The 57,671-nt window shown below is 74.8% G+C and carries 47 protein-coding genes (2 of these 47 only partly in view); 31 read left to right on the top strand and 16 right to left on the bottom strand.

Annotation, left to right across the window (positions count from 1 at the left end):
- Positions 1-1,044, top strand: the end of a protein-coding gene (locus tag JOF41_RS08105; RefSeq protein ID WP_209617449.1) for an ATP-binding protein. The gene continues 1,983 nt to the left of window position 1, outside the view; 1,044 of the gene's 3,027 nt are visible here — the last part of the coding sequence; its start codon lies off the left edge, out of view; it ends in the stop codon at positions 1,042-1,044.
- Between the two features lie 148 nt (positions 1,045-1,192).
- A complete protein-coding gene (mhpA, locus tag JOF41_RS08100) occupies positions 1,193-2,746 on the top strand; it encodes a bifunctional 3-(3-hydroxy-phenyl)propionate/3-hydroxycinnamic acid hydroxylase MhpA (RefSeq protein ID WP_209617447.1) in 1,554 nt (517 codons plus the stop codon).
- Positions 2,747-2,886: 140 nt separating this feature from the next.
- Here mhpA and JOF41_RS08095 read toward each other — a convergent pair whose 3' ends face one another.
- Genes JOF41_RS08095 through JOF41_RS08085 form a run of 3 tightly spaced genes read right to left on the bottom strand, consistent with a single transcriptional unit; the run spans position 2,887 to position 5,476 of the window.
- A complete protein-coding gene (locus tag JOF41_RS08095; protein ID WP_209617444.1) occupies positions 2,887-3,987 on the bottom strand; it encodes a winged helix DNA-binding domain-containing protein in 1,101 nt (366 codons plus the stop codon).
- On the bottom strand, positions 3,984-5,018 hold the full coding sequence (locus JOF41_RS08090) for an aldo/keto reductase (protein ID WP_189226637.1): 1,035 nt from the start codon (positions 5,016-5,018) through the stop codon (positions 3,984-3,986). The genes JOF41_RS08095 and JOF41_RS08090 overlap by 4 nt, the downstream gene beginning before the upstream one ends.
- A gap of 44 nt (positions 5,019-5,062) precedes the next feature.
- The gene (locus tag JOF41_RS08085; protein WP_209617441.1) at positions 5,063-5,476 is read right to left on the bottom strand and encodes a DUF1761 domain-containing protein; all 414 of its coding nucleotides are present in this window, start codon (positions 5,474-5,476) and stop codon (positions 5,063-5,065) included.
- A gap of 130 nt (positions 5,477-5,606) precedes the next feature.
- Here JOF41_RS08085 and JOF41_RS08080 point away from each other — a divergent pair, with 130 nt between their 5' ends.
- Positions 5,607-6,578, top strand: a complete 972-nt coding sequence (locus tag JOF41_RS08080; protein WP_189226635.1) for a helix-turn-helix transcriptional regulator — start codon at positions 5,607-5,609, stop codon at positions 6,576-6,578.
- A gap of 61 nt (positions 6,579-6,639) precedes the next feature.
- Here the strand turns inward: JOF41_RS08080 and JOF41_RS08075 are convergent, their stop codons facing one another.
- On the bottom strand, positions 6,640-9,255 hold the full coding sequence (locus JOF41_RS08075) for a sensor histidine kinase (RefSeq protein WP_209617438.1): 2,616 nt from the start codon (positions 9,253-9,255) through the stop codon (positions 6,640-6,642).
- A 305-nt stretch (positions 9,256-9,560) separates the two neighbouring features.
- Here JOF41_RS08075 and JOF41_RS08070 point away from each other — a divergent pair, with 305 nt between their 5' ends.
- The 6 genes from JOF41_RS08070 (at position 9,561) to JOF41_RS08045 (ending at position 19,212) form a co-directional block, all read left to right on the top strand.
- On the top strand, positions 9,561-12,866 hold the full coding sequence (locus JOF41_RS08070; protein WP_209617434.1) for an LpqB family beta-propeller domain-containing protein: 3,306 nt from the start codon (positions 9,561-9,563) through the stop codon (positions 12,864-12,866).
- A 39-nt stretch (positions 12,867-12,905) separates the two neighbouring features.
- A complete protein-coding gene (locus tag JOF41_RS08065) occupies positions 12,906-13,994 on the top strand; it encodes a M20 family metallopeptidase (RefSeq protein ID WP_209624077.1) in 1,089 nt (362 codons plus the stop codon).
- Positions 13,991-14,848: a GNAT family N-acetyltransferase gene (locus JOF41_RS08060; protein WP_209617431.1), complete on the top strand. Its 858-nt coding sequence runs from the start codon at positions 13,991-13,993 to the stop codon at positions 14,846-14,848. Before JOF41_RS08065 ends, JOF41_RS08060 begins: the two co-directional genes overlap by 4 nt.
- On the top strand, positions 14,839-15,945 hold the full coding sequence (gene menC, locus JOF41_RS08055; protein ID WP_209617428.1) for an o-succinylbenzoate synthase: 1,107 nt from the start codon (positions 14,839-14,841) through the stop codon (positions 15,943-15,945). The genes JOF41_RS08060 and menC overlap by 10 nt, the downstream gene beginning before the upstream one ends.
- An 85-nt stretch (positions 15,946-16,030) precedes the next feature.
- Positions 16,031-17,944: an N-acetylmuramoyl-L-alanine amidase gene (locus JOF41_RS08050; protein WP_189226631.1), complete on the top strand. Its 1,914-nt coding sequence runs from the start codon at positions 16,031-16,033 to the stop codon at positions 17,942-17,944.
- 50 nt (positions 17,945-17,994) lie between these two features.
- Positions 17,995-19,212 carry a cytochrome P450 gene (locus tag JOF41_RS08045; RefSeq protein ID WP_189226630.1) on the top strand — a complete coding sequence of 406 codons (1,218 nt, stop codon included), beginning with the start codon at positions 17,995-17,997 and terminating at the stop codon, positions 19,210-19,212.
- A 39-nt stretch (positions 19,213-19,251) separates the two neighbouring features.
- Here JOF41_RS08045 and JOF41_RS08040 read toward each other — a convergent pair whose 3' ends face one another.
- Positions 19,252-20,481: an exonuclease domain-containing protein gene (locus JOF41_RS08040; protein WP_209617426.1), complete on the bottom strand. Its 1,230-nt coding sequence runs from the start codon at positions 20,479-20,481 to the stop codon at positions 19,252-19,254.
- Between the two features lie 166 nt (positions 20,482-20,647).
- Between JOF41_RS08040 and JOF41_RS08035 the strand changes: the two genes are divergently transcribed.
- The 5 genes from JOF41_RS08035 (at position 20,648) to JOF41_RS08015 (ending at position 25,685) form a co-directional block, all read left to right on the top strand.
- A complete protein-coding gene (locus tag JOF41_RS08035; RefSeq protein ID WP_189226628.1) occupies positions 20,648-21,649 on the top strand; it encodes a protein kinase family protein in 1,002 nt (333 codons plus the stop codon).
- Between the two features lies 1 nt (position 21,650).
- Positions 21,651-22,637, top strand: coding sequence for a hypothetical protein (locus JOF41_RS08030; protein ID WP_189226627.1), 987 nt, complete (start codon positions 21,651-21,653; stop codon positions 22,635-22,637).
- A gap of 1 nt (position 22,638) precedes the next feature.
- Positions 22,639-23,913 (top strand): adenylosuccinate synthetase, encoded by a 1,275-nt coding sequence (locus tag JOF41_RS08025; protein ID WP_189226626.1) that lies wholly within the window; start codon positions 22,639-22,641, stop codon positions 23,911-23,913.
- Positions 23,914-23,956: 43 nt separating this feature from the next.
- Positions 23,957-24,604 (top strand): NUDIX hydrolase, encoded by a 648-nt coding sequence (locus JOF41_RS08020; protein ID WP_189226625.1) that lies wholly within the window; start codon positions 23,957-23,959, stop codon positions 24,602-24,604.
- A gap of 187 nt (positions 24,605-24,791) precedes the next feature.
- Entirely contained in the window at positions 24,792-25,685 is an 894-nt protein-coding gene (locus JOF41_RS08015) for an SDR family oxidoreductase (protein ID WP_189226624.1), read from the top strand.
- A gap of 94 nt (positions 25,686-25,779) precedes the next feature.
- Here JOF41_RS08015 and JOF41_RS08010 read toward each other — a convergent pair whose 3' ends face one another.
- Entirely contained in the window at positions 25,780-26,754 is a 975-nt protein-coding gene (locus JOF41_RS08010; RefSeq protein ID WP_189226623.1) for a sigma-70 family RNA polymerase sigma factor, read from the bottom strand.
- A 220-nt stretch (positions 26,755-26,974) separates the two neighbouring features.
- Here JOF41_RS08010 and JOF41_RS08005 point away from each other — a divergent pair, with 220 nt between their 5' ends.
- On the top strand, positions 26,975-28,636 hold the full coding sequence (locus JOF41_RS08005; RefSeq protein ID WP_209617421.1) for a RecQ family ATP-dependent DNA helicase: 1,662 nt from the start codon (positions 26,975-26,977) through the stop codon (positions 28,634-28,636).
- An 8-nt stretch (positions 28,637-28,644) separates the two neighbouring features.
- On the opposite strand, the gene JOF41_RS08000 is transcribed toward JOF41_RS08005, so the two are convergent.
- Together JOF41_RS08000 and JOF41_RS07995 are read right to left on the bottom strand one after the other, a co-directional pair.
- Complete coding sequence (locus JOF41_RS08000; RefSeq protein WP_209617418.1) at positions 28,645-31,119, bottom strand: penicillin-binding protein; 2,475 nt, start codon at positions 31,117-31,119, stop codon at positions 28,645-28,647.
- 86 nt (positions 31,120-31,205) lie between these two features.
- On the bottom strand, positions 31,206-31,643 hold the full coding sequence (locus JOF41_RS07995) for a hypothetical protein (RefSeq protein ID WP_189226620.1): 438 nt from the start codon (positions 31,641-31,643) through the stop codon (positions 31,206-31,208).
- Between the two features lie 295 nt (positions 31,644-31,938).
- On the opposite strand from JOF41_RS07995, the gene JOF41_RS07990 reads away from it, so the two are divergent.
- The 4 genes from JOF41_RS07990 to JOF41_RS07975 all read left to right on the top strand — a co-directional run bounded on the left by JOF41_RS07990 (position 31,939) and on the right by JOF41_RS07975 (position 35,019).
- Positions 31,939-32,760 carry a lysozyme gene (locus JOF41_RS07990; RefSeq protein ID WP_189226619.1) on the top strand — a complete coding sequence of 274 codons (822 nt, stop codon included), beginning with the start codon at positions 31,939-31,941 and terminating at the stop codon, positions 32,758-32,760.
- Between the two features lie 206 nt (positions 32,761-32,966).
- A complete protein-coding gene (locus JOF41_RS07985; protein ID WP_209617415.1) occupies positions 32,967-33,404 on the top strand; it encodes a hypothetical protein in 438 nt (145 codons plus the stop codon).
- Between the two features lie 125 nt (positions 33,405-33,529).
- Positions 33,530-34,180, top strand: coding sequence for a DivIVA domain-containing protein (locus JOF41_RS07980; RefSeq protein ID WP_189226617.1), 651 nt, complete (start codon positions 33,530-33,532; stop codon positions 34,178-34,180).
- Positions 34,177-35,019, top strand: a complete 843-nt coding sequence (locus JOF41_RS07975) for a DUF3152 domain-containing protein (RefSeq protein ID WP_307867296.1) — start codon at positions 34,177-34,179, stop codon at positions 35,017-35,019. The genes JOF41_RS07980 and JOF41_RS07975 overlap by 4 nt, the downstream gene beginning before the upstream one ends.
- Positions 35,020-35,107: 88 nt before the next feature.
- Here JOF41_RS07975 and JOF41_RS07970 read toward each other — a convergent pair whose 3' ends face one another.
- From JOF41_RS07970 to JOF41_RS07960, 3 genes are all read right to left on the bottom strand, one after another.
- Complete coding sequence (locus JOF41_RS07970) at positions 35,108-35,731, bottom strand: TVP38/TMEM64 family protein (RefSeq protein WP_189226616.1); 624 nt, start codon at positions 35,729-35,731, stop codon at positions 35,108-35,110.
- Positions 35,728-37,923 (bottom strand): heavy metal translocating P-type ATPase, encoded by a 2,196-nt coding sequence (locus JOF41_RS07965; RefSeq protein WP_209624075.1) that lies wholly within the window; start codon positions 37,921-37,923, stop codon positions 35,728-35,730. The genes JOF41_RS07970 and JOF41_RS07965 overlap by 4 nt, the downstream gene beginning before the upstream one ends.
- A gap of 61 nt (positions 37,924-37,984) precedes the next feature.
- Positions 37,985-38,905 (bottom strand): DUF8832 domain-containing protein, encoded by a 921-nt coding sequence (locus JOF41_RS07960; protein ID WP_209617412.1) that lies wholly within the window; start codon positions 38,903-38,905, stop codon positions 37,985-37,987.
- 221 nt (positions 38,906-39,126) lie between these two features.
- On the opposite strand from JOF41_RS07960, the gene JOF41_RS07955 reads away from it, so the two are divergent.
- The 9 genes from JOF41_RS07955 to JOF41_RS07915 are packed head-to-tail and all read left to right on the top strand — an operon-like array spanning position 39,127 to position 48,995.
- Complete coding sequence (locus tag JOF41_RS07955; protein WP_189226614.1) at positions 39,127-39,966, top strand: hypothetical protein; 840 nt, start codon at positions 39,127-39,129, stop codon at positions 39,964-39,966.
- On the top strand, positions 39,963-40,913 hold the full coding sequence (locus JOF41_RS07950; protein WP_209617409.1) for a polysaccharide deacetylase family protein: 951 nt from the start codon (positions 39,963-39,965) through the stop codon (positions 40,911-40,913). Before JOF41_RS07955 ends, JOF41_RS07950 begins: the two co-directional genes overlap by 4 nt.
- A complete protein-coding gene (locus tag JOF41_RS07945; protein ID WP_229796207.1) occupies positions 40,846-42,117 on the top strand; it encodes an O-antigen ligase family protein in 1,272 nt (423 codons plus the stop codon). Before JOF41_RS07950 ends, JOF41_RS07945 begins: the two co-directional genes overlap by 68 nt.
- Entirely contained in the window at positions 42,092-43,171 is a 1,080-nt protein-coding gene (locus JOF41_RS07940; RefSeq protein WP_307867295.1) for a glycosyltransferase, read from the top strand. Before JOF41_RS07945 ends, JOF41_RS07940 begins: the two co-directional genes overlap by 26 nt.
- Entirely contained in the window at positions 43,168-44,094 is a 927-nt protein-coding gene (locus JOF41_RS07935; protein WP_229796205.1) for a hypothetical protein, read from the top strand. Before JOF41_RS07940 ends, JOF41_RS07935 begins: the two co-directional genes overlap by 4 nt.
- Entirely contained in the window at positions 44,091-45,350 is a 1,260-nt protein-coding gene (locus tag JOF41_RS07930; protein ID WP_307867294.1) for a glycosyltransferase 87 family protein, read from the top strand. The genes JOF41_RS07935 and JOF41_RS07930 overlap by 4 nt, the downstream gene beginning before the upstream one ends.
- Positions 45,347-46,774: an oligosaccharide flippase family protein gene (locus JOF41_RS07925; RefSeq protein ID WP_229796203.1), complete on the top strand. Its 1,428-nt coding sequence runs from the start codon at positions 45,347-45,349 to the stop codon at positions 46,772-46,774. Before JOF41_RS07930 ends, JOF41_RS07925 begins: the two co-directional genes overlap by 4 nt.
- Positions 46,771-47,901 (top strand): glycosyltransferase, encoded by a 1,131-nt coding sequence (locus JOF41_RS07920; protein ID WP_209617406.1) that lies wholly within the window; start codon positions 46,771-46,773, stop codon positions 47,899-47,901. Before JOF41_RS07925 ends, JOF41_RS07920 begins: the two co-directional genes overlap by 4 nt.
- A complete protein-coding gene (locus JOF41_RS07915) occupies positions 47,898-48,995 on the top strand; it encodes a glycosyltransferase family 4 protein (RefSeq protein WP_307867293.1) in 1,098 nt (365 codons plus the stop codon). The genes JOF41_RS07920 and JOF41_RS07915 overlap by 4 nt, the downstream gene beginning before the upstream one ends.
- A gap of 53 nt (positions 48,996-49,048) precedes the next feature.
- Here JOF41_RS07915 and JOF41_RS07910 read toward each other — a convergent pair whose 3' ends face one another.
- Both JOF41_RS07910 and JOF41_RS07905 read right to left on the bottom strand, forming a co-directional pair.
- Positions 49,049-50,299, bottom strand: a complete 1,251-nt coding sequence (locus JOF41_RS07910; RefSeq protein WP_209617403.1) for a putative glycoside hydrolase family 15 protein — start codon at positions 50,297-50,299, stop codon at positions 49,049-49,051.
- Complete coding sequence (locus JOF41_RS07905) at positions 50,281-51,714, bottom strand: exopolysaccharide biosynthesis polyprenyl glycosylphosphotransferase (RefSeq protein ID WP_189226610.1); 1,434 nt, start codon at positions 51,712-51,714, stop codon at positions 50,281-50,283. Before JOF41_RS07905 ends, JOF41_RS07910 begins: the two co-directional genes overlap by 19 nt.
- 256 nt (positions 51,715-51,970) lie before the next feature.
- Here JOF41_RS07905 and JOF41_RS07900 point away from each other — a divergent pair, with 256 nt between their 5' ends.
- Together JOF41_RS07900 and JOF41_RS07895 are read left to right on the top strand one after the other, a co-directional pair.
- Positions 51,971-52,786 carry a glycosyltransferase gene (locus JOF41_RS07900; RefSeq protein WP_209617400.1) on the top strand — a complete coding sequence of 272 codons (816 nt, stop codon included), beginning with the start codon at positions 51,971-51,973 and terminating at the stop codon, positions 52,784-52,786.
- Positions 52,787-52,796: 10 nt separating this feature from the next.
- A complete protein-coding gene (locus tag JOF41_RS07895; RefSeq protein WP_209617397.1) occupies positions 52,797-54,089 on the top strand; it encodes an FAD-dependent oxidoreductase in 1,293 nt (430 codons plus the stop codon).
- Here JOF41_RS07895 and wecB read toward each other — a convergent pair.
- Positions 54,055-55,533 carry a non-hydrolyzing UDP-N-acetylglucosamine 2-epimerase gene (gene wecB / locus JOF41_RS07890; protein WP_229796201.1) on the bottom strand — a complete coding sequence of 493 codons (1,479 nt, stop codon included), beginning with the start codon at positions 55,531-55,533 and terminating at the stop codon, positions 54,055-54,057. The genes JOF41_RS07895 and wecB overlap by 35 nt on opposite strands.
- 237 nt (positions 55,534-55,770) lie before the next feature.
- On the opposite strand from wecB, the gene JOF41_RS07885 reads away from it, so the two are divergent.
- Positions 55,771-56,721, top strand: coding sequence for a lysyl oxidase family protein (locus tag JOF41_RS07885; RefSeq protein WP_209617394.1), 951 nt, complete (start codon positions 55,771-55,773; stop codon positions 56,719-56,721).
- A gap of 28 nt (positions 56,722-56,749) precedes the next feature.
- Here JOF41_RS07885 and JOF41_RS07880 read toward each other — a convergent pair whose 3' ends face one another.
- The gene (locus JOF41_RS07880) at positions 56,750-57,169 is read right to left on the bottom strand and encodes a DUF6292 family protein (protein WP_209617391.1); all 420 of its coding nucleotides are present in this window, start codon (positions 57,167-57,169) and stop codon (positions 56,750-56,752) included.
- Between the two features lie 111 nt (positions 57,170-57,280).
- Positions 57,281-57,671 carry the 3' portion of an alpha/beta fold hydrolase gene (locus JOF41_RS07875; RefSeq protein ID WP_244989537.1) on the bottom strand. The gene runs 383 nt beyond the window's last position, so 391 of the gene's 774 nt are visible here — the last part of the coding sequence; the start codon falls outside the window, past its right edge; its stop codon occupies positions 57,281-57,283.

The following is a 57,671-nucleotide window of genomic DNA, read 5'->3' as shown; positions in this document are numbered from 1 at the left end:
TCGGCCACCTCGCCCGCCGCCGCCGAGGCCGAGCTGGCCGTGCAGCTGCGCCGCACGGCCCTGCTGCAGATCACCGCGGGCATCGGCAGCGACGCGGTGGACCGGGTGTGCGCCCGCGCCCGCGACCTGCTCGCCGTGGTGGGTCCGGACGCCGACGTGCGCACCGCCCTGTGGACGCTGGGCGAGCTGGCCTGCAACCGCGCCGAGCACGCCATCGCCGAGGACCTGGCCACCCGCCTGCTGGAGGCCGACGACAGCGGCGTGATCGCCGCGGCGGGCCGCTACCTGCTGGGCGTGGTCGGCTACTTCACCGGCAGGCTGGCCGAGGCCGACGAGCACCTCAGCGCCGCCGTCGACCGGCTGCGCGACCTGGACCCGAGGCTGCTCAGCGGGCAGACCGGCCGCACGCCCGCGCTGGCCGTCCACGACTTCCGCGCCCTGGTGCGCTCGCTGCGCGGAGATCCGGTGGGGGCGCGCGCCGACATCGCCGCCGCGCGGGCGCTCGCAGAGCGGGTGGACGACCCGTACGGGCGGGCCAACGCCGCGCTGTTCGCCGCGTGGGCGGCGCTGCAGGAGCACGACGTGGTCGCGGGCCGCGCGGCGGCCGCGCGCTGCCGGGAGATCGGGGCGCGGCAGAACATGCCGCACTTCGTCACCGTGGGCGACTTCCTGACCGAGTGGGCGGCCGTGCGCGGCGGTGACGCGACGCGGCTGGCGGCCATGCGGGAGGCCGGGGAGGCCATCTACCGGCCGGGGCTGCGCTCGACCCGCACGATCACCATCGCCGCCGTGGCCGAGGCCCACCTCGCCGCCGGGGACGCGGGCGCGGCGGCGGTGCTGGCCGAGGAGGGCTTGGCGGTGGCCGACGAGGTGGGCGAGCGGGTGCTGGTCCCCGAACTGCTCCGCGTGCGCGGCCTGGCCCTGGGCGACGCGGAGGACCTGCGCGAGGGCGCCCGCCTCGCCGCCGCCCAAGGCGCCCACCTCCTCCTCCCCCGCTTCCCCCCGTCGGCAAGTACTACCCGACCCACCCCACAGGGCCGGTAACCACCACCCGACCTCGACACGGGTAGTGGTTACCGGCCCTGGAACACCCCACGGGTAGTACTTGCGGGCGTTGTGGAGGTGGGGTTCAACAGGGATTCCACAGGCTCCGGGTGAAGTGGTCACAGCCGTCGCACCCCGGAGGAACCCCATGTACGACGTCGTCATCATCGGCTGCGGACCGGTCGGCGCGCTCACCGCCAACCTGCTCGGCACGCACGGCGTGCGCACGCTGGTCGTGGAGCGCGGAACCGCGCCGCACCAGCAGCCGCGCGCCTTCTCCTGCGACGACGAGGCGCTGCGCGTGTACCAGCAGGCCGGGCTGCGGCAGGAGGTGGCCGCCGACATGTACCCGCCCGACGCCGCCGAGTACGTCAACGCGCGGGGACGCGCCTTCGCCACCATCGCGCTGGACGAGATCGACTTCGGGCTCGGGGGCAGGCCCCTGCACTTCTTCGACCAGCCCCGGCTGGAGGCGTCCCTGCGCGTGGGCCTGGCCCGCTTCGCGCACGTCACCCTGCGCACCGGCGTGGAACTGGTGGACCTGGAGCAGGACGACGACGCGGTGACCGCGGTGCTGCGCGATGTCGCCACCGGCGAGCGCGGTCGGGTGCGCGCCCGCTACGCGCTCGGTTGCGACGGCGCCCGCAGCGCGACCAGGGCGGCGGTCGGTATTCCGCTCGTGGGCGGCTCCTCCGCCGAGCCGTGGCTGGCGATCTCGGGCACCGCCGCCCCCGACGCGGTCCGGGTGCGGCGGACCCGGTTCGTCTGCGACTGGCGCAGACCCGCGTTCGTCTCCCCCGGCGCGTTCGGCTCCTACCGCCTGGAGTTCATGCTGCGCGACGGCGAGAGCGCGGAGGAGGTGACGCGACCGGGGACCGTCGCCGAGCTGGTCGCGCCCTACGTCGACCCGGACCGCTTCACGGTGACCCGCGCCGTGGTCTACACCTTCCACAACCTGGTCGCCGAGCGCTGGCGGGCCGGGCGGGTGCTCCTGCTCGGCGACGCCGCCCACCAGATGCCGCCGTTCCTGGGGCAGGGCCTGTGCAGCGGCCTGCGCGACGCGGCCAACCTGACCTGGAAGCTCGCCTTGGTCCTGCGCGGCCGGGCGGAGCCCGCGCTGCTGGACAGCTACGAGCTCGAACGCCGCCCGCACACCGAGGAGATGGCCGCCACGAGCGTGCGCCTGGGCCGGGTCTTCCTGGTGCGCAACCGCTTCGCCGCGTTCCTGCGCGACTCGGTGCTGCGCGCCGCGCAACTGGTGCCGCGAGTGCGCCGCTTCGTGCGGCACTTCGAGTTCAAGCCGCTGCCCGCGCACCGACGCGGGGTGATGGCAGGCGGCGTCCGGCGCGGCCCGGTCGGGACGATGTTCCCGCAGCCCAGGGTGGTGGTGGCGGGCTCGGCCACGCCGGTGCTGCTGGACGAGGTGCTCGGTTCGGGGTTCGCGGTCATCGGGCCGGGTGTGGACGCGCGCGCGGCGGCGCGGTGGCAGGGGCCGCCCGCCCGGTTCCTGCGGGTCGTGCCGCCGGGCGTGACCCCGCGCCGGGACGAGGTGGCGGACGCCGACGGCGCGCTGGCCGAGTGGTTCGCCCGCCACCGCGTGGAACTCGCGGTGCTGCGGCCGGACCGGTTCGTCTACGCCACCACGGCGGGCGAGGCGCTCACCCGTTCCCTGAAAGCGGCGATGAGCGGTCACCCGTGCTGATCCCCCACAGGCGCCTGCAAGTACTACCCGACGCGCTTGCGCGGGCAGGTAACTACTACCCGCCTCGTGGACGTGCTCGGCACGGGTAGTAGTTATGCGCTCGGTGGTGGGGCGCGGGTAGTACTTGCAGGCGCTTGGGGTCAGCCGGTGGGCTGGGCGAACCGCACGCGGTGGCTGTCGCCGTCGGACAGCAACGACGCCAGCTCCTGCCCCTCCTCGGCGACGGCGGCGTGCTCGGCCGGGGAGAACCCGCGCAGCGGCGTGACCACCACGGTGTCCACCTCGGTCGCCCAGGTCGCCGCGACCCGGCCGTCGACCAGGACGACCCTGGCCCCGGCGACCGACAGCCCCCGGTGGGCGTGGTCGATGATCCGGTCGCGGTCGTGGTAGCCCAGGATCGCGTTGTCGAACGCGGGCAGGAACCGCACCGGGGCCGGGGTGTCCGAGTCGGGTCGCGGCGCGTCGGGCAGGTCCAGCAGTTCCCGGCCGCGCTCGTCGCGGAAGGCGACCAGCTCGCCCCGCACCGCGGCCACCGCGGCGGGCAGGCCCGCCAACCCGCACCAGGCGCGCAGGTCGGCCGTGGCGGCGGGGCCGAACGCGGCCAGGTAGCGCCGCACCAGCGCCCGCCCCACCGCGTCGGAGCCGTCCGGGTCGGGCGGGTCGACCTCGCGCCCCAACCAGGACGACAGCGGCACGTTGCGCACTCCCGCCTTGACCCGCCACAGCCCGCGCGGCGGCAGTTGCACCACGGGCACCAGCGCGGCGATCACCACCTCCCCCAGCGCACGGGGCCCCGCGCCGGGCCAGCGCGCGGCCAGCGCCCGGCCCAGCTCGCCCATCGAGCGGGGTTGGCCGTCGGCCAGCAGCGCCCGGCCCGCCGCGGCGAGCTCGTCGAGGTCGACCCCGTCGAGCTCGCGGCGGTAGACCCCGAGCACCCGCTGGCGCAGCATGGCGTCGTGGCGGGCCCGCCACGCCAGGGCGTCCTCGGCGGTGAGCAGGTGGATCGTGCGGCGCATCAGGTGGGTGCGCACCACGCGCCGCCCGGTGAGCAGCTCGTCCAGGGTGGCCGGGGCGAACCCGCGCAGCCGCGACCACAGCCCGACGAACGGCTCCTGCGGTTCCTGCGCCTGCAGACCGCCCAGGTGCGCCACGGCGTCGAGCACCGGCAGCCCGGCGCGGTCCAGCAGCAGCTGCCGGGCCAGCGTCGCGCGGTTGAGCGCGCGGGTGTCCAGCACGGTCATGCCGCAGCGCGCTCGGCGACCGGCCTGCGGCGCAACGCCGCGTGCTCGACGGCGGGCGGCACGTGGGAAACGTCCAGCGGGCCCAGGTCGGTGCCGGGCGCCACGACCCGGTCGATCCGGTCGAGCAGCTCGTCGTCCAGCGTGACCTCGGCACCGGCCAGCAGGTCTTCGAGCTGCTGCGGGGTGCGCGGGCCGATGATGGCCGAGGTGACGCCGGGGTGGGCTACGGCGAAGGCCATCGCCAGGTGGGTCAGCGACAGACCGGCCTGGTCGGCCAGCGGGATCAGCTCCTCCACGGCGGCGAGCTTGCGCTCGTCGGTCATGTGCCGGGGAACCCAGTGCATCCGCGCGTTCCTCGGCTCGGGCCCGCCCTTGCGGTAGCGGCCGGTCAGCAGCCCCATCGACAGCGGGCTCCACACCAGCACCCCCATGCCGTAGCGCTGGCACACGGGCAGGACCTCGCGCTCGATGCCCCGGTTGAGGATGGAGTACGTGGGCTGCTCGGTGCGGAAGCGCTGCAACCCGCGCCGCTCGGCGACCCACTGCGCCTCGACGATGTCCGAGGCGGGCAGGTTCGACGACCCGATGGCGCGCACCTTGCCGCTGCGCACCAGGTCGGTCAGCGCGGACAGCGTCTCCTCCACGTCGGTGCGCGGATCGGGGTGGTGGACCTGGTACAGGTCGATGTGGTCGGTCCCCAGGCGCCGCAGCGAGTCCTCCACCGCCGTGACCACCCAGCGCCGCGAGCTGCCCCCGCGGTTGGGGTCCTCCCCCATCGACCCGTTGAACTTGGTGGCCAGCACCACGTCGTCGCGCCTGCCCTTGAGCGCGGCGCCCAGGATCTCCTCGGACAGGCCGTGAGGGCCGTACACGTCGGCGGTGTCGATGAAGTTGATGCCCGCGTCCAGCGCCCGGTGGACGATCCGGGCGCAGTCCTGCGGGTCGGGGTTGCCCGCTTGGCCGAACATCATGGTGCCCAGGCAGTAGGGGCTCACCCGGATACCGGTGCGCCCCAGGTCTCGCATCCTCACGGCGGTGCCGTTCCTCTCGGTTGTCGCGCGGGTCCGGCGGCGGTTCAGACCGTCACCAGGATGGTGCTGACCAGCAGGCTGCCGAGCAGGTTGTAGGCGCCGGAGATCAGCGAGTAGAACAGCGGCCGCGGGAAGTTCGGGTTGATGGCGATGTTGACGGTGTTCGCCACCAGGTACCCCGCGCCGACGATCAGGCCGAACAGCAGGGCGTCCGGGTAGGACTCGACGCGCAGCGCGGCCATCAGGACCCCGCTGGTGGCGGTCACCACCAGAGCGGTCAGCGCGGGGCCGAAGTAGAACAGGGGCGAGCCCTCCGGCCGCGCCGCCGCGTCGCGGCCCAGCGAGGTGTTGTAGGCCCTGGCGAACAGCAGGGCGAACCACAGCGCGCCCAGCAGGGTGAAGGCGATGAAACCGACCAGGACGCCGATCCAGTTCACATCGCCCAGAACGTCGAACACGTTTTCTCCACACCTTCGTCTGATCATCGGGAAGAGCCGCCGGGTGGACCGCTCGGGCGGTGTCCGGCACGTGGCCACGATCGCAGCCGAAGCGGACAGGTTGTGACCTCTTCTCCGGCAGGATGGAACCGTGCAGAAGACCTCAGCGCGGTTGCTCTCGCTGCTCTCGCTGCTCCAGGCCCGCCGGGACTGGCCGGGGGCGCTGCTGGCCGAACGGCTGGAGATCAGTCCGCGCACCGTGCGCCGCGACGTCGACCGCCTGCGCGAACTCGGCTACCCCATCGTGGCCACCAAGGGGCCGGACGGCGGGTACCGGCTCGGCGCGGGCGCGGAACTGCCGCCGCTGCTGTTCGACGACGAGCAGGCGGTCGCGCTCGTCGTCGGGCTGCGGATCGCCGCCGTCAGCGGCGCGGGCGTCGAGGAGGCCGCGGCGCGGGCGCTGAACACCGTCCGGCAGGTCATGCCCGCCCGGTTGCGCCGCCGCGTCGACACCTTCCGGGTCACCCCCGTGCAGCGGTCCGCCGCACCGCGGGTCGACAGCGGCGTGCTCGTGGCGCTCAGCGCCGCCGTCCACGCCCGCGAGGTGCTGCGCTTCGACTACCGCCGCCCGGAGGACGACGGCGACGACGCGCTGACTCCGCCGCGTCGGGTGGAACCGCACCACCTCGTCACCAGAGGCGGGCGCTGGTACCTCGTCGCCTGGGACCTCGACCGCGACGACTGGCGCACCTTCCGCGCCGACCGGATCAGCCCGCGCACCCCGACGGGACCGCGCTTCACGCCGCGCGAGCTGCCCGGAGGGGATGTGGCCGCCTTCGTCACGAGCAGGTTCCGGGGCTCGGACGGCTCCGGCGACTGGCCGTGCCGGGGCGAGGTGATCCTCGACCTGCCCGCCGCCGCCGTCTCCCGGCACACCTCCGAGGGCGTCGTCGAGGAGTTGGGCCCGGACCGCTGCCGACTGGTCCTGGGCTCCTGGTCGTGGACCGGTCTGGCCGCCGCGCTGGGCAGGTTCGACGCCGACGTCGAGGTCGTCGGTCCGGCCGAGCTCAAGGACGCCTTCGCCCGCTTGGCCCACCGCTACGCCAGGGCCGCGGCGGGCTGACCCAGGGCTGTCCCGGTTCGTGAGCACGTCGCGCGGCGTGGCGCGGTGGCCTGGGTAGTACTTACCGGCCCCCGTGGGCCCCCCGGGTGGTACTTGCGGGCGCGGTGGGGGTGTGACCGGGCCGAGGCGGGGGCTCCCGGACCGCCACCGGCAGCGAGATCACCACCGTCAGCCCGCCGCCGGGGGTGTCCTCGGCCAGGATCGTCCCGCCCATCGCCTCGGTGAACCCCTTGGCGACGCTGAGCCCCAGCCCGACACCGGGCGCGCGGTCCCCCAGGCGCTGGAACGGCGCGAACACCGAGTCGGCCGTGTTCTTGGGCAGGCCCGGCCCGTGGTCGACCACGCGCAGCTCGACCTGGTCGCCGTGCGCGCTGGCCCGGATGGCGATCTCCGGCTCGTCCTCGGCGATCCTGCCGTCGCCGTCCACGTCCACCACGCGCCGCGGGGTGAGCCTGCCGTGCCGCAGCGCGTTGTCGACCACGTTGGCGACCACCCGCTCCAGCAGCCCGGCGTCGGCCAGCACGGGCGGCAGGTGCTCGGCCACCTCCACCGTCAGGGCGTGCCGCTCGTCGATCCCGGACAGCGCCCGCGCCACCGCCTCGTCGTAGCCCAGCGGGCGCAGCAGCGGCGCCACCGCGCCGGTGGCCAGGCGGGAGGAGTCCAGCAGGTTGTCCACCAACCCGGCCAGCCGGTCCGCCGAGACCTCCGCGGTCTCCAGCAGCTCGGCGGTGTCCCGCGCGGACAGCCGCAGGTCGGGATCGCGCAGGCTGCCCACGGCGGCCTTGATCGAGGTCAGCGGCGTGCGCAGGTCGTGCCCGACGGCGGAGAGCAGGGCCGTGCGCAGCTCGGTGGTCTCCGCGCGCCGCCGCGCCTCGGCGGTCTCCGCGGCCATCCGCTGCTGGCGCAGCGCGAGCAGCGCCTGCCCGGCGGCGGCTTCCAGGACCCGCTGGTCGCCCGCGGGCAGGGCGCGACCGCGCAGCACCAGGTGCACGTCGGCGGTGACCGGCACGTCCACGTCGGCGTCGTCGGGCTCGTCGCACGGCTCGGGTCCGACGCAGGCCACCCGCCGCCACTCGCCGTCGATGCGCTCCAGCAGCGCCACCGAGTCCAGGGCGAAGTTCTCCCGCACCTTCTCCAGCAGCCGCGCCAGCGGGTACGGGCTGGTCAGCACGGTGCGGGCGTAGGAGGCCAGCAGCGCGGCCTCGGTGCGCGCCCGCGCGCCCCGCTCCGACAGCCGGGCCGCCCGGTCCACCACCAGCGCCACCAGCACCGCCGTGGCCGCCGCCAGGACCAGCGCGACCAGGTCCCGCGCGCCTGCCACCGCCAGGCTGTGCCGGGGCGGGGTGAAGAAGAAACCCAGCAGCGCCACGCCCAGCAGCGCGGTGGACAGCGCCGGTCCCACGCCGCCGACCAGCGCCACCACCACGGTGGCCAGGAGGAACCCGACCGGCTCGGCGGAGGACCCGATCGCGGGCGTCGGCACGCCCAGCGCGGTCACCGCGGCGGGCAGCAGCAGCGCCAGCGCCCAGCCCAGCAGGTGCCGCGACCGGGGCAGCGGCCTGCGGTCCACCCGCCACCGCAGGCCGCGGCGGCTCTCCGGGTGGGTGACCATGTGCACGTCGATCGAGCCGGACGCCTGGATCACCGCCGCGCCGATGCCCTCGTCGAACACCCGCGCCAACCGGGACCGGCGCGAGGTGCCCAGCACCAGCTGGGTGGCGTTGACCCCTCGGGCGAACTCCAGCAGCGCGGTCGGCACGTCGTCGCCGACCACCGCGTGGAAGGTGGCCCCCAGGTCCTCCGCGACCCGGCGCGCGGCGGCCACCCGCTGCGGCGGCGCGCCCGCCAAGCCGTTGCCGCGCAGCACGTGCACCACCAGCAGCTCCGCCCCGGCGCGCACCGCGATGCGGCGGGCGCGGCGGATCAGCGACTCGCTCTCCGCGCCGCCGGTGACCGCCACCACCACCCGCTCCCTGGTCTCCCAGGTCTCGGTGATCCGCCGGTCGCTGCGGTAGCGCTGCAGCGCCACGTCGACCTGGTCGGCCACCCACAGCAGGGCCAGCTCGCGCAGCGCGGTCAGGTTGCCCACCCGGAAGTAGTTGGCCAGCGCGGCGTCGATCCGGTGCGCCGCGTAGACGTTGCCGTGCGCCAGCCTGCGCCGCAGCGCCTCCGGGGTGATGTCGACCAGCTCGACCTGCTCGGCGCGGCGGACCACCTCGTCGGGCACGGTCTCGTGCTGCGGCACGCCGGTGATGCGCGCCACCACGTCGTTGAGCGACTCCAGGTGCTGCACGTTGACCGTGGACAGCACGTCGATCCCGGCGTTGAGCAGCTCCTCCACGTCCTGCCAGCGCTTGGCGTTGCGCGAACCGGGCGCGTTGGTGTGCGCCAGCTCGTCGACCACGGCCACCTCGGGGGCGCGGAGCAGCAGGGCCTCGACGTCCAGCTCGGTCAGCTCGACACCTCGGTGGCGCACCCGGCGGCGCGGCAGCACCTCCAAGCCCTCCACCAGCGCCGCGGTCCTCTCCCGGCCGTGCGCCTCCACCAGGCCCACCACCACGTCGGCCCCGCGCTCCCGACGGCGGTGGGCTTCGCCGAGGACGGCGAAGGTCTTGCCAACGCCGGGCGCCGCGCCGAGGTAGATCCGGAGTTCGCCGCGCCTGCGCCTGGTTTCCACGGTCCCAGTGTGCGCTCGGCGGCACGGCGCGGACGCCCCCGACGGGCACACTTACGCGGTGTTGACGGGACCGGTGGTGGTCGTGGACGGCACGCGGTCGGCCCGGGAGCTCGCCGCCGAGCGCTCACTCCGGCGGAGCAGCGGAGCAGCGGAGGCCGCGCGGACCGACGCCCGATCCCGGTGCGCCATGACGAGACAACGCCCACCCACCTGAGGCAGGCTGGCCTCAGGGACCTATGGGGGGAGACGACCATGGCACCAGTCGAGACCACCGCAGCGGGCTTCGCGCGACCGGCGAGCCGCCGGTGACCCGGCGCAGGCGCGTCGAGGACCTGACCTCGTTCGCCGTGCCGGAGCAGCCCGCGCTGTCACCGGACGGCTCCCAAGCCGTCTACGTGCTGCGCACCGCCGACGCCGAGGCCGACCGCGACAACCGCGCCCTGTGGCGGGTGACCGCGGATGGGCGGGCCAGGCAGCTCACCCGCGGGCACGCCGACTCCGCGCCCGCGTGGTCCCCGGACGGCACGGGCATCGCGTTCCTGCGCGCCCAGGACGGCCCGCCGCAGGTGTGGCTGCTGCCTTCGGGCGGTGGCGAGCCGGAGCGGCTGACCTCCTCGCCGCTGGGCGCGGGCCCGCCGGTGTGGAGCCCGGACGGCACGCGGATCGCCTTCACCGCGCCGGTGGACCCGCACGGCCCCGCGCGCCCCGCCGCCCCGCTGGTGGCCGACCGGCTGGACTACCAGGCCGACGGCGCGGGTCCGCTGGGCACCAGGCGCGAGCACCTGCACGTGCTCGACCTCGCCACCGGGCGGTGCCGCCAGGTCACCGAGGGCGACTGGCGCGCGGGGGCGCCCTCCTGGTCGCCGGACGGCGCGAAGCTCGCCTTCGCCGCCGCGACCGCGCCGGACGCCGACCTGGTCAGCAGCGCCCCGGCGCACGTCGTGGACGTGACCGGGCCGCTCACCACGCCCATCCCGGTCGGCCCGGCCGAGCACGTGACCGACGCGGTGACGTGGACGGCGGACGGCTCGGCGCTGCTGGTGGTGGCGCGCACCGCCGGGCCGGTGGGCCACGCCAGGCTGCTGCGCCTGCCGCTGGACGGCGGCGACCCGGTGGATCTGGCGGGCCCGCTGGACCGCAACGTGATGCCCGGCGGCCCCGGTTACCCCGGCGGGGTGCCGCGGCTGACCGACGACGGCCGCGCGGTGCTGTTCTGCGTGCGCGACCGGGGTTGCACGCACCTGTACTCCGCGCCGGTGGACGGCGGTGCGCCCACCGCGCTGGTGACCGGCGCCGGGCGCACCGTGTCCGGGCTGTCGGTGGCGGGCGGCTCCGCCGTGGTCGTGCTCGGCACGCCGACCTCGTTCGGCCGGGTGGTCCGGGTCGATCCGGCCACGGGAGCCGAGACCACCTTGGCGGTGCATGACGACGACGCCGAGCCGTTCCCGTGCGAGGAGCGCGAGTTCACCATCGGCGACGGCACGGTGGTGCACGGCTGGCTGATCCGCGACCCGTCCTTCGAGGGTCCGCGCCCGTTGCTGCTGGACATCCACGGCGGCCCGCACAACGCGTGGAGCGGGACCGCCGACGAGGCGCGCCTGTACCAGCAGGAGCTGGTCGCGCTCGGCTGGGTCGTGCTGCTGCTCAACCCGCGCGGCAGCGACGGCTACGGGGAGGCGTTCTACAACGCCGCGCTGGGTGCCTGGGGCACCGCGGACGCGCGGGACTTCCTGGAGCCGCTGGACCAGCTGGTCGCCGAGGGCTTGGCGGACCCGCGGCGGCTGGCCGTGGCGGGCTACAGCTACGGCGGCTACATGACCTGCTACCTGACCAGCCGGGACGACCGGTTCGCCGCGGCCGTGGCCGGGGGCGCGGTCACCGACCTGACCAGCATGGTGGGCACCTCCGACGGCGGGCGGTTCATCAGCGAGCACGAGCTGGGCGGCAGGCCGTGGACCGGTGACCCGGACTACGGCGGGATGTCGCCGATGGCGCGCGTGGACCGCGTGCGCACCCCGACGCTGGTCCTGCACGGCCAGGAGGACCTGCGCTGCCCGGTGGGGCAGGCCCAGCAGTGGCACACCGCGCTGCGCGAGCTGGGCGTGCCGACCCGGCTGGTGCTCTACCCCGGCAGCTCGCACCTGTTCGTCCTCAACGGCCCGCCGTCGCACCGGATCGACTTCAACCGGCGCGTGGTGGACTGGGTGCGCCAGTACGCGGGCTCGGCGAGCGGGCCGCGCCGCCCCCGGCTGGACGCGGCGCACTGGCAGCGCAGGCTCACCGCGCTGGCCCAGCGGCACGGCGTGCCCGGCGCGGTGCTCGGCGTGCTGCGGGTGCGCCCGGACGGCGAGGACGAGCTGGTCGAGGCGGCGCACGGGGTGCTCAACCGCGCCACCGGGGTGGCCGCCACCACCGACTCGCTGTTCCAGCTCGGCTCGATCACCAAGGTCTGGACCGCGACGGTGGTCATGCGGCTGGTCGACCAGGGGCGGCTGGACCTGGACGCGCCGGTCGCCGACGTGCTGCCCGAGCTGCGGCTGGCCGACCCGGAGGTGGCGGCGCGGGTCACCGCGCGGCACCTGCTGACCCACACCAGCGGCATCGACGGCGACGTGTTCACCGACACCGGGCGCGGCGACGACTGCCTGGAGCGGTACGTGGCGGAGTTGGCGGAGGTGGCGCAGAACCACCCGCTCGGCGTCACCTGGTCCTACTGCAACTCCGGCTTCTCGCTGCTCGGCCGGGTCGTCGAGCGGCTGACCGGGGGCACCTGGGACGCGGCGCTGCGGGAGCTGCTGCTCGCCCCGCTCGGCCTGCGGCGCACGGTGACGCTGCCGGAGCAGGCGCTGCTGCACCGCGCCGCCGTCGGTCACTTCGGCGCGCCGGAAGCCGTGCCCGCCGAGGTCTGGGGCCTGCCGAGGGCACTGGGACCGGCGGGGCTGATCAGCTCGACGGCGGCCGACGTGCTCGCCTTCGCCCGGCTGCACCTGACCGGCGGTCTCGGGCCGGACGGCGACCGGCTGCTCGGCGAGGACAGCGCCGCGGCGATGGCCGCCGCCCAGGTCGACCTGCCCAGCGGGCACCTGATCGCCGACTCGTGGGGCCTGGGCTGGTGCCGCACCGAGTGGGACGGGCGCAGGCTGGTCGGTCACGACGGCAGCACCATCGGCCAGTCGGCCTACCTGCGGTTGCTGCCCGAGGAAGGGCTGGCCGTGGTGCTGCTGACCAACAGCGACAGCGCCCGCCCGCTCTACGAGGACCTGTACCGGGAGATCTTCGCCGAGCTGGCGGGTGTGACGATGCCGAACCGGCTCGCACCACCCGCCGACCCGGTGCCGGTGGACCTCGACGACGTGGTGGGGACCTACGAGCGGACCGCGCAGCGGCTGGAGGTGTTGGAGGGCGGGGTGCTGCGCAGCACGATCACCGGCGCGCTGGCCGAGCTGCTGCCCGAACCCCCCATGGAGTACGAGCTGGTTGCCCTGGAGGAGAACGTGTTCGTGGTGTGGGAGCCCCAGCACAGCTCGTGGGTGCCGGTGGTGTTCTACCGGTTGCCGACCGGCGAGCGGTACTTGCACTTCAGCAGCCGCGCTACTCCCAAGGTGTCCTGAGTGGACGCGGCGGAGCGGATGCGGGCGGCGCTGCCCGTGATGCTGCGTGACATCGAGACCCTGGTGACGTGCGAGTCGCCCTCGTCGGACTTGGCGGCGGTGGCGCGCAGTGCCGATGCGGTGGCGCGGCTGGGCGTCGAGCGGTTGGGTGTCGAGCCGGAGCGCGTCGTCGTGGACGGCCGGACGCACCTGCGCTGGCGGTTCGGGGACGGGCCGCGGCGCGTCCTGGTGGTGGGTCACCACGACACGGTGTGGCCACTGGGCACCTTGATGACACATCCGTTCACTGTGGACGGTGGTGTGCTGCGCGGTCCGGGGTGCTTCGACATGAAGGCCGGGCTGGTGCTGGCGATGCACGCCCTCGCCGCGCTCCCCGACCGGTCCGGCGTGACGCTGCTGGTCACCGGGGACGAGGAGATCGGCTCCCCTACCTCGCGCGCGCTGGTCGAGGCCGAGGCGGCGGGCTGCGCCGCCGCGCTGGTGCTGGAGGCGTCGGCGGGCGGCGGGGCGCTCAAGCTGGAGCGCAAGGGCGTTTCCCGCTACGGGGTGCGGGTGCGGGGCCGGGCCGCGCACGCGGGGCTGGAACCCGAGCTCGGCGTCAACGCCACCGTCGAGCTGGCCCACCAGGTGCTGGCGGTGGCCGCGCTGGCCGACCCCGGACGCGGCACGACGGTCACCCCGACGCTGATGTCGGCGGGGTCCTCGGCGAACACCGTCCCCGCGCTGGGCGAGGTCGCGGTCGACGTGCGCGCCCGCGACGCGGCGGAGCAGCGGCGGGTGGACGCCGCGATGCGCGCCCTGCGGCCCGTGCTGGCGGGTGCCGGGGTGGAGGTCTCCGGCGGGCCGAACCGCCCGCCGCTGCCGGGGTCCGCGTCGGCGGCGCTGTTCGAGCGCGCTTCGGCGGTCGCGGCGGCGCTCGGGCTGCCCCCGCTGAGCGGGGTGGCGGTGGGCGGCGGCTCGGACGGCAACTTCACCGCCGGGGTGGGCACCCCCACGCTGGACGGGCTCGGCGCGGTCGGCGGCGGCGCGCACGCCGACGACGAGCACGTGCTGGTCGCCGAACTCGCGCCGAGGGCGGCGCTGGTCGCGGCGCTGGTCGCCGACCTGCTGACCGGGGACGGGGCATGACCGGCATCGCGGAGACCGCCGCCCACGCGGCCGAGGCGGCCTCGCGGGCGGCGGGGGTGCGCGTCCGCGACCTCACCGACCTGCCCGACCTCGACGCCGTCTACCGGCTCTACGACGACATCTGGCGACCCGACCCGACGAACCCGCCGGTGACCACGGAGCTGCTGCGCGCCCTGACCAAGGGCGGCAACCACGTCGCGGGCGCCTATGACGGGACGACGCTGGTGGGTGCCAGCGTGGCGTTCTTCGGCCCGCCCGCGGACCGCGTGATGCACAGCCACGTCACCGGGGTCGCCCCGACCTCACTGGGCCGCGACGTCGGATTCGCGCTCAAGCTGCACCAGCGCGCGTGGGCGCTGCGGCGCGGGGTCACCGCCATCACCTGGACGTTCGACCCGCTGGTGAGCCGCAACGCCTACTTCAACCTCGCCAAGCTGGGCGGCGCGGTCGCCGAATACCTGCCCGACTTCTACGGCGGCATGCGCGACGCCATCAACGGCGGCGACGCCACCGACCGACTGCTGGTCCGCTGGGACCTGGCCGCCCCCGAGGTCGAGGCGGCGTGCGCGGGCTCCCCCGCCCGGCCCGACGCCGAGCGGGCGGGCGCGGCGGTGGTCGCGCTGGGGCGTGACGAGCGCGGCGCGCCGGTCCCCGGCTCGACCGACGGCGGGACCGTGCTGGTGGCGGTGCCGCCGGACGTGACCGCCCTGCGCCGCACCGATCCTGGGCTGGCCCGGCGGTGGCGGGTGGCGGTGCGCGAGGTGCTCTCGCCGCTGGTCGCCGAGGGTCCGAGGGCGACCGGGTTCGACCGCGCCGGGTGGTACGTGATCAGCAGAGGAGAGCGATGGAGCTGACCGGGGTGGAGCTGCGCAGGGTCCGGATGCCGCTGGTGGCGCCGTTCCGCACGTCGTTCGGCACCGAGACCACCCGCGACGTCCTGCTGCTGCGCGTGGTCACCGACCAGGCCGAGGGCTGGGGCGAGTGCGTCGCGCCCGCGGCCCCGCTGTACTCCTCGGAGTACGTCGAGGCCGCGCAGCACGTGCTGCGGACCCACCTGATCCCCGCGCTGGCCGCGCACCCGCGCCTGGACGCGCACGCCGTGGCCCCCGCGCTGGCGGCGTTCAAGGGGCACCGGATGGCCAAGGCGGCGCTGGAGATGGCCGTGCTGGACGCCGAACTGCGGGCGGCGGGCAGGCCGCTGGCGCGGGAGCTGGGCGCGGTGCGCGACCGCGTCCCGTGCGGGGTGTCGGTGGGCATCATGGACTCGGTCCCCCGGTTGCTCGACGCGGTCGCGGACTACCTGGACCAGGGCTACCTCCGGATCAAGCTCAAGATCGAACCCGGCTGGGACGTGGAGCCGGTGCGCGCGGTGCGCGAGCGCTTCGGCGACGACCTGCTGCTCCAGGTCGACGCCAACGCCGCCTACACCCGCGCCGACGCCGCCCACCTGGCCCGGCTGGACCCGTTCGGCCTGCTGCTGGTCGAGCAGCCGCTGGCGGAGGAGGACCTGCTCGGGCACGCCGGGCTGGCCGAGGTGGTCGGCACGCCGATCTGCCTGGACGAGTCGATCACCTCCGCCCGCGCGGCCGCCGACGCGATCCGGCTGGGCGCGTGCCGGGTGGTCAACGTCAAGCCCGGTCGGGTGGGCGGTTACCTGGAGGCGCGCCGGGTCCACGACGTGTGCGCCGCGCACGGCGTGCCGGTGTGGTGCGGCGGGATGCTGGAGAGCGGGCTGGGCCGGGCGGCCAACGTGGCGCTGGCCGCGCTGCCCGGTTTCACGCTGCCCGGCGACACCTCCGCCTCGGACCGCTACTACCGGGCCGACATCACCGAGCCGTTCGTGCTCCGCGACGGCCACCTGGCGGTGCCCACCGCGCCGGGCCTCGGCGTCGATCCGCTGCCCGACGCCCTGGCCGAGGTGACCACCTCCACCGAGTGGCTGCCCCGCTGATCCCCCGGTCGGGTGGGACATTTACAAATCACCGCACCGTGCGGAAAACTGCCCACACCACGGTCTTCCGGGGGAGGGAAACGGGATGCGCACGACAACCGCGTCGCTGTCCGCTGTGGCCCTGCTCGCGGCGCTGGTCGTCGCGCAGCCCGCAGCGTCCGCCGCGCCCGACGGGCAGGACGAGTACACCGCCGCCGCGCGGGAGTTCGGCGTCCCCGTCAGCGTGCTGCTCGGCGTGTCGTACCTGCAGTCCCGGTGGGACGGCAACGCGGGCGAACCCAGCCGAGCAGGCGGCTACGGCCCGATGCACCTGACCGACGGCGCGCGGCTGCGGCAGGGCGAGCACCACGACGGTGAGGAGGACCCCCGCGGCGACACGGCCCGACCGCTGTCGCCGAGGCAGAGCACGCCCACCACCACCGTGCCGGACTCGCTGCGCACGATCGACCGCGCCGCCGAGCTGACCGGCGTCCCCCTGGAGCGGCTGCGGTCCGACCGGCGGCAGAACATCCGCGGCGGCGCGGCGCTGCTGGCCCGGTACCAGCGGGAGCTGGGCGCGCCCGCGAGCGAACCCGGCGCCTGGTACGGCGCGGTCGCCCGGTACAGCGGAGCCGAGGACGTGACCACCGCGCGGCAGTTCGCCGACGACGTCTTCGACGTCATCCGCAGCGGCGCCACCCGCACCACCGACAGCGGCACGACCGTGACGCTACCCGCCGACGCGGGCGTGCGCCCCGCCGTCGAGCAGGTCGACCGGCTGGGCCTGCGGCCCCCCGAGCCCGGCGCGGAGTGCCCGGCACGGCTGGGCTGCGAGTGGCTGCCCGCCCCCTACGAGCACTACGACCCCAGCGACCCCGGCGCGTACGGCAACCACGACCAGGCGCGGCGGCCCCGCGACCTGGACATCCGCTACATCGTCGTGCACGACACCGAGGCCACCTACGACCGCACGCTGGACCTGGTGCGCGACCCGACGTACGTGAGCTGGCAGTACACCATCCGCTCCAGCGACGGGCACGTGGCGCAGCACGTCAAGGCCGAGGACGTGGCCTGGCACGCGGGCAACTGGTACGTCAACGCGCACTCGATCGGCATCGAGCACGAGGGCTTCGCCGCGCAGGGCACCTGGTACACCGAGTCGATGTACCGGTCTTCGTCCCGCCTGGTGCGGTACCTGGCGCAGCGCTACGGCGTCCCGCTGGACCGCGCGCACATCATCGGCCACGACAACGTGCCCGGCACCGTGCCCTCGACGGTTCGCGGCATGCACTGGGACCCCGGTCCCTACTGGGACTGGGCGCACTACTTCGACCTGCTCGGCGCGCCGCTGCGCGGGGTGGGCGGTTCCCGGTCGGCCTCGGTCCTGATCAAGCCCGACTTCGCGACCAACCGGCCCGCCATGACCGGCTGCGACAGCGCCCGCCCGGCCGACCCGTGCCCGGCGCGCGGCAGCACGTCGGTGTTCCTGCACACCGAACCGAGCGAGGACAGCCCGCTGGTGCCCGACATCGGCCTGCGCCCGGACGGCTCCGCCAGCACCCGCCAGGTCAGCGACATCGGCGGCCGGGTGGACACCGGCCAGCGGTTCGCCGTGGCCGAGCGGCGCGGCGAGTGGACCGCGATCTGGTACCTGGGCGGCAAGGCGTGGTTGCGCAACCCGCCCTCCGCGCCCACCGCGGTCGGTTCCGGCGGCTGGCTGGTGACGCCGAAGCGGGGGTTGCCGCAGGTGTCGGTCTACGGTCGGGCCTACCCGGAGGAAGCGGCTTACGAGGGCACCGGTGTGCCGTACCAGGCGGTGACCCCGTTGCAGTACGCGCTGCCCGCCGGTCAGTTCTACGCGGTCGGCGACCTCCGCCCGCCGACCGCCTACTACTTCGCGCAGACCTGGGAGGGCCCGCGCGTGGTGGTGCGCGGCGACCAGCGCTACTACGAGATCCAGTTCGGCCACCGGGTCGCCTTCGTCAAAGCGTCCGAAGTGGACTTGACCTGGCGCTGGTAGGAGGACGGCGGGGCCTGGCGCGGGCGGGATCGCTCGGACACACTGCAACCATGAGCGATCCTGCCGTCACACTGCCCTCCTACGACCTGTTCGATCCCGAAGTGCTGCGGGACCCGATGCCGCTGCTGCGCGAGATCCGCGCGGAGAGCCCGGTGTGCCTGCTGCCCCAGCTCGGCGCGTACCTGGTGACGCGCCACGCGGACGTCGTCTCCCTGCTGAAGGACAAGCGCTTGACGACCGGCAACCTCAGCCAGGGGCTGAACCGGTTGAGCCAAGCGGAGCAGGACGAGCTGATCCCCCTGCGCACGTCCATGGCGTTATGGATGGGGCACACCAACGAGGAAGACCACGTCCGGTTCCAGCAACTGCTCAAGCGGTACTTCACCCCGGCCACGGTGAACGGCTTGCGGCCGCGAATCCGCGAGCTGACCGGCGAGCTGCTGGACGCGGTGGCACCGCGAGGCCGCATGGACGTGGTGGCGGACCTGGCCTACCCGCTGCCCGCCAACGTGATCGCGGAGATGCTCGGGATGCCCACCAGCCACCGCGAGCAGCTGCAGGCGTGGTCGCGGGACATCATGGCGGTGTTCCGGTTGGCCGACATAGACCTGTTGCGGATGAGCCAGCGCAGCGTCCTGGAGATGCAGGACTACTTGCGCGGCCTGGTACAGCAGCGCCGCGACGAGCCCCGCGACGACCTGCTGAGCGTGTTCGTCGCCGCGGAGCGCGAGGGGCTGGTCAACGAGGACGAGATCGTCGCCAACTGCGTGCTGCTGCTGTTCGCCGGGCACGAGACGACCGCCAACCTGATCGCCAACGGGCTGGCGCTGCTGTTCGACAACCCCGACCAGTTCGCCCTGCTCAAGTCCGACCCCGCGCTGACCCCCGGTGCGGTGGAGGAGATGCTGCGCTGCGGCGGGCCCGCCTCGACGGTCGTGCGGGTCAGCACCGAGCCGGTGGAGGTCGGCGGCGTCGAGTTCCCCGCGGGCACCCAGTTCTACCTCGCCATGGTCGCGGGCAACCACGACCCGGAGGTGTTCGAGGACCCGGAGCGCTTCGACATCCGGCGCAAGCCCAACCGGCACACCGCGTTCGGCCTCGGCTCGTTCTACTGCCTGGGCGCGGCGCTGGCCCGGACGGAGACCGACGAGTGCTTCCGCGTGCTGCTGGAGCGCTGCCCCGACATCCGTCCCGATTACGACACGCCCGACCGGATCTCGATCCCGCCGCTGGGCCAACGGCTGGTGACGCTGAACGTCAGGTTCTGACCTCGCGCGGGGGCCGGTCCCACCGGCCCCCGCACCGGGCTACCGGTCGCGCAGGTCGGCGAGCAGGTCGGCGAAGGAGTCCTCGGAGACGATGGGGATGCCGTAACCACGGGCCTTGGCCGCCTTGCCGGACAACGAGTCGGGGTCCGCCGCGACGACCAGCCGGGTCTTCTTCGTGACCCCGCCTGCGACCACGAGACCGGTCGCGGCGGCGCGCTCCTCCCACACCTCGCGAGGTTGGCTCATCTGGCCGGTGAACACCACGCGGTCGCCCGGTTCGAGTCGGAACCGGGTCCAGCCGCCATCGGCTCGCGCGGCCTCCTCGGCGGCCTCGAACGCGCGCGCGACATCTTCACCGCCGAGTCCGAGCAAGGCCGCGACCAGCTTCAGGTCCGCGCCCTCCTCGTCGGTGACGATGCCGTCCGCCCACGCGGCGCTCGCCAACGCGCCCAGGTAGTCGCGGTGCAGCGCCGTCACCTCAGGCAGCCCCAGCCCGAGACCCCGCGCGGTGTCCAGCAATTCCTGCTGCTCGGCGGCGGAGACGTCCCTGTCCAGCAGCGCACGGTCCAGCACGTCGAGGTAGGCGTCGGCCTGTGGCGGCTGCGCCACGCGGGGCAGCACGTCCACGAGCTTGGCCAGGAAGTGCGACTCCTCCCTGTGCTCCTGGCCGCGCACGACCGGAGGGGTGCCCACGGCGGCGAGTTCGGGCCACGGCCAGGCGTGCGCGCCGTGCGCGGTGTCGCGCCACGACTCCGGCCCGCCCGCGCGGTCGAGGAAGCAGGCCATCAAGCCTGCGGCGGCACGCGCGTCGTGCAGAGCGGAGTGCGCGGTCCCCAAGCGCACCCCCGCCGCGGCGCAGCACGCGGCCAGTGAGCGCGCGGCGGTGTCCAGGAAGCGATCGGCCAGCCGCATGGTGCACAGGGCGGGCATCGCCGTGAATGGCAGGTCCACGTCCAACCTCGCGTACTCGGCTTGGAGGAACCGCGCGTCGAACGAGAAGTTGTGGGCGACCAGCACCCGGCCGCGAAGCAGCAGTGCGAGATCACCCGCGATGTCGGCGAAGGTCGGTGCGGTGCGCACCTCTGCCGCGCGGATGCCGTGGACGTGCTGGGGGCCCAGGTCGCGCTGGGGGTTGACCAACGTGCACCACTCGTCGACGGTCCGCCCGGCCTCGTCGAGCTGGACCACGGCCACCTCGATCACCCGGTGGTGCAGCCCTGGCGCCAGCCCTGTGGTCTCCACGTCCACGACCGCGTACCCGTTGCCCATCGCGCCTCCCGTCGACCGACCGCTGACGAACCTGTCGTTCTGACGACAGCGCGGTGTTAACGACTATCACCGAGTACACTCATTCGGAGCAATGGCAGGGTCCGTTTACACATCGACATGTGACCGACTGTTGCGCATCCGAGTTTGAGTTACATAGACTCAAACCATGCTCACCAGGGATGAGGCGCTCGCGCGGGTGGAGGGGGCCGGATCGGCCACCGACCTGTTCGGCCCCCGCTCGGCCGACCCAGGCCGTCGAAAGGAAGCGCGGCGGTGGTACCGGGCGCTGGCCGTCGCCCTGCACCCGGACCGCGTCGGCCCGGCCGACCGACGCGCGCACGCCGCCTCGGCGCAGCTGACGCGGCTCCACCACGAGTGGCGGCGGACCGAGGAGCTGCGCGCGGACTCCGGGGCCCGCTACCGACTCGGACCCCGCCACGCGGTGGGCGGCATCGCCGACGTCCACCTCACCGACGACGCCCGGCACGTGGTCAAACTGGTCCGCGACCCCAGGCTGAACCCGTTGCTCCACGCCGAGCACCAGGCGCTGCGGGCGCTGCGGGACTTCACCGCCGAGCACCGCTGGCTCGCGCCCTACTACCCGCGCATGGTCGACGCGGCGACGGCGGGTCGCGCCTTCACGGTGTTCGAACCGCTGGTGGACGGCTTCGTGACGCTGGCCGACGTGCGCCGCGCGTACCCGGACGGACTCGACGGCCGTGACTACGCCTGGATGCACCGGCGTCTGCTGCGGGCCGTGGCGGGCGCGCACCGGATCGGCTTGGTGCACGGCGCGATCGTGCCCGAGAACGTGCTGGTGCACCCGGCGCAGCACGGCATCGTGCTGGTGGGCTGGTCGTTCAGCGTCGAACGCGGCCAACGGCTGTTGGCCACCAGCAAGGCCGCCGACTTCCAGGCCGCCTACCCCGCGGAAGTCCACAACGGACAGCCGGTCGGCCCGGCCACCGACATCCACATGGCGCACGCGGTGATGCTCACCGTGCTGGCGCACGACGAGAAACGGCAGCGCGCCTTCGCGCGCGGCTGCATGGCAGCCGATCCCGCCGGACGTCCGGACGCCGTCGACCTGCTCGACGAGTACGACGCCCTGCTGGAAGAGCTTTACGGGGAGCGGAAGTTCCGCCCCTTCACGATGAACGGAGCCTGACGTGGGACACGGCAAGTGGGATGACGACGCCTACGCGGCGGCGAAGACCTTCCGCGCCGCGAAGGGGATCGCCGACTTCGGCTACACCAGCGCGATGAAGGCGGCCCCGGCGGACCAGTGGAAGGCCGACCCGTCGCTGGACCCGCTGGGGGTCGCCGCGCGGGAGTGCCGGGACTCCGCCGACCACGCGGACTCGACGCCGATCGCGGTGCTGTTCGACGTGACCGGCTCGATGGGCCGCGTCCCGCAGATCATGCAGCGCAAGCTCGGCAGGCTGCACGGCCTGCTGCAGCGCAAGGGCTACCTCGCCGACCCGCAGCTGATGTTCGGCGGCATCGGCGACGCCGACAGCGACCGGGTGCCCCTGCAGGTCGGCCAGTTCGAGTCGGACAACCGGATGGACGAGCAGCTGCGCACGATCTTCCTGGAGGGCGGTGGCGGCGGGCAGAAGAGCGAGTCCTACGAGCTGGCCGCGTACTTCGTCGCCCGCCACGTGGTCACCGACGCCTGGCGGAAGCGCGGCCGCAAGGGCTACCTGTTCCTGATCGGCGACGAGATGAACAAGCCCCGCTTGGCGGCCCGCCACATCCGCCGGGTCATCGGCGACGACGTGCGCCAGGACATCTCCCCCGCCTCGGTCTACCGGGAGCTGGCCCGCAAGTGGCACGTCTACTTCGTACTGCCCAAGCAGTCGTCGTACTACGACGACCCCGAGGTCGCCGAGCACTGGCGCGAGCTGCTGGGCCAGCACTTCCTCAAGCTGGAGGACCCCGGCGCGGTGTGCGAGCTGATCGCGGCCACCATCGGCCTGGAGGAGCGCGCGGTCGACCTGGACCAGGCGATGGTCGACCTGGCCGAGGTCGGCTCGGCGGCCGAGAGCCGCGCGGTGGGCCGGGCGCTGGTGCAGGTCGGCGCGCGCGCCCGCGCGGTGCCCGCCGCCACCGCTCCCCCGCGCCTGGACGGCCCCGACGACGTGGCGCTGAACTGACGTGGCGCGGCGGGAGCACGTCGTCGTGGTGGGGCTGGGCTTCGGTGACGAGGGCAAGGGCGCGGTGGTGGACGCGCTGTGCCAGGACGGCCCGGTCGAGGCGGTCGTGCGCTTCAACGGCGGCGCGCAGGCCGCGCACAACGTCGTCGTGGGCGACCGGCACCACACGTTCAGCCAGTTCGGGTCGGGCACGCTCGCGGGCGTGCCGACCCTGCTGTCCCGGCACGTGCTGGTCGAGCCGATCGCGCTGGCGAGCGAGGCGCGGGAACTGGCCGCGCTGGGCGTGCCCGACCCGCTGCGGCTGCTGTCGGTCGACGCCGACGCCCTGCTCACCACCCCGATCCACGTGGCCGCCAACCGGGCCCGCGAGGACGCCAGGGGCGCGGACCGGCACGGCTCGTGCGGCAAGGGCATCGGCGAGACGGTGTGGTACTCGCTGGTGTCCCGACGCGGCGCGGGACCGGGTGACGTGGTGGAGGGCCAGCCGGTGCCCGGCACGCCGGGGCCCGCGCTGACCGTGGGCGACTGCGCCGACCCGGTGCGGCTGCGGCGCGGCCTGGACGCGCTGGCCCGGTTCTACGCGCCGCTGGTGCCGGACCCGCCCGCCGTGGCGGACCTGGTGGTGCTCTACCGGGCCTTCCACGACGCGGTGCGCACGGTGTCCGGCGAGGAGCTGGGTGCGCTGGCCGAGCGGGGCGCGCTGGTCTTCGAAGGCGCCCAGGGGGTGCTGCTGGACCAGTGGCGCGGCTTCCACCCGCACACCACCTGGTCCACCGTCACCCCCGACAACGCGCGCGGCCTGCTGGCCGCCGCGGGCCACCGGGCGCGGGTGCTCGGGGTGACCCGGACCTATCAGACCCGCCACGGCGCGGGTCCGCTGCCGACCGAGGACCCCGCCACGCGGCGCCGGTTCCCGGAGCGGCACAACGCCGAGGGGCGCTACCAGGGGGGCTGGCGGGCGGGCCACCTGGACGCGGTGCTGCTGCGCTACGCGGTGGCCGCGTGCGGCGGCGTCGACGGGCTCGCCGTCACCCATCTTGACCACGTGGCGGAAGGCTTGCGAGTGGCCACCGCCTACCGGGGGCTGGGCCGCGATCTGCCGTCCGAGCCGTCAACGGACCTGGTGGCCCGCGCCACACCGGTGCTGGAGCCGCTGCCGCGCGACCCCGAGGCGGTGCTGGCCCGGTTCGAGGAGCTGACCGGCGTCCCGGTGGTGGTGACCGGCAGCGGGCCCGACCGCGCGGACTACCGGGTGCGCACGCCGGTGCCGCGCTGATCCGGTGCCACGCTGATCCGGTGCCGTGCGCCAGAATCACGGCATGGACACGCCGCGCGTCGAGTCGAGCCTGGTGTCGGTGGACGTGCTCGCGCTGCGCTTCGACCCGGACGCGCGGGTGGTGCTGCTGGGCATCGCGACCCGCGCGCACGACCCGTTCGCCGGTGCGCGGGCCCTGCCCGGTGTGCTGCTGGGGCGGGGTGAGCGGCTGCGCGACGCCGCCGTGCGCGCGGTCACCGGCAAGCTGGGCGTGGCCGGGGACGCGGTGACGGCGGTGGGCCAGCTGATCACGTTCGACGAGCCCTCCCGCGACCCGCGCGGGCCGACGCTGTCGGTGGCGCTGTGGGCGACCGTGGCCTCCGGGCGGCACGAGGGCCCGCGGTGGGTGCCGCTGGACCAGGTGCCGCCGCTGGCGTTCGACCACAGCCGCATCGTGGCCGACTGCCGCCCGCTGCTGCGCGACCGGCTGTGGCGCGACCCGGCGTTCACCGCGGGTCTGCTGGGGCCGGAGTTCACCACGGCGCAGGCGCTGGACGTGACCGAGGCGCTGACCGGCGACCGGCCGTACCCGGCGAACCTGGGGCGCACCATGGACCGGGTGCCGGGGCTCAAGCGCACCGCCCGGCACGCGGCCGCGCTGCCCAAGGGCGGCAGGCCGCCCCTGGTGTGGCGCTGGGACCCCACCCCCTGACCGCGCCTGCAAGTACCACCCGCCCTCTCCCCAGGGGCCGTTGACTACTACCCGCCCCCAGGCAGGGGCGGGTAGTAGTCACGCGCTCGGGAACGCCGTGCGGGTGGTACTTGCGGGCGCGGGGAGGTGGTTGACCGGTCGAGGAGGGGGAACACCTGCGACGACACCCCAGCTACGAGGAGTGGTGATGGACCAGTACACGTTGCAGGACCCCCGGACCCAGTACCCGACGCCGGACCAGCAGCGCGGCCAGCAGCAGGAGCACCCCGGCACCGACGAGGCGATGACCCCCGAGCCCGACCACGGGGAGAAGACCTACCGGGGCGCCGACCGGCTGACCGACCGCAAGGCCGTCATCACCGGCGGTGACTCGGGCATCGGCCGGGCCGTGGCGATCGCCTTCGCCAGGGAGGGTGCCGACGTGGTGCTGTCCTACCTGCCCGAGGAGCAGCAGGACGCGGAGGAGACCGCCGCGCACGTCCGCGACGCGGGCCGCCAGGCCGTGCTGGTGCCCGGTGACCTGCGCACCGAGCAGGCGTGCCGGGAGCTGGTGGACAAGGCGGTGGAGGAGTTCGGCCGCATCGACGTGCTGGTCAACAACGCCGCCTACCAGATGTCGCAGGACGAGGGCCTGCTCGGCATCTCCAGCGAGCAGTTCGACCGGGTGTTCAAGACCAACCTGTACGCGATGTTCTGGCTGTCCAAGGCCGCGGTCGCGCACATGCGGCCGGGCGCGACCATCATCAACACCTCGTCGATCCAGGCGTTCCAGCCCTCCCCCCAGCTGCTGGACTACGCCGCCAGCAAGGGCGCCATCGTCAACTTCACCAAGGCGCTGGCCCAGGACCTGGCGGAGAAGGGCATCCGGGTGAACTCGGTGGCGCCCGGCCCGGTGTGGACGCCGCTGATCCCGGCCACCATGCCCGCCGAGAAGGTCGACTCCTTCGGCGGCGACACGCCCCTGGGGCGGGCGGCGCAGCCCGCGGAGCTGGCGCCGCCCTACGTGTTCTTCGCCTCCCAGGAGTCCAGCTACATCACCGGCGAGACCCTGGGCGTCACCGGCGGCAAGCCCCTGACCTGAGCACCCCAGCACCACCTCGGGGCACCGCGAACCTGGTGTTCGCGGTGCCCCGAGGCTCAGTTCGCGGTGTCCGAACGCTCAGTTCGCGACTGTTCTAGCCTGCCCAGGCCAGCAGGGCCTCGTGGCGGGCGGGGTCGCGCAGCAGGCGCAGCGACTCCTTCTCCAGCTGGCGGATGCGCTCGCGGGTCAGGCCCAGTTCCTCGGCCACCTCCTGCAGGGTGCGGGCGCGTCCGTCGGCCAGGCCGTAGCGCTGGGACATGATGCGGGCCTGCCGGTCGGGCAGCGTGCGGATCAGCGCGCGCAGCTCGGCGGCGACCGCCTGCTGCTCGACCGCGTCGTAGGCCTGCTCGGCGGTGGTGTCCTCGATGAGGTCGGCCACCGAGGTGCTGCCGTCGTCGCCGACCGGGGTCTCCAGGCTCAGCGTCGCGCGGCTGGCGTCGCGCAGCTCGATGATCCTGGCCACCGAGGTGCCCGAGACCTGCGACACCTCCTCCACGGTGGGCTCGCGGTCCAGCTCGGCGCGCAGCTTGCGCTCGATCTTGCCCAGCTTGGACAGCTCCTCGACCACGTGCACGGGCAGCCGCACGGTGCGGGTCTGCTCGGCCAGGCCGCGCTCGATGGCCTGGCGGATCCACCACGTCGCGTAGGTGGAGAACTTGTAGCCCTTGGCGTAGTCGAACTTCTCCACCGCGCGGATCAGGCCCAGGTTCCCCTCCTGGATCACATCGCCCAGCGGCAGCCCGCGGAAGGCGTGCTTCTTGGCCACCGACACGACCAGGCGCAGGTTGGCCCGGATCATGTGGTCCTTGGCCACGCGGCCGTCGTGGGCCACGGCGCGCAGCGCGCGGCGGCGCTCGGTCTCCAGCGGTGGGCTCTCCCCGGCTTCGGCGCGGCGCAGCAGCTCCGCGGCGTAGACGCCCGCTTCGATGCGGCGGGACAGGTCGACCTCCTGCTCGGCGGTCAGCAGCGGAGTGGTGCCGACCTCGCTGAGGTAGTGGCCCACCAGATCCGCGTCCGGCGACCACTCCCGGCGACGTGCGGTGCGGGGGGTGCGCGTCGAAACCGACATGACCGTCTCCTTGTCTGCGGTGGGCACGCGCGCTCGTCCGCGCGGTGCGGTCCTGGGGAACACAGGGGGTGGGATGGGGCGCTGTCCGCCCTCGGCTACCTCGCCCGCCGCCCCGATCGGGGCGGCACGTGTTCCAACGACACCGACTTGGGTGGAATTCCCACACTCTCGGTGACGCACACCGCCGTTTCCGATTTACTCACGGTGGTATGCCCCAGCGGTGACGACGGAGCACGGTGCGCGACTGCGGCGGTTGGCCGCGGACAAGTTCGGCTGGGCGCGGCTGCGCGAGGACCAGCTGGCGGCCATGGAGCAGGTGATGGCAGGCCACGACGTGCTGGCCGTGCTGCCGACCGGCGCGGGCAAGTCCGCGATCTACCAGGTGCCCGCGCTGCTGCTGGAGGGCCCGACGCTGGTGGTGTCGCCGCTGATCGCGCTGCAGCACGACCAGATCGGGGGCATCGGGGACAGCCGCGCCCCGCAGGCCGTGGCGTTGAACTCCGCCCAGCGCGGCGCGGAGCGCGAGCGGGCCTGGGACGCCGTGCGCGACGGTCACGCCGAGTACGTCTTCCTCTCCCCTGAGCAACTGGCCAAGGACGACCTGGTCGCCGGGCTGGCCGAACTCGGCGTGTCGCTGTTCGTAGTGGACGAAGCGCACTGCGTCTCGGCTTGGGGGCACGACTTCCGGCCGGACTACCTGCGCCTGGGGCAGGTGCTGGACCGGCTGGGCCGCCCCAGGGTGATCGCGCTCACCGCGACCGCCGCGCCGCCCGTGCGCGAGGACATCGTCACCCGGCTGGGGATGCGCGACCACCGGGAGGTGGTGGCCAGCTTCGACCGACCCAACCTGCACCTTTCGGTGGAGCGATGCGTGGACGACCCGCAGAAGCGCGGCAGCGCCACCGCCACCGTCGTGGAGCTGGCGTCGGACCCGGCGGTGCGGCGCGGTCTGGTCTACACCGCCAGCCGCAAGGACACCGAGTTCTACGCCGGGGAGCTGACCGAGGCGGGCGTGCGGGCGGCGGCCTACCACGCGGGCATGCGGGCGGCCGACCGCGAGCGGGTGCACCAGCGCTTCCTCGCCGACGAGCTGGACGTGGTGGTGGCCACCTCGGCGTTCGGCATGGGCATCGACAAGCCGGACGTGCGGTTCGTCGTGCACACCTCGGTGCCCGAGTCGCTGGACTCCTACTACCAGCAGGTCGGCCGGGCCGGGCGGGACGGCGAACCCGCGACGATCCGGCTGTTCTACCGACCCGAGGACCTGCACCTGCAGAAGTTCCTCACCGCGACCAAGGCGCCGGTGGAGGCGCTGTCGCAGGTGGCGCGGGCGCTGCTGGCGCGACGCGCGCCGGTGCGTCCGCGCGGGCTCAAGGACGAGGTGGCGGTCTCACCCGCGCAGCGCACCAGGGCGGTGAACCTGCTGGAGCAGGCGGGCGCGGTGACGACCACCGCGGACGGCTCGCTGGTCTACGCCGATCCCCAGCTGGCCCCGGAGCGGGCGGTGGAGCGGGCGGTGCGGATCGCGGAGGCGCACCAGGAGCTGATCCGGTCGCGCATCCACATGGTGCGGGCGTACGCGGAGACCACCGGCTGCAGGCGCCAGCAGCTGCTGGGCTACTTCGGGGAGCAGCTGGACCAGCCGTGCGGGAACTGCGACACGTGCGACGCGGGAACCGCGCAGCCGCGCCGCGCGGGCGACGGGGACTACCCGGTGGAGAGCCGGGTGCGGCACGCCGAGTGGGGGCCGGGCGTGGTCATGTCGGTGGAGGAGGACCGGATCACCGTGCTGTTCGAGGAGGTCGGGTACAAGACCCTGGCGCTGGACGCCGTGCGCGAGCACGAGCTGCTCGACGGCGAGGAGGCCGCTGACCGCGCGTGAGGAACGGGTCAGGTGCTGACCGAGAGGGTGACGGGGATGCCAAGCAGGGCCGAGCCGATGGCGGACTGGCCGATCACGGTGCCCGGCTCCTGCGGTGACTCGACCCGTTGCACGACCACCTCGTAGCCCGCCGCGCGCAGGGCGGCCACGGCTTGGTCGACCCGCTGGCCGACCACGTTGGGCACGCTGCTGGTCGCGTTGTCCGACCGGGGCGTCGTGGAGGTCGGCCGGGGTGCGGTGGGGGTCCTCGGTGCAGTCGTGGTGGTCGTCGGCGTGGTGGTCGTCGGCGTGGTGGTCGTCGGCGCGGTGGTAGTCGTCGGCGCGGTGGCCGCTTCGCCGCCGCTGCTGTCCGCGCCCTTGAGGTAGCGCGGCTCCACCGGCGGCAGCGGTTTCTCCGGCAGGCCCTCGTGCGCCTTGGACATGGTGTCGAACCAGGTGCGCGCGGGTTGGATGCCGCCGTAGATGTTTCCCTCGTCGCACAGCACCGGCGTGGGACCGCCGACGCAGATGCCGCGCGGCGAGGTGCTGTCGTTGAACACCTGCACCGCCCCCGCGTAGTCCGGGGTCGCGCCCAGGAACGCCGCGGACTTGTACTCCTCGGTGGTGCCGGTCTTGCCCAGCGCGGGCCGCGTCCAGTTGAACTGCCTGGCCGCCGCGGCCGCGGTGCCCATGCCCTGGTCGTCCTCGCTCATGCCCACCGCCATCGCGTTGGCCAGCGGCTCGGCCACCGCCTGCTCGCAGGCGGGTTCGTCGATCTCGACCCGCTTGCCGTGCCGGTCGAGCACCTCGCGGATCGGCGTCGGCTCGCACCACGTGCCGCCGCTGATCAGCGTCGCCGCGACGTTGGCCAGCTCCAGGGTGCTCGACGGGGCCGGGCCGAGGGTGAACGAGGCGTTGCCGCCCTTCTTGTAGTACTCCGCCTGGGACACGCGCAACTCCTTGCGCGGCGAGTTGCGGTCCGGCGGCGTGCCCGCGATGTTGGTGGCCAGCGTCTGGCGCATCCCCAGCCGGAAGGCCATGTCCACCACCGCGTCCAGGCCCGCTTTCTCCTCCAGGATGACGAAGCCGGTGTTGGGCGAGGTCGCCAGCGCCTGCTTGAGCGTCATCCGCGGCGGGTAGCGGTCGTTGTGGTTGTTCAGGCAGTACCAGTGGGTGTCGGGCTCGCCGGTGGCCGGGCAGTTCGGCGCACCGCCCCGGAACACCCTGGAGGTGTAGCTGGTGGGCGTGTCGATGACGCTCTCGATGCCCAGCCCCTTCTCCAGCGCCGCCGCCGCGGTGAACACCTTGTAGACCGACCCCGCGCCGAACTTGTTCTCCACCGCGCTCGGCAGGTCGAACTGGGTCTGGAACCGCTCGGTCCGCAAGCCGTAGTCCCGGTTGGCGACCAACGCCACCACCTCACGGCGCTGCCTGCCCGGCCGCACCACGGCCATGGTGTTGGCCACGCCCGCGGTCTCCTTGGGCACCTGCGCCTCGGCGGCCCGCTTGGCGTGCTGGGTGACGGCGCGGTCCAAGGTGGTCCGGATCGTGTAGCCGCCGACCTTCAGCTGCTCCAAGGCGAACCCGTTGGCCGTCAGGTAGTTGACCACGTAGGAGCAGAAGAACCCGTGCTCGGGGCCCGCGCCGACGCAGCCGGTGGGCAGCGGGCGCACCGGGGTGCTCAGTCCCAGCGGTTCGCGCTTGTGCTCCTCGCCCTTGTCCGCGGGCAGCTTCCCGTTCTGCACCATCAGGTCGATGACCGTGTTGCGGCGCTCCGCGGCCTTGTCCGGGCGGGCCTCGGGGTCCAGGAACGTCGGGCTGTTGACCATGCCCGCCAGCAGCGCGGCCTGCGGCACGGTCAGCTTGTCCGGTGTGGTCGCGAAGTAAGCCTGCGCGGCGGCGGCGATGCCGTAGACGGTCGAGCCGAACGGGACGATGTCGAGGTAGCGCGCCAGGATCTCGTCCTTGTCCAGCTGGGTCTCCACGTGCATGGCGATGCGCGCCTCGCGCAGCTTGCGGGCGGCGGTCTGCTCCTGTGCCCGCCGCTGGCCGTCCTTGTCCTCGCGCGCCACGACGTGCACCAGGTAGTTCTTGACGTACTGCTGGGTCAGCGTGGAGGCGCCCTGCGCGACGGTGCCCGCCGCCTGGTTGGTCAGCGCGGCCCTGGCGGTGGCCAGCCAGTCGACGCCGTGGTGCTCGTAGAACCTGCGGTCCTCGACCGAGGTCAACGCGTCCTTCATGGTCTGCGCGATCCGGTCGGGCGGGGTGAGCACGCGGTACTGGTCGTACAGGTAGGCGATCGGCTGCCCGTCCTGGTCGGTGATGGTGGTCATCAGCGGCGGGTCGGACTCCAGCAGCATCCGCGCGATGTCCTTGACCTGGTCGCTCATCCGGTTGGAGACCAGGCCGACCGCGCCCACGACGGGGAACAGCAGGCCGGCCACCAGCATTCCGGCGACCAGGCAGAGACCGAGCAGTTTCGCCATGCAATCCCCGATTTGCATGAGGGGAACGGTACGACGTCGCGACGCACCCCAGCGGGCCGCGCGGGGCGGTTCACCGGATGGTACGGAAAATCGCGCGAGTGCGTTTAAGCGCCTTTGCTACGCCCTTGCGGGTAACGCCCGGCGAAATGCTCACCGACGGTCATGCTCACCTCGGACGCGGCCCTGGCCAGATCGGCGGCGTGCCGCATGGCCTGGGCGTGCAGGGCGGTCAGCGAGAGGGCGTCGATCTCCCCCGCGGTGTCCTCGTCGACCAGGTCCAGGCGGGGCCGCGCGGTGACGTAGACGACGCACTCGGCGGCCAGGCTGAGCCTGCGGGCGAGCACGGCCACCGCCGTCATCAGGCGTTCCGCGTCGGCGGCGGTGACCGGCACCACCGCGGGGGGCCGCTCCCCCACCGCCCGCGCCGCCTCCTCGTCCAACTCCGGCTGTCGCGCCCGGCAGGCCAGCGCGGTGTCCCAGATGGCCGCGGCCTCGTGCAACGACTCGATGAACGGCTCCCAATCGACTGCGACGGTGTCCATGGCTCTCGCCTTCCGTGGGATGTCCCACCACCGGAGTGCCCCGGTCAGGCCACGCCATGCCCACCGATTCCCCCGACGAGGGCGCGGGGCGCGCCGGAGCGGCCCCGGCGGGCACCCGATGTATCGCCAAAAATCACCCCATCACCCACTCGGGTAAGAAATGACCTCGTCGTTTTGCCCACCTGATGGCGGTGGTAGCCGATTCCCAGGTCCTTCGCCGCACTCCGACCCCGCAGGGTGAAAACGCCAGGGGTGGACCCGGAGCCCGGTGTTCCACACGTTCGGGGAGGAATCCATGCTCGCGCGACCCGGAACTCATCCGCGATCCGCTCGCACCACCGCCGCAGCACTCGTGCTGGGGTGCCTGGCCGCCTGGCACGTGCCCGCCGCGGCGCAGCCACCGCCGGAGGGCTCCGACGACCACTACGCGGGTTCGCAGATCGCCAAGCACGAGGGCGCGGAGCCGGTGAACCCGGCGCGGGTCCACGCCGACGTGCCCACCGTGGACGGCATCGACGTCAGCAGCCACCAGGGCGTCGTGGACTGGCCGGGGTGGTGGCAGCGGGGCAAGCGCTTCGCCTACGTCAAGGCCACCGAGGGCACCGGCTACCGCAACGGCGAGTTCGCCCGGCAGTACGACGGGGCCTACCAGGTCGGCATGGTGCGCGGCGCCTACCACTTCGCCCTGCCCGACCGCTCCGACGGCGCCACCCAGGCGAACTTCTTCGCCGACAACGGAGGCGGCTGGTCGCGCGACGGCAGGACGCTGCCCGGTGTGCTGGACGTCGAGTACAACCCGTACGGCGTGGACACCTGCTACGGGCTCTCCGCACACGCGATGGTCGCCTGGATCCGCGCCTTCAGCGACACCTACCACGCGCGCACCGGCCGATGGCCGGTCATCTACACCTCGACCCAGTGGTGGGACCACTGCACCGGCCGCGCGGGCGACTTCAGCGGCACCAACCCGCTGTGGGTCGCCCGGTACGCGACGGTCGTCGGTCCCCTGCCGCACCGCTGGTCGTTCCACACCATCTGGCAGTTCACCTCCTCGCCGATCGACCAGAACAAGTTCAACGGCGGCTGGGACCGCCTGGTCGCGCTGGCCAACGGCTGAGTCGACCGCTTCGCCCGCGCACAGCGCGGTCCACTGTGGAGCGAAGCGGCAGGCGTGATCGGATCGCTTTCCTCAGCATCCCGGCACATTACGCCGGAAACCGCCGGACCTCGCGCCGGCTAACACCTTCGGGCGACTTCTCGGTTCCCGCCCCCGGCACGGGGTATGAACGCCTCCCAGACTCCGCACAGATCCGGGGGGGCCTGATGACGCGCAACACCAGGCGGGTCCGCACCGCGGCCGCGCTCGTGCTCCTGCTGGCGGCGAGCGCGACGGCGGTGCTGGCGGCGCACGCGCGGTGGACGGTCCTGACCGTGCACGGGCTCGGTGACGGGACGGTGCTCACGGCGGCGGACTTCGGCCGCGTCCAGGTGTCCACCGGCGATCCCGCGCTGCTGGACGAGGCCGTCGTGCTGCTGGACGGGATGCCGGTCCGGCCCGCGCGGGTGGACGGCCGGATCTCCTTCCGGGGCTTGGAGTTGTCCGAGGGCAGGCACCGCCTGCTGGTGCGCGTGCCCAGCCGCGTGCCGCTGCTGCCGGGCGGCCTGGCGGAGCGCCGGTTCACCGTGGACAGCGGGCCGCCTGCCGCCGAGGGGTGGAAGGGATCTTCGAGCTCACCACGGTGGAGTACCACTCGTCGCTGAGACGGGTGATCGCTCACCAGAACGGGCGCTCCTGGTCCGAAAACCGTCTCGTGAGGGGTGTCGACGGGTACACCGGTCAGCACGACCGCTCTGGCGCTCGGCAGGGGCAGAGAAGGGCAGCAGACATGGGTATCGACGAATTCTTGAGCTACTCCGACATGTCCTTCCGCCTCCAGTGGCGCGGCTACCACAAGCGCGAGGTGGACGAGGAGCTGGCGCGGTTGGTGCAGGAGCTGGAGGTGCTCAGGACGGATCGGGACGCCGCGGTGGCGATGGTCGACGACCTCACCCGGCAGCTCGAGGCGACCCGCTCGGAGCTGGGCGAGTACCGGGTGCTGCACGCCGGCTACTCCAGGGAGAACACCGTCTCCGGCTGCATCCGCTACCTGATGCACGTGGCCAAGCAGAAGGCCGAAGCGGTGGAGACCTCGGCGCGCAGGCGCAGCGAGGAGATGCTCCGGCAGGCCGAGGAGGTCGCCGCGCGGCAGGCCGTGCTGCTGGACGAGACCGAGCAGGAGACCCAGCGCAGGCTGGCCGAGGCGACCCGGCGCGCGCAGGAGATCGTGCAGGCCGCGGTGGTGGAGTCGCGCAGCCTGGTGGCGGACCTGGTGCAGCGGCAGGAGCTGCTGGACCGGTGGTGCGCGGAGATCGAGACGCCGCTGGACGTGCCCGCGCCCAGGGAGTCGGTGATCTCCGGCCCGATGCGCAGGCTGACCGCGCTGGGCGAGGCGGCCTCCGGGCACCACCGGATGGGTGTGGTCGGGGAGACCACGTGAGCGGTCCGGACTGGCCCGCGGGGTTCTCCGGCGAGCTGCCCGCCCGACCGGCCGGGGGCGGGCGGCGGGTGCCGCGCCTGCCGGTCCTGTTCGCGGTGTGCGTGGTGCTGACTGCGGTGGTGGTGCTGGAGGTCCGCGACCGGCCGCCCCCCGCGCCGACGCCCGCTGGGCCCGCGCCGCAGGCGGCCGCGGCGGGCCCGGCCCACCCGGCCGGAGGAACCGGACCGGAACTGCCCGCCGGCGTGCCGTTCCCGGAACGCGGCCACGGCACCTGGCACCGGGCGCCGGGGCCGCACGGCACCTGGGGCGCAGGGCCGGTGCGCACCTTCGCCGTGGAGGTGGAGGACGGCGTCGACCTGCCGCACGGCGACGACTCCTTCGCCGCCGTCGTGCACCGGGTGCTGCTCCACCCGCGCGGCTGGGCGAGCACCGGCCGGGTCGCGCTGCGGTCCGCCGAGACCGGGGAACCGGACCTGCGGATCAGGCTGGCGTCCCAGTGGACCGCGCGCTCGGTGTGCGGCTTCGACCTGCCCTACGACACCTCGTGCCACGTCGACGGCGGCGTCTACCTCAGCGCGGCGCGCTGGTTCCGCGGCGCGCACAGCTTCGGCGACGACCTGAGCGGCTACCGCGCCTACGCGGTCAACCACGAGGTGGGCCACTACCTGGGTCTCGGGCACGAGGTGTGCCCCGAGGACGGCGCGCCCGCGCCGCTGATGATGCAGCAGACGTTCAGCACGGGCAACGACGAGCTGGCCGACATCACGGCGGCGCTGCCGCAGGGGGTCGTGGTGCCCAGGGACGGCCGGGTCTGCACGCCCAACTCCTGGCCGGGCTGACGCCGCGGCCGGGGGGCGGCGACCGGGGAGGCGGTGATCGGGGAAGCGCTCGGCCGAGCGAATCACCGCCTCCACCGGGCGAGCGGGGTCAGCGCGCGCGGCGGGCGACGGCGAAGCCGACCAGGGCGGGCAGCGCCACCGCCGCGCCCGCCAGCGCCCACCCGGCGGGCGACATCGAGCCCAGCGAGGAGCCGGTGGTCGTGTAGACCAGCGTGGCAGGCACCACGCCCACCGCCGTGCCCAGCGCGAACGCGCCCACGCGCAGCCCGCTCAACCCGGCCGCGTAGTTGACCGCCCCGAACGGCACCACCGGCAGCAGCCGCAAGCCGATCACCGCCCACACCCCGCGCCGCTCCAGCGCCGCGTCCACCGCCGCGAACCGCCCCCGCCGCAGCCTGTCGCGCACCGCGTCCCTGCCCAGCGCGCGTGCCACCGCGAAGCTGGCCACGGCCCCGGCGGTCACCCCGGCGACCACCACGACCGCGCCGAGCACCGGCCCGAAGGCCACCCCGCCCGCGACGCTGAGCACCGGCTTGGGCACCAGGGCCACCGATCCCGCCGCGCACACCACGGCGAACGCCAGCGGCGCGGCGGGGCCCGCGGCCGCGGCCCAGTCGCGCAGCCGCGCCACGTCCGGCGTCACCCCGGTGAGGACGGCCACCGCCAGCGCCGCCACCACCAGCACCAGCGCGCCGAGCCGCAGCGCCCTCACCCGGTGCGGTCCGCGGTGCCGCGGAAGCCGCGCAGCCGCAGGCTGTTGGTGACCACGAACACCGACGACAGCGCCATCGCCCCGCCCGCGATCATCGGGTTGAGCAGACCGGCGGCGGCCAGTGGCAGCCCGGCGACGTTGTAGGCGAACGCCCAGAACAGGTTGCCCTTGATGGTGGCCAGGGTGCGCCGGGACAGCCGGATCGCGTCCACCGCGGCGCGCAGGTCGCCGCGCACCAGGGTCAGGTCCGCCGCCTCGATCGCCACGTCGGTCCCGGTGCCCATGGCCAGCCCCAGGTCGGCCTTGGCCAGCGCGGCGGCGTCGTTGACCCCGTCGCCGACCACCGCGACGACCCGGCCCCGCCGCTGCAGCCGCGCGACCACGTCCACCTTGTCCTGCGGCAGCACCTCGGCGATCACCTCGTCGACGCCGACCTCCGCCGCGACCGCCCGCGCCGCGGCCTCGTTGTCGCCGGTCAGCAGCACCGGCTCCAGGCCGAGGGCGCGCAGCTCGCGCACCGCCCGCGCCGAGGTCGGCTTGACGGTGTCGGCCACCACCAGCACCGCGCGGGCCCGGCCGTCCCAGGCGGCCAGCACCGCCGTGCGGCCCTGCTCCCGCGCCCGGCGCAGTTCCCCGGCCAGCTCCTCGGTCGGGTGAACACCCCACTCGGCCAGCAGCTTCTCGCGCCCGACGACGAGCGCGCGCCCCTCGACCACGCCGCGCACGCCCAGCCCCTCGGCGTTGGCGAACTCCTCGACCGGGGGCAGCTCGCCGACCCGCGCGGCCGCGCCCTCCGCGATCGCGCGGGCGACCGGGTGCTCGGAGGCGTGCTCCAGCGCGCCGACCAGCCGCAGCACCTCGTCCTCGGCCTCGCCCGCCGCGGGGCGCACGGCCACCAGGCTCATCCGGCCGGTGGTCACGGTGCCGGTCTTGTCCAGCACCACGGTGTCCACCCGCCGGGTCGACTCCAGCACCTCCGGGCCCTTGACCAGCACGCCCAGCTGCGCGCCGCGGCCGGTGCCGACCAGCAGCGCGGTCGGCGTGGCCAGCCCCAGCGCGCACGGGCAGGCGATGATCAGCACCGCGACCGCGGCGGTGAACGCGGCCGAGGGGCCCGCGCCCGCCCCCAGCCAGAACGCCAGCGTGCCCACGGCCAGCGCGATCACGATCGGCACGAACACCGCCGAGATCCGGTCGGCCAGCCGCTGCACCTCCGCCTTGCCGCTCTGCGCCCGCTCCACCAGCTCGGCCATCCGCGCCAGCTGGGTATCCGCGCCGACCCGCGTGGCGCGCACCACCAGCCGCCCGCCCGCGTTGACCGTCGCGCCGACCACCGCGTCGCCGGGGCCCACCTCGACCGGCACGGACTCGCCGGTGAGCAGGCCTGCGTCGACCGCCGAGCTGCCCTCCTCGACCACCCCGTCGGTGGCGATCTTCTCCCCCGGCCGCACCACGAACCGGTCCCCCACCCGCAGCTCCGCGACCGGGACGCGGACCTCGCGGACCTCGCGCAGCACCGCCACGTCCTTGGCGCCCAGCTCCAGCAGCGCCCGCAGCGCGGCGCCCGCCCGCCGCTTGGCCCTGGCCTCGAAGTAGCGGCCCGCCAGGATGAACGTGGTGACCCCGGCGGCCACCTCCAGGTAGATCGCGCCCGCGCCGTCAGTGCGCTGGACGGTCAGCTCGAAGGGGTGGGTCATGCCGGGCGTGCCCGCCGTGCCCAGCAGCAGGGCGTACAGCGACCACAGGAACGCGGCGGTCGTGCCCAGGGAGACCAGCGTGTCCATGGTCGCCGCGCCGTGCCGCAGGTTGATCCACGCCGCGCGGTGGAACGGCCAGGCGCCCCACACCAGCACCGGCGCGGCCAGCGTCAGCGAGATCCACTGCCAGTAGGTGAACTGCAGGGCGGGCACCATCGCCATGGCGACGACGGGGACCGACAGCACCGCGGAGACGACCAGCCGCTGCCGCAGCGGGCGCGTCGGGTCCTCCTGGTCCGGCTCCCGCTCCGGCTCGGCGGCGGGCAGGCTCGCCCCGTAGCCCGCGGTCTCGACCACCTCCACCAGCCGCTGGGGGTCCAGGTCGGCGGGGAAGCTCACCCTGGCCTTCTCGGTGGCGTAGTTCACCGAGGCGCTGACCCCGTCCAGCTTGTTGAGCTTGCGCTCGATCCGGGACGCGCACGAGGCGCAGGTCATGCCGGTGATCGCCAGCTCGACCTCCCCGACGGCGCTCCCGCGCGCCTCCTCGGTGGCGTTGTCAGTGGTCACGGCCGACCTCCACGGTGAACTCGGCGGTGCGCACCACGCCCGCGTGCTGGAAGTCCAGGAACAACCGGTAGGTACCCGCGGTGGGCACCTCCACCCCGAACGGGATCTCCGGGCCCGCCGCGCCCTGGCCTGGGTGGACGTGCAGGTAGCCCAGGTCGCCCTCGCGCAGCACCACGAGGTGCCCGTAGGAGCCCAGGTAGGGCTCCAGGTCGGTGACCGGGCCGCCGTCCTTGGCCACGGTCAGCCGGACGGGTGCCACGTGGCCCGCGGACAGCCGCCCGGTGAGCCGGACCTGGTAGCCGTCGACCTCGGCGGTCCACGACGGCTGGTGCGCCCTCGGCTCGAACGGGCCGGGGACGGAGATGTCCGCGCCCAGCGTGGTGGGCCTGCCCCCGGTGGGGGCGAAGTCGGCGAAGACCCGGTAGGAGCCTGCCTCGGGCAGGGTCAGCGGCACCGACCACGTGCCGTCGGCGGCCATGTCCGGGTGCACGTGCTGGAAGCCCGTGGTGTCGCGGCGCACGACGACCAGGTGCATCCGCTTGTCGTGCGCGACGTCGAACCCGGTCACCGCGGCGCCGTCCCGGCCGGTGATCCGGAAGGCGAAGGTCGTGGTGGTCCCGGCGGGCAGCGTCGTGGTCGCGGGCACGAGGGTGTAGCCGCCCTCGGACGAGGCCAGCCCGGCGGGCGGCGCGTCGCTGTGCCCGTCGCCTGCCCCGTCGCCGTGCCCGTCGTCCGCGCTGCCCGTGGCGGCGTGGTCGTCCCCGTGGCCCGCCGCGGGGCCGCTCGCCGCGGGGCCGCTCGCGGCGGGCTCCGCGCGCAGGGGGCCGACCGCGGCGCCCACCCCCCAGGCGCCGCCCGCGACCAGGACGAGCGCCGCGCCGTAGGCGGCGAGCTTCGCTGGTGTGTTCATGTCCGTCCTTCGACCCGGCCCTTCCCGTGGGCGCGGCCACCCGCACCCCGCGCATTTATACCCCAAGGGGGTATAGCGGCTCCACCGCGGGTCCCGCCGGACCGACAACGGGTGATCATGCTGCCCGATCGAGTGATCTGTGCCGTCGCCGAAAAGCACAGGCCAGAGGCTGCTCATACGCTGCTGTCCAGTCGACACCGGCCGTCCCAGGGAAGTGTTGCGTGGTGGGTCACCTCGAACTCGCGGCCTCCGCCGCGATGTCCGCGCTCGGGGTCGTGGCGCAGAGCGTCGCGGCCCGGAGGGCCGACCGGCGGCCCGGCAACGACCCCGGCCTGCTGGCCAGGCTGGCCGCCGACCGGCTCTACCTGCTCGGGTTCGCCGCCCAGGTCGGCGGGTTCGCGCTGGCCTTCCTGGCCCGCTCCTCGCTGCCGCTGTACCTGGTGCAGGCGGGCTCGTCCTGCGCGGTCGGTCTGGCCACCGCGTTCGGCGTGCTGGTGCTGGGCTGGCAGGTGCGCGCCGCGGAGCTGGCGGTGCTCGGGCTGATGGCGCTGGGCCTGCTGCTGCTGGTCGCCGCGGCCACCCCCTCGCAGGCCCGCGACATCCCGGTCGGCGTGGGTTGCGCCGTGCTCGGGCTGCCGCTGCTGGCCGCGGTGCTGGTGCTGCGCGCCCGCCGCGCGGCGGGGGTGGTGGGCCTGGCGGTGCTCGCGGGCGGCGCGTTCGCCGTCGTCGCCATCACCAGCCGCACGCTGGCCGACGGGCCGCTGCTGCGGCTGCCGCTGCAGCCGCTGAGCTGGCTGATGGTGGCGGCCGCGCTGGTCGGCCAGGCGTGCATGGCGGTGGCGCTGCAGCGCGGCTCGGCGACCTCGGCGGTGGCCGCCATGGACGCCACCACGGTGGTGCTCACCTCGGTGGTGGGCATCGCCACCCTGGGCGACCGGATCGCACCGGGCCGCGAGTGGTGGGTGGTCGCGGGCGTGTCCCTGGTGGTGGTGGGGGTGCTGGCGCTGGGCTCGGTGCGGCGGGACGCCCCGGCCGCGGTCGTGGCGCGGGAGGTCGGGTGAACGTCGCCAGCGTGTCCCTGGACCTGGACAACCTGTGGGCCTACCTGAAGACCCACGGCGACCCGGCGTGGGAGCGGCGCCCCAGCTTCCTGCCCGCCGCGGTGCCCCGGCTGCTGGAGGTCTTCGCCGAGCAGGGGCTGACCGCCACCGTGTTCGTGGTGGGCGCGGACGCCGAGCGCGACGACGGCGCGGCGGCGGTCGCGGCGATCACCGCCGCCGGGCACGAGGTGGCCAACCACTCGCACCGGCACGAGCCGTGGCTGCACCGGTACTCCCGCGCGGAGCTGGCCGAGGAGGTGGCCCGCGCGGAGGAGGCGATCACCGCGGCGGGCGCGCCGCGGCCGGTGGGCTTCCGCGGCCCCGGCTACAGCGTCACCCGCGACCTGCTGGAGGTGCTCGCCGAGCGGGGCTACCGCTACGACGCGAGCACCCTGCCGACCTGGATCGGCCCGCTGGCCCGCGCCTACCACAACCGCACCGCGCCGCCCGGCGCCGAGCGGGACGGGCTGTTCGGCGGGTTCTCGCGGGTGCTCGCCCCCAACGCCCCCTACCGCTGGCGCACCGCCGCGGGCGAGCTGGTGGAGCTGCCGGTGACCACGATGCCGCTGCTGCGGGTGCCCATCCACGGTTCCTACCTGCTGCAACTGCACCAGGTCTCGCCCCGGCTGGCGCGCGGCCACTTCGGCGCGGCGCTGCGCCTGTGCCGGGCGCTGGGGGTCTCGCCGTCGCTGCTGCTGCACCCCACCGACGTGCTGGGCGCGGCCGAGGCGCCGGGCATGGAGTTCTTCCCCGGCATGGCCGTGCCGGGTGCGCGGAAGGTCGAGCTGCTGCGGTGGGTGCTGGCCGCGCTGCGACGGCACTTCGAGGTGGTGGGCACCGGTGAGCACGTGGCCCGCGCGGGCAGCGGGCTGCGCGACCGGGACGCCGGTCGACTGGCCCGGTGCTGAGCTGATGGGCACGGCGGTCCTGCGGGCGCTGGCCTGCCTCACCGTGGCGCTGGCCCCGGTCGAGGGCTACCTGCTCCAGGTGCACCCGCAGCTGGCCAAGGTGCCGTCCGCGCTGCTGGTGTTGGCCTGGATCGCGGTGCGGGCGCGACAGCGCCGGGCACCCGAGGCGCACCCGGTGCACGCGGTGCTGGCGCTGCTGACCCTGGTGCTGCTCGCCTCGTCCGCGGTGCACGCGGGCGGGCCGTTCGCCCTGGCGTACCTGCCGCGCTGGCTGCCGTTCCTGGTGGTGACGGTGGTGCTGGTGGACGTCGCGGCGCGGGAGGTCCCGATCCGCGCCCTGCTGGCCGCCACTGTCGCGGGGGCGAGCGCGGCGGGCGCCGGGGCGCTGCACAGCCTGGTCGCGGATGGGGCGACGCGGGCGAGCGGACCGCTGCAGGACCCCAACGACCTGGCCTACTTCCTGGTGGGCGCGCTGCCGCTGCTGGTGGCCCTGCTGCCCGACCGGGAGTCGCCCGACCGGGGCCGCCGCCGGGCGCTGCTCGCGGTCGCCGGCGTCGTGCTGGTGGCGGGCGCGGCGGCGACGTTCTCCCGTGGCGGCGCGCTCGCGCTGGCCTGCGCGGTGGCGTGGCTGGTGGCGCGCCGCGCGCTGCCGCTGCGCGCCGTGGCCGTCGGGGCGGTGGCGCTGGCCGGGCTGGCGGGCGTGGTGGCGCTGCTGGCCGGACCGGTGCTGGACAAGGCGGTGCGGGAGAAGGAGCACATCGCGGGCACCAACGTGGACACCCGCGAGCTGCGCTGGCAGGCGGCCGCGCGGATGCTGGCGCGGCAGCCGGTGCTCGGCGTCGGGCCGGGCGGGTTCCGCGACGGCTACCCCGCCGCCTCGCACAACGCCGAGGTCGACGAGCAGACCCCGGTGGCGCACAACATGTACCTCGAAGTCGGGGCCGAGCTGGGCGTGCCGGGCCTGGCGCTGTTCCTCGGCCTGATCGCCACCACCGCGGTGATCTCGCAGCGGTGGGCGCGGGCCGGTCCCGACCCGCGCCCCGCGGTGGCCGTGCAGGCGTCGCTGATCGCCGTCGTGGTCGCCTCCGCCTTCCTGTCCCAGCAGTACTACCTGCCGCTGTGGGCGCTGGTGGCCGTGGCCGCCGCCGCCGACCTGCGGCTGAGGAGGACGATCGCCGGTGCGCGTGCTGCACGTGATCAGTGAGATGGGCGCGGGAGGCGCCGAGGCGCTCGTCGCGGGCATGGCCCGCGCGGGCGCGGAGTTCGGCTGGCGGTCGGCCGTGGCCAGCGGCGGCGGGCACCGCGCGGACGCGCTGCGGGCGTCGGGCGTGCCCACGTTCCCGGTGCCCGTGGCCCGCCGCAGGGCCACCGGCGTGCTGCGCGCCGCGACGGCGACCAGGGCGGCCGTGCGCGGGTTCCGCCCGGAGGTGGTGCTGGCCCACAACGTCTCGGCCAGCCTGGTGGCCCGGCTCGCGGCGCTGCCCCGGCGGCTGCCGGTGCTGACGGTCTTCCACGGCGTGGCGGAGGCGGACTACCCGCGCGCGGCGAGCGTGCTCAAGCGGACCTCGCGCGCCGTGGTGGCGGTCGCCGCGGCGACCGCCGACCGGCTGCGCGCGGCCGGGCTGACCGCCCCGGCCCCGGTGGTGATCCCCAACGCGGTGTTCACCCAGCCGCCGCGCGGCGACCGGGACGCGCTGCGCGCGCGGCTGGGGACCGCGCCGGACGTCCCGGTCGCGCTGTGCCTGGCCCGGTTGGAGCCGCAGAAGCGGCACGACGTGCTGCTGCGCGCGTGGGCCGAGGTCGGCGGCGACGCGGTGCTGTGGCTGGCGGGCGACGGCAGCCTGCGCGCCGAGTCGCAGCGGCGGGCCTGCGAGCTGGGTGTGGCGGGGCGGGTCCGCTTCCTGGGCACCCGCTCGGACGTGCCCGACCTGCTGGCCGCCGCCGACGTGACGGTGCTGACCAGCGACTGGGAGGGGATGCCCGTGGCGGTGCTGGAGTCGCTGGCGGCGGGCCGCCCGGTGGTGGCCACCGGGGTGGACGGGGTGCGCGAGGCGCTGGCCGGTGGCGGCGGGATCGTGGTGCCCCGCCGGTCCCCCGCCGCGACCGCCAAGGCGCTGCGGGAGCTGCTGTTCGACGCCGGGCTGCGGGCGCGGATGGCCGCCGAGGGCCTGGCGGCGGTGCGCCGCGACCACGACCCCGATGCGTTCATGCGCTCCTACGACGAGCTCCTGCGCGCCACGATCGGAGGTCTGCGGTGAAGACGTGGCTGAACCGGGTGCTGAGGGCGCTGCGGCACGGGGCGCTGAGGGTGCTGCGGCACGAGGCGGTGGTGCTGGGCGTCGCGGCGGCGCTGCTGGCGGGCGCGGGCGTGCTGGCCGCCGTGGCGCTGCGCGGCGAGCAGCACGAGAGCAGGCTCAGCCTGCTCGCCGGGCCGACCCCCGGCCAGGGCGGGACGGGCCAGTACGGCGAGGTCGTCGCCCTGGGCGTGCCCGCGCTGGCCGAACTCGCGCGCAGCCCCTCCGTGCTCGGCACCGCCGCGGCGGCCTCCGGCACGAGGCCGGAGGAGCTGGCCGAGCACGTGGGGGTGGAGCTGGTGCCCGCGTCCGGCCTGGCCCGGCTCTCGGTGCGCGCGCCGTCCGCCGAGCAGGCCGCGCGGGCGGTGTCCGCGCTGGCCGCCGCGGTGATGTCGATCGACCTGCTCGCCCCGGAGGGCGAGCTGCGGCTGCTGGACGACACCCCGGACACCCACCAGGTGGCGCCGGACCACGCGCTGGCCGTCGGACTGGCGCTGGCCGCCGCCGCGCTGTCCGGGGTGTCCACCGCCGCCGTGCTGCACCTGCGCCGGACGCGCTCCGGCGACGCGGTGCGCGCCGCCCTGACCTCCGCCGGGGTGCGGCGACCGGTGGCGGTGGTGCGGGACGAGGACCCGGCGGTGACCGAGCGGCTGACCGTGCTGTGCGAAGCCGCGGCCCGGCCCACGCGGGTGCTGGCGGTGGTGCCGGAGCTGGCGGAGCGGGCCGAGGAGCTGGCCCAGCGACTGCCGGACAAGACCGGTGAACCGGGCGAGGGCGGTGCGGTGATAGCGGTGGTCCACGGCGCGGCGCCCCGGCAGGACGAGCTGGCCGCGGTGGCGGGCGCGCTGCGGCCGGACACGAGCATCGTGGCGGTGGTGCTGGCGTGAAGCACCGCACGGCGATCACCGCGCTCGTCGCGGTCGTGGGCGCGGTCAACGCGTGGCGGGCGCTGCGCCCGTCGTGGCAGGTGCCGCTGCCCACCCCGGCCACCAAGCCCGAGGAGCGGATGCAGGACTTCCGCGACGCCCTCTACTACCCCATCCGCGAGTTCCTGGCCGGGGGCAACCCCTACGACCCGGCCGCGATGTTCGCGCACTGGCCGGTGCGCCAGAACTTCAACCTCTACCAGCCCTACCACCTGGTGCTGCACCTGCCGTTCGCGCTGCCGGGCTACCGGGTCGGCGCGGTGGCCTTCGCGCTGGCCTCGCTGGTGCTGCTGGTCGCGCTGGCGGTGCTGGCCGCGAGCCGGGCCCGGCTGCCGCTGGTGCTGGGCTCGGTCGGGGTGGCCGCGCTGCTGGTGGTCAGCCAGGTGGGCAAGGCGCAGCTCTACGTGGGGCAGGTCAACCCGCTGGTGGCGCTGGGCGCGGCGGGGGCGCTGGCGGCGCGGGCCCGCCACCCGAGGTGGGCGGCGCTGGCCCTGGCGCTGGCGTGGCTCAAGCCGCAGTTCGGGTTCCCGCTGGCGCTGCTGCTGTTCGCGCGCGGGTCGCGGAGGGTGGCGTTGACCGGCACCGGCCTCGCGGCGGCGGCCAGCCTCGTCGTGGTGGTGCCGATGGTGGTGCGCGGTGGCGGCGTCGGCGCGTTCCTGGACGTGATAGCGGCCAACCTCGCGCACGCCAGCCACACCTCCTACGGCGCGGTCGACTCCCCCACCGGGCAGCGGGTGGACGTGGCGGCGGTGCTGTTCCGGGTCACCGGCTGGCTGCCGCCCGCGGCCGAGGCGCTGGCCCTGGTCGGGGTGCTCACGGCCAGCGCGGTGCTGGCGCGGCGGCTGGACCGCGACGCCGATCCCGGCACGGGCGCGGTGGCGGACCTGCTGACCTGCGTGGCCGTCGTGGTCGCCGTGGTGCACCAGCCCGGTGACGTGCTGATCGCGGTGCCCGCCATGGTGGCCGTCGTGGCGCTGTGGTGGCGGCGGCGCGGCGAGCGGGACTGGCGCGTGGTGGGCCTGGCCGTGGCCGCGCTGGCGGTGCCGTTCGCGCACCTGCACCTGGTCGACACGGCCATCCGCGCGCTGTTCGGCGGCCGGGTGGGCGTCACCGTGGACGGGGTGGCGGTGGTTGCGGCCTGGGTGCTGCTGGTGGTCTTCGCCGCCGGACGCGTCCGCGCGCGGCGGTCCGAACCGGTCCTCAGCGCGCGGACGTGACGCAGCGGCTCGGGAAGCGGACCGTCCGCGGCTCGCTGTGGCTGTTCCTGGTCAACCTGGTCAGCAAGGGCAGCCAGGTGGTGGTGACGCTGGCGCTGGCGGCCCTGCTCACCGAGGAGGACCTGGGCCTGGTGGCCCTGGCGGTGGCGGTGGTCAACATCGGCCAGGTCGTCCAGTCGATGGGCGTCTACGACCTGGTCAGCCGCACCCGGCGGGACCCGCGCGCGATGGCGGGCACCCTGCTGGCGCTCAGCGCCGGGACGGGCGTGGTGCTGGCGCTGGCGCTGCTGCTGGCCGCCGGGCCGGTCGCCGCCGCGCTGGGCACGCCCGCCGCCGCCCCGCTGGTGCGGCTGGTGGCGGTGAGCCTGCCGTTCACCGCGGCGGGCGGGGTGCAGCTGGCGCTGGTGCACCGGGACCTGGACTTCCGCCGCCGCCTGCTGCCGGACTCCGGGAGCGCGGTGCTGGGCGCGGCGGTGACGGTGGCGCTGGCGGTGGCGGGCGCGGGGCCGTACTCGCCCGCCATCGGGCTGCTGTGCGCGGCGGTCGCGCAACCGGTGCTGGCGGCGCTGGTCGGGGTGCGGCCCAGGCCGGGCTGGGACCGGGGCTGCGCGGTCGAGGCGGTGCGCTGGATCGCCGTGGTCGGTCCGGCCGCGGTGGTGGCGGTGCTGCTGGTGAACGCCGACTACCTGGCGATCGGGCACGTGCTCGGGCCGGGCGCGGTGGGGGTGTACTCGCTGGCCTACCGGATCGCCTGGGTGCCCTACATCGTGGTGGCGGTGGTGCTCGGCGGGGTCGCGTTCCCGCTGTGCGCCCGACTGGTCCGCGACGGCCGCCGGGCCGACCTGCCCTCGGCGGTCGGCCGCTTCACGCACGCCGTGCTGGTGCTCACCGGTGGTCTCTACGCGGTCGTCGCGCTGCTGGCCGACCGGGTGGTGGTGCTCGGCCAGCGCTGGGCGCCCGCCGCGGGGCCGCTGTTCCTGCTGTGCGGCTACGGGTTGGGCCTGAGCCTGCTGCACGTGTGGGGGGAGGCGTTGCGGGCCGCCGGGCACGCCCGCGCGCACCTGGCGCTGGCGGTGGCGCACCTGGTGGTGCTGACGGCCGGGTTGGCCTCGGCCACCCGATTCGGCGTGCTGGCGGTGGCGGCGGTCCAGGTGGCGGCGGTGTGGTCGCTGGTCCCGGTGGCCTGGTGGGTGCTGGCGCGGCGCGGGCTGGCCCCGCCCCCGGCCCGGCTGGTCCGGATGGCGCGCGGCGTGCTGCTGGCCGCCTGCTGCTGCGCGGCGCTGTCCTTCGTGCTCGACGGCTGGTTCGCCGCCTCGGCGGGGGGCGCTGTGGTGGAGGGGTTCGTTCTGGTGCTCGGTTATGCCGCGGCGGTGCTGGTGACCGACCGGGACGCGGTGCGGGAGTTGCGGGAGGTGCGGCGGTGAGGGTTCTGCACGTGACCCAGCCGGTTGACGCGGGAGTGGCGGCGGTGGTGCGGGAGCTGGTCGCCGCGCAGCGGCGCCTGGGCTGGTCGGTGGACGTGGCCTGCCCGCCCGGCCGGTTGGCCGAGCGGCTCCGGGAGGTCGGGGCCGGGCTGCACCGCTGGTCCGCGACCCGTGACCCCGGCCCGCGCACGCTCGCCGAAGCGGTGCGGCTGTGGCGGATCATCGCGCGCCTGGCGCCCGACGTGGTGCACCTGCACAGCTCGAAGGCCGGTCTGGTGGGCAGGCTGGTGGTGCGGGGTGCCCGCCCGACGCTGTTCCAGCCGCACCTGTGGTCGTTCCAGACCGCGACCGGGGCGCTGGGCGGCGCGGCGCGGGCGTGGGAGCGGTGGGCCTCCCGCTGGACGCACCGGCTGGTCTGCGTCAGCGACGACGAGCTGGCGCAGGGCCGGGCCGCGGGGGTGGTGGCGCGGGCGGAGGTGGTGTGCAACGGCGTCGACACCACCCGCCTGCTGCCCGCCGACCGCGGGGCCGCGCGGCGGCGGCTGGGGTTGGCCGACGCGCCCACCGCGGTGTGCGTGGGCAGGCTCGCCCCGCTCAAGGGGCAGGACCAGCTGCTGGCGGCGTGGCCCGCGGTGCTGGCCGCGGTGCCGGACGCGCGGCTGGTGCTGGTGGGCGACGGGCCGATGGGGGCGCGCTGGCGGGCCCAGTGGCAGGCCCAGTGGCAAACCCGGTGGCAGACCGGCGGCGGGCACGAGTCGGTGCTGTGGTGGGGCCACGACGACGCGGTGGCGGAGTTCTACGCCGCCGCGGACGTGGTGGTGCTGCCCTCGCGCGCCGAGGGCATGGCGCTGGTGCCCCTGGAGGCGATGGCCTGCGGGCGCCCGGTGGTGGCCTTCGACGTGGGCGGGGTGCGGCAGAGCGTGGCGGACGCGGGGGCGGTGGTGCCCGCCGGGGACGTAGCCGCGTTGGCCGGGGCGATCGCCGCGCGGCTGGCCGACCGGCGGCTGGCCGACCGCGAGGGCGCCGTTGGGCGGCTGCGCGCCGAGTGCCTGTTCGACCGGGGGCGCGTGGTGGAGCAGGTCAACGCGCTGGTGGAGGAACTCGTCGCCCGCGAGGTGACCGGGTGAGCGGGCGGTTGCGCGTGGCCTACCTGGTGACCCAGGACCGCGGCGGGCCGGTCGACGTGACCGTGCGGCTGGCCCGCGCGCTGCTGGCGTCCGGCCGGGCGGAGGTGCGGGTGTTCGGCCCGCCGCCCGCGCGGGCGGCGGACTCGCTGGCGCGGCACCACGAAGCGGTCGAGGTCCCGCGCAAGGGCGACCTGCGGGCGGGGCGGCGGGCGCGGGCGGCGCTGGCCGCGTGGCGGCCCGACGTGGTGCACGCCCAGGACCGCCGCGCGGGGTTGGTCGGCGCGGGGCTGCGGTCGCGGTGCCCGGTCGTGCACACCTACCACGGGGTGCCCGACGACGTGGGCGAAGCGTGGTTCCGCGGTGCGCCGGGAGCGGCCGGTCCCTCGGCGTACACCCGGACCGTGCTCGTCGCGGACGCCCTCGTCGCCCGTGCCGTGCACCGGACGGTGGTGCCCGCCGCGGCGATGGGGCGGTTCCTGCGCTCGCGGCTGCGCGTGCCTGCGAACCGCTTGGCGCACATCGACAACTGCGTCGACCCGGTCGACGCGCGCCCGCCCGCCGGACCGGTGCGCAAGTTGCTGTTCGTCGGCCTCCTGGTGCGGCGCAAGGGGTTGTCCACGTTGCTGCGCGCGCTGGCCGCACCCGGCACCACGCCGCCGGACGCGACGCTGACGGTGGTCGGCGACGGCCCGCAGCGCGCGGAGGCCGAGGCCGAGGCGCTGCGGTCGGGGTGCCGGGTGGAGTTCCTCGGGTTCCGCGGTGACGTGCCGGACCTGGTGCGCGAGCACGACGCGCTGGTTCTTCCGTCCACGATGGAGCAGCAGCCGCTGGTGGTCGCCGAGGCGATGGCGGCGGGCAAACCGGTGCTGGCCACCGACACCGGGGGTGTCGCGGAGATGCTGGGTGGAGCGGGTCTGCTGGCCGCGCCGGGTGACGTGGCCGACCTCGCGGTCCGGCTGCGGGCCCTGTTCGCCGACACCGATCCCGGACGCACCGGCCGCCTGCTGGCCGTTCGGGCGCGGGAGCGGTTCGATCCCGAGGTGTGCGCGCGACGCCACCTGGAGCTGTACCACGACGTGCTGGAGCACGCCTGATCCACAGTGGTCGCCTACCGCGCGAACCGAGCGTTCGTGACGTCGGGTGGTGGTTACCGGCCCTGCGGGGTGGGACGGGTGGTACTCGCGGGCGGGGTGGGTGGGGTCAGGATCAGGGCGTCGGCTGCGGGCAGGTCGAGCGGGGCTTCCGCAATGGCCGCCACGGACGCGGTGGCCGCCACGTCGGCGGGCGGGGTCACGCGCGCGGTCGTCCCGGTCGGGTTCACCGCGACCCACCCGTGCGCGTACCGCCGCGTCCACACCCCGGACGGCAGCCTGCGGGCCGCCTCGACCGCCTCCCCCAGCCCGGTCCCCTGGTGGGGTGACCAGTCCGGGTCGCGGTAGTCCGGTGTCCGCGCCCCGCTCCAGCACGTGCGCGGGCCCGCCAGCAGCGCGGCCGAGGCGTAGCCGACCCGCTCGTCCCGCCCGCCCTCGACGGGCGTCACCAGCAGCAGCCACGACCGGCCGAGCGCGGCCGAGGCGCGCAGCTGCTTCCACTCGTCGCCGCGGAAGGTCAGCACCCCGCCTGCCCCGTCGTCGCCGCGCAGGCCGAAGCTCTCCTCCATGCCACCGCCGTGGCGGGAGTGCGCCGACCACCGGCCGGGCGTCAGGCGGGACTCGGAGATGTTGGGGACCAGCACCTTCCCTGCCCGCCGCAGCGCCTCGCCCGCGGTGGCCACCAGTGCGTCGAGCCCGCCGCGCAGCACCCGGTCGGTCTCCTCGGCGTCCGCGGTGCCCGAGAGCACCGCGTCGGAGTAGTGCCGCAGCGTGCTGAAGTCGTTGTCCGCCAGCACCCCGTCCCACCCCTCGCGGACCACCTCGGCGAGCACCGCCGCCGTCCAGCTCTCCCGGTAGTCGGGGTGCCACACCGCCATCTGCCAGTGCCGGGGGTAGGACCGCCACTCGATGCGCCGCCCGGTGCCGTCCAGCGCGAACCACTCGGGGTGCCCGTCCTCGGCGGCGTGGTAGCCCACCCCGGTGGGCAGGTAGCGCGCGTCGCGATCGCCGTGCACCGCGCCGGGGTAGTCGCGGGTGCTGGCGAGGTCCTTGTAGACCAGCACCGTGATCTCCGGGTTGAGGGCGCGCAGCCTGCGCATCGCGGCGGTCTCGGTCGCGTTGAGCACCACCAGGTCGTAGTGCCGCGCGGCGAACCCGATCTCCGCCGGGGTCGGCGGCTCGCCGATGCCGTACCACCACGCGCACGGCGCGGCCGGTGCGGGTGGCGCGTCCGGGGCGGAGCCGGAGAGCAGCCCGAGCAGCAGCAGCGCGGCGGCGCAGCAGCGGCTCAGCGATTTCTTCGGCACACCAGCTCCCCCACCGTCAGCAGCAGGATTTTCACGTCCAACCACAAAGACCAGTTGGCTATGTAGTAGTTGTCGTAGCGCGAGCGGTCGACGATGGAGGTGTCCCCCCTCAGGCCGTGCACCTGGGCCAGCCCGGTCAATCCGGTCGGCACCCGGTGGCGGGCCCAGTACAGCTCGTGGATCGCGGAGAACTGGCGCACGAAACCCGGCCTTTCCGGGCGCGGTCCGACAATGGACATGTCGCCCCGCAGCACGTTCCACAACTGCGGCAGCTCGTCCAGCGAGGTGCGCCGCAGGAACCGGCCGACCGGCCCCACCCGCCGGTCGCCCACCACCGACCAGCGGACCTGGGAGTCGTCCTCGCCGCTCATCCGCACGCTGCGCAGCTTGTAGAGCACGAACGTGCGGTCGTCCATGCCGACCCGCACCTGGCGGAAGATCACCGGCCGCCCGCTCTCCAGCAGCACGGCCAGCGCGCACAGCGCCAGCACCGGGGCCAGCGCCACCAGCGCGCAGGCCGCCAGCACCAGGTCGAACACCCGCTTGAGCCACCAGCTGGGGCGGGCGGTCGGGGCGGTGCCCAGCCGCATCAGCGGGTAGCTGCGCAGCCGCTCCACGTCGGGCCCGTCCTGGTAGAGCTCGTACATCCGGGGCACCACCAGCGCCGTGCAGCGCAGCCGGTGGGCGGTGATGGCCGATTCCACCACCGGCGAGTCGCGGGCGTGGGAGAAGGCCAGCACGACCGTGCCCACGCCCAGCCGGACGATCTCGTCGGCCAGTTCGCCGTCGAGCAGCCGCACCGGCAGCGAGGCCGGGTCGCGCACCGGCTCCGGGTCGACGAACCCGACCGGGAGCAGGCCGAACTCCGGGTGCGCCTGCATGGCGCGGACCAGGTCCACCCCCACCTTGCCCGCGCCGACCACGATCGCCCGGTCGCAGCGGCGCAGCTTGCGCCTGCACCAGCGGCCGAAGGCGAACACCGCCAGCCGGGCGGGCTCGCTCAGCGCGGCGAAGGCCAGCACCGCCCACTGGGCCGAGGTCGCCTCGGCCGAGGGTGCGACCAGCGCGATCACGGTGACCAGCGCGAACGCGGTCGCGGTCGCCGCGGCGGAGCGGGGCAGGTCCTGGAACCAGGACAGCCACAGCCGCCTGCGGTAGAGCCTGCGGCCCGCCCGCACGCCCAGCAGCGCGGCAACCACCACGGCCGTCCAGCCCGCGTCGAGACCGAGGCGGGCGGAGGCGACCACCGCCGCGAGCGCCTCGACGGCCACGAGCAGCACCGCCACGGCGTTGACCCGCCGCAGCACCACGTGCGCCGGGGCCCGCTCGGCAGGCCGTCCCGGCAGCCGCGCCTGCCACCTCCTCGGCCTCGGCACCGAGGGCGACGCCGTCGCCGAGTCCACGCCGTTCGCCATGATCCGCCCTTCACCCAACCATTCGAGTTCACTCGAACGTGATTTTCCGATCATTAGGAGCACCTTTACGTGCAAGTCGCGGACTCGCACCACCTAATCGATTGAAAATCACCCCCCTCCGAGTGAGCCACCGCAAGGAATCGCACTGTTTTCGTTACGTGGGAAGACTTTAAATCATCCGACGCCACATAGCCCGTCGGCCCCGGCGGACCAATAATTCTGACCCGTGATCCGGCTTCAACGGAAATGAGGTCCCGTGGTTCCCGATGACACCGAGGTGCGCACCGCGCCGCAACCGGTCGAACCGAGCACGACGCGCACCCGAGGCCGGGCGCACGTCGTGCTGCCCGCCTACAACGAAGCGGCGTCGCTGCCCCCGCTGCTGCGCAGGCTCGCGGACGTGGCGCGCACCGAGGAGGTGACCGCATGGGTGGTCGACGACGGCTCCTCCGACGGCACCGCGGCCGCCGCCGAGGCGGTCCGCGGGCTGGACGTGCGGGTGGTGCGCCACCCGGTCAACCTCGGCCTCGGCCAAGCCGTGCAGTCCGGTCTGCGCGCCGTGCTGGCCGACGCCGACCGCGACGACGTGGTGGTCGTGATGGACGCCGACGACACCCACGACCCGGCGCTGATCCCCCGGCTGCGCGCCGAGGTCGCGCGCGGCGCCGACGTGGTGATCTGCTCGCGGTTCGTCGCGGGCGGCGACGACGCCACCGCGCCGCCGCACCGGCGGGCGCTCTCCCGAGGCGCGGCCGTGCTGTTCCGCCGGGTGCTGGCGGTGGAGGGGGTGCGCGACTTCACCAGCGGGTTCCGCGCCTACCGGGTCAGCCTGCTGCGGCGGGCCGCCGAGCACTGGGGCGAGCGGCTGATCGAGGAGCGCGGCTTCGCCTGCATGGTGGAACTGCTGCTCAAGCTCCGGCACTGCCGCCCGGTGATCACCGAGGTCCCGCTGGAGCTGCGCTACGACCGCAAGCGGGGCCCCAGCAAGCTCGCGCTGCGCCGCACCGTCGCGCAGTACCTGAGGCTGCTGGTCCGCGACCGGCTCGCGCCCGCCCCCTACCGGGCCCTGTGAGGTGGCCGCGATGAGGAGCGACGCGCCGCGCGTGGCGGTGGTCGGCGGCGGCATCTGCGGACTGGCCGCGGCGCACCGGCTGGCCCGCTCCGGCGTCCCGGTGACCGTGCTGGAGGGCAGCGACCAGCTCGGCGGGCTGGGCACCTTCGCCCCGTGGCGCGACACCTGGGTGGAGCGCTTCTACCACTGCGTGATGCCCTCGGACGAGCACCTGCTGGCGCTGCTGGACGAGCTGGGCCTGCACGGGGCCGTGCGCTGGCGGCGCACCGGGATGGGCATGGTGGTCGACGGCCGCCGCCACCCGTTCAACTCGGCGCTGGACCTGCTGCGGTTCACCCCGCTGGGGGTGTTGGACCGGCTCCGGTTCGGGGTGGTCACGCTGCTGCTGCGGCGGTTGGGCCGGGGCCGCGACCTGGACGCCACGCGCACCGAGGACTGGCTGCGCGGCCTGTACGGCGACGCGGCGTGGGAGACGCTGCTGGCGCCGCTGTTCGGCGCCAAGTTCGGGCCGTCCTTCGGCGACGTGCCCGCGCTGTACCTGTGGCAGCGGCTGGGCCGCGAGAGCAACGTCTCGGTGCGCGGATACCCCGCGGGCGGCTACAAGGCGGTCGTCGACGCGCTGAGGGCTGCCATCGAGGCCGAAGGCGGTGTGGTGCGCACCGGCTCCCCCGTGCTGCGGCTGGGCGGCGGCGGGGTGGTCGCGCTGGCCGACGAGGTGCTGCGCGCCGACCGGGTGATCTGCACGCTGCCGCTGCCCGCGCTGCGGCGGATCGCCGACGAGGAGCTGGCCGCCCGGCTGCCCGACCTCCAGCTGCCCTACCAGGGCGTGGTGAACGCGCTGTTCTTCCTGCGCAAGCCGCTGTCCGGGCACTACTGGACCCCGGTGGTGCGCTCGGGCGCGGACTTCGACGGCCTGGTGGAGATGTCCGCGCTGACCGGCGCGCTCGACGGGCGGCACCTGGTGTACGCCATGCGCTACACCGGTCGGGACTCCGCGCTCTACCACGAGGGCGACGAGGCGGTCGCCGCCCGGTGGACCGAGCAGCTGCTGCGCCTGCACCCCGACCTGGCCCCGGCCGACGTGGAGGAGGTGCGGGTGTACCGGGCCCCGTTCGTGGAACCGGTGTACCCGCTGGGGTTCCTGAGCAGGCAGCCACCCGTGGAGCTGCCGGGGACCTCGCTCCTGCTGGCCACCACCGCGCACGTCTACCCGGCGGTGACCAGCTGGAACTCCAGCGTGCGGCTGGCCAACCGGGTGGCCGCCCTGGTCACCGCGTCGCCGCGAGGCGCGCCGCGGCCGTGAGCCCGCCGCCGACCAGCGGGCGCATCGCGGCGGCGATCAGCGCCGAGGGCGAGCCGCTGCCGTAGGGCGAGGGGATCTCGCGCAGCCGGGCGCGGTGCCCGGCCACGTCGTCCAGCCACTTCAGCGCCTCCTCGCCCACCCTCGGTCCGGGCGGGACCAGCGTGCCGAAGGTGCCCTCGATCTCCGGCCGCTCGGTGCTGCGCCGCACCACCACCACCGGCCGCTTGAGCACGCTGACCTCCTCCTGGATGCCGCCCGAGTCGGAGATCACCACGGCGGCGCAGCGGGTCAGCGCCAGGAACGCGCGGTAGTCCTGCGGCTCGACCACCCGCAACCGGTCGAGCAGGGCGCGCAGGCCGAAGGAGTCCACCCGCTTGGCGGTGCGCGGGTGCAGCGGCAGCAGCACCGGCAGCGGCAGCCGGACCAGCTCGCGCAGGACCGTCTCCAGGGTGGCCGGGTCGTCCACGTTCTCCGGGCGGTGCAGGGTGGCGATCGCGTAGCCGTCCTGCGCCAGGCCGTGCCGGTCCAGCACGGCGCTCTCCTCGTCGGGACCGGGCAGCGCGGCCTCCAGCGCTTCGACCACGGTGTTGCCGGTGACCGCGATGCGGTCCGCGGGCACGCCCTCGGCGAGCAGGTTCGCCCGGTTGAGCGGGGTGGGCGCGCAGCACAGGTCGGCGAGGTGGTCGATGAGCACCCGGTTGTGCTCCTCCGGCATGGCCCGGTCGTAGCTGCGCAGCCCCGCCTCCACGTGCACCAGCGGCAGGTCGTTGGCGTTGGCCGCCAAGGCGCCCGCCAGCGCCGAGGTCGTGTCGCCCTGCACCAGCACCGCGTCGGTGGCGTGGCGGGCGAGCACCTCGTCCACCGCGACCACGGCCCGGCCGAGCTGGGTGCCGCGCCGGACGCCGCCGAGGGCGAACTCGTGGAAGCTGCCCGGTTCGGCGACCCCCGCCAGTATGACCTCGTACATCGATCGGTCGTAGTGCTGTCCCGTGTAGACGATGGAGCACCGCTTGCCGAACAGGGCGACCAGCGGCGCGATCTTGATCAGCTCGGGGCGGGTGCCGCAGACCACCGTGACCGCACCCCCGCCCGCGGGCTGGGGCTGGAGGGTCAGCTCGGAGGGCCTGGTGCGGCCGGAGGCCAGGAAGTCCTCGTACGGCCGCTTGAGCACGGCGAGCGGGACCTCCGCGTGCGGCTGCTCGGACTCCGGGCACCAGAAGATGTCCGCCGAGCCGAGGAAGTCGGCGGGCACGTGCTGGCGGCGCACGCCGCGCGGGTGCCCCGCCACCCCGGTGTCGTTGACCAGGGTCAGCGGCGGCTCTTCGGCGAAGCGGGGCCGCGCCGCGTAGGCCAGGCCGACCTGACGGCCGCAGCGGCCCTGCGCGCAGCCGCACCGCAGCACCACGGCGACCTCCAACGCGCTGTCGCCCATCGGAACGCTCACAGCGAACGACAAGGCTCCCCTTTTCCCGTGGCGCGGGCCACGTCATGCCGACACGTCATGCCAGAAGCGAGCGCCTCCGCGCGAGGCGATGAGGACGTTAGGACTTCCGGCGGGAATTTCCCTTGTGGCTCAATCGATCGGGTGAACTTCGGCGTGCCGCGCGCTGCCGCGTCGCGCCGTGGTGGATACGGTTTGATCGCCCATTCCCGGCTCTACCAACGGATTTCGAGGACGGCGATGAGGAAGTACCCGGTCGCGCTGGCCGCCGCGCTGGTGGCGGTGGCGCTGGTGGTCGTGCCCCGCGCGCACGCGACCGCCGCCCAACTGCTGCCCGACCTGAGACAGGCGCCGGTGGGGTGCGATGGGGGCTTCATCGGAGACCTGAACCGCTGTGACAGCTGGGACGTGTGCGCGGTCGCCGACGCGAACGCGCCCAACGGCGACTGCTTGCTGACCGGCGCGATCCGCGCGGTGCGCCTGAGGTTCACCACCGCGGTGGACAACATCGGCGACGGCCCACTGCTGCTGCACGCCGAGCGCGCGAGCCGCGACGTGCCGACGATGACGGCCCGGCAGGCCTTCCAGTCCGGTTCGGACGGTTCGATCCCGTGGACCTTCGCGCAGGCCCAGCACCCGCTGCCCACCTCGGTGTACTACGAGCCCGCGCAGTCGCACCAGCACTGGCACCTGGGGGCGTTCAACCACTACCAGCTGCGCACCCCGCAGGGCGACGCGCTGGTGACCGACCGCAAGAACGGCTTCTGCCTCGGCGACCGGTACCGGGTCGCCGACCGGCTGGCCCACCGGCCACCGGGCGCCGGGCGGCCCGAGGACGCGCTGGCGGACTACCTGCGGGACAACATGTGCGGCCACCGCGCGCCCGAGGCGCTGTCGGTGACGCACGGGATCTCGGTCGGCTCGGGTGACGACTACGCGCACACCGTCGACTTCCAGTGGCTCGACATCAGCCGCGTGCCCTCGGGGGTCTACGACGTGGTGAACACGGTGAACGGCGACCGCAGCCTGGTGGAGCAGGACTACGCCAACAACTCCTCGTCGATGGCCGTGTCGATCCAGTGGCCGATGGGCGCGGCGCAGCCGCCCAAGGTCATCACCGCACCGCCGGTGGTGCGGGTGCTGGGTCACTGCCCCGGCACGGCGCGCTGCGCGGCCACGCTGCCGGGTTGAGGCGCGGCGTCCTGCCCAGGCGAGGGGATCAGGTGGCGCAGGGTCCGGTGGCGGAGGCGTAGGGCGCCAGGCGGCGCGGGAGGTCGTCGGCGGCGGGACGCGGGAGGGGCGGGGCCGAGGCGGGGACCTGCCCGTCGCGCAGCAGGCGCTCGACCCACCGGGCCACGCGGGAGGGCGGCGGCAGTACGTCACCACCCAGATGGGCGACCACGACCAGGTCCTCACCAGCACCCAGCTCCACCGCGACCGACCAGCCGCGCTGCTCGTCCCACAGCAGCGCCACGTCGCGGTCGGGGAACATCGCCACGTGCCCGTCCAGCGGCAGGTAGGCCGACGCGGGCTCCACCTGCACGCAGAAGCACTCGCCCCGCAGGCCGAGCGCCTCGCCGACCGTTCGCACGTAGCCGCGCAGACAGCGCGCCGGGTCGTCGTCGAAGTCGAACTCCATCACGCCATCGCCGCCTTCTTGACCCAACAGGGTGCAACGCGTCGACTGTTTGACGTAATGAAGCACATACCCCCGGACGAGGGATGGCAACCGCTGGGCTTACTGTTCCGATTAAGCAGGTGTGGGCACAGCCGCGTACGTCACCCGGTCGGGTACAGCCCATCGTGCGAGACGGGGTTCCAGGGCCCGGTACACGTCCGGGTCGAGGCCCATGCCGGTGTGCGTGCTGGACACCTCCACGCACTCGGCGAACGGTTCCTGGCACAGGTGCCAGGGCGCGATGCGGTCCTCCCGCGAGTACACCGCCACGGCGGGCACCTCCAGCGGCGCGGCCATGGCCGCGATGTTCTCCTCGAAGCAGGGCCCGGCGAAGCAGTCGCCGTCCAGCAGGCCGGGCAGCCCCGCGGCGGACAGCCGGGCCAGCGCCCGCGCCACCCGCACCACGCTGGGGTGCGCGCCCAGCGGGTCGAGCACGGGGCTGGCCAGCATCACCAGCCCGCGC

This window comes from Saccharothrix coeruleofusca (genome assembly GCF_017876325.1).
GTDB lineage: Bacteria > Actinomycetota > Actinomycetes > Mycobacteriales > Pseudonocardiaceae > Actinosynnema > Actinosynnema coeruleofuscum.
The sequence above is the reverse complement of the archived record's forward strand: the minus strand, read 5'-3'. Positions and strand labels throughout refer to the sequence as shown.

What these genes read in the sequence shown, in the direction of transcription:
- mhpA (WP_209617447.1), top strand. Translation starts at nt 1,193, where the DNA reads ATGTACGACGTCGTCATCATCGGCTGCGGACCGGTCGGCGCGCTCACC.
- JOF41_RS08095 (WP_209617444.1), bottom strand. Translation starts at nt 3,987, where the DNA reads ATGACCGTGCTGGACACCCGCGCGCTCAACCGCGCGACGCTGGCCCGG.
- JOF41_RS08065 (WP_209624077.1), top strand. Translation starts at nt 12,906, where the DNA reads ATGCTGCGTGACATCGAGACCCTGGTGACGTGCGAGTCGCCCTCGTCG.
- JOF41_RS08060 (WP_209617431.1), top strand. Translation starts at nt 13,991, where the DNA reads ATGACCGGCATCGCGGAGACCGCCGCCCACGCGGCCGAGGCGGCCTCG.
- menC (WP_209617428.1), top strand. Translation starts at nt 14,839, where the DNA reads ATGGAGCTGACCGGGGTGGAGCTGCGCAGGGTCCGGATGCCGCTGGTG.
- JOF41_RS08050 (WP_189226631.1), top strand. Translation starts at nt 16,031, where the DNA reads ATGCGCACGACAACCGCGTCGCTGTCCGCTGTGGCCCTGCTCGCGGCG.
- JOF41_RS08045 (WP_189226630.1), top strand. Translation starts at nt 17,995, where the DNA reads ATGAGCGATCCTGCCGTCACACTGCCCTCCTACGACCTGTTCGATCCC.
- JOF41_RS08040 (WP_209617426.1), bottom strand. Translation starts at nt 20,481, where the DNA reads ATGGGCAACGGGTACGCGGTCGTGGACGTGGAGACCACAGGGCTGGCG.
- JOF41_RS08035 (WP_189226628.1), top strand. Translation starts at nt 20,648, where the DNA reads ATGCTCACCAGGGATGAGGCGCTCGCGCGGGTGGAGGGGGCCGGATCG.
- JOF41_RS08020 (WP_189226625.1), top strand. Translation starts at nt 23,957, where the DNA reads ATGGACACGCCGCGCGTCGAGTCGAGCCTGGTGTCGGTGGACGTGCTC.
- JOF41_RS08015 (WP_189226624.1), top strand. Translation starts at nt 24,792, where the DNA reads ATGGACCAGTACACGTTGCAGGACCCCCGGACCCAGTACCCGACGCCG.
- JOF41_RS08010 (WP_189226623.1), bottom strand. Translation starts at nt 26,754, where the DNA reads ATGTCGGTTTCGACGCGCACCCCCCGCACCGCACGTCGCCGGGAGTGG.
- JOF41_RS08000 (WP_209617418.1), bottom strand. Translation starts at nt 31,119, where the DNA reads ATGCAAATCGGGGATTGCATGGCGAAACTGCTCGGTCTCTGCCTGGTC.
- JOF41_RS07995 (WP_189226620.1), bottom strand. Translation starts at nt 31,643, where the DNA reads ATGGACACCGTCGCAGTCGATTGGGAGCCGTTCATCGAGTCGTTGCAC.
- JOF41_RS07990 (WP_189226619.1), top strand. Translation starts at nt 31,939, where the DNA reads ATGCTCGCGCGACCCGGAACTCATCCGCGATCCGCTCGCACCACCGCC.
- JOF41_RS07985 (WP_209617415.1), top strand. Translation starts at nt 32,967, where the DNA reads ATGACGCGCAACACCAGGCGGGTCCGCACCGCGGCCGCGCTCGTGCTC.
- JOF41_RS07980 (WP_189226617.1), top strand. Translation starts at nt 33,530, where the DNA reads ATGGGTATCGACGAATTCTTGAGCTACTCCGACATGTCCTTCCGCCTC.
- JOF41_RS07965 (WP_209624075.1), bottom strand. Translation starts at nt 37,923, where the DNA reads ATGACCTGCGCCTCGTGCGCGTCCCGGATCGAGCGCAAGCTCAACAAG.
- JOF41_RS07960 (WP_209617412.1), bottom strand. Translation starts at nt 38,905, where the DNA reads ATGAACACACCAGCGAAGCTCGCCGCCTACGGCGCGGCGCTCGTCCTG.
- JOF41_RS07905 (WP_189226610.1), bottom strand. Translation starts at nt 51,714, where the DNA reads ATGGCGAACGGCGTGGACTCGGCGACGGCGTCGCCCTCGGTGCCGAGG.
- JOF41_RS07895 (WP_209617397.1), top strand. Translation starts at nt 52,797, where the DNA reads ATGAGGAGCGACGCGCCGCGCGTGGCGGTGGTCGGCGGCGGCATCTGC.
- JOF41_RS07885 (WP_209617394.1), top strand. Translation starts at nt 55,771, where the DNA reads ATGAGGAAGTACCCGGTCGCGCTGGCCGCCGCGCTGGTGGCGGTGGCG.
- JOF41_RS07880 (WP_209617391.1), bottom strand. Translation starts at nt 57,169, where the DNA reads ATGGAGTTCGACTTCGACGACGACCCGGCGCGCTGTCTGCGCGGCTAC.